The organism is Curtobacterium flaccumfaciens (assembly GCF_013359815.1).
Classification (GTDB): Bacteria; Actinomycetota; Actinomycetes; order Actinomycetales; family Microbacteriaceae; genus Curtobacterium; species Curtobacterium flaccumfaciens.
Map to the genome: position 1 here is coordinate 112,264 of NZ_JABMCF010000040.1, position 57,671 is coordinate 169,934.

Annotated in this window: 47 protein-coding genes (2 of these 47 only partly in view); 39 read left to right on the plus strand and 8 right to left on the minus strand. The window is 70.6% G+C overall.

The window, feature by feature from the left end; genetic code table 11:
- On the plus strand, nucleotides 1-762 hold the 3' portion of the coding sequence (locus HP445_RS14320) for a hypothetical protein (RefSeq protein WP_128779667.1). Its footprint begins 396 nt before the window's first position; the window shows 762 of its 1,158 coding nt (coding positions 397-1,158); the start codon falls outside the window, past its left edge; the stop codon is at nucleotides 760-762.
- Between the two features lie 18 nt (nucleotides 763-780).
- Here HP445_RS14320 and HP445_RS14325 read toward each other — a convergent pair whose 3' ends face one another.
- Nucleotides 781-2,277 carry a trypsin-like peptidase domain-containing protein gene (locus HP445_RS14325; protein ID WP_241660339.1) on the minus strand — a complete coding sequence of 499 codons (1,497 nt, stop codon included), beginning with the start codon at nucleotides 2,275-2,277 and terminating at the stop codon, nucleotides 781-783.
- A gap of 159 nt (nucleotides 2,278-2,436) precedes the next feature.
- Here HP445_RS14325 and HP445_RS14330 point away from each other — a divergent pair, with 159 nt between their 5' ends.
- The 5 genes from HP445_RS14330 (at nucleotide 2,437) to HP445_RS14350 (ending at nucleotide 6,586) form a co-directional block, all read left to right on the plus strand.
- Nucleotides 2,437-3,471: a FecCD family ABC transporter permease gene (locus HP445_RS14330; RefSeq protein ID WP_128779668.1), complete on the plus strand. Its 1,035-nt coding sequence runs from the start codon at nucleotides 2,437-2,439 to the stop codon at nucleotides 3,469-3,471.
- Complete coding sequence (locus tag HP445_RS14335; protein ID WP_241660340.1) at nucleotides 3,468-4,499, plus strand: FecCD family ABC transporter permease; 1,032 nt, start codon at nucleotides 3,468-3,470, stop codon at nucleotides 4,497-4,499. The genes HP445_RS14330 and HP445_RS14335 overlap by 4 nt, the downstream gene beginning before the upstream one ends.
- A 158-nt stretch (nucleotides 4,500-4,657) precedes the next feature.
- Nucleotides 4,658-5,137, plus strand: coding sequence for an FHA domain-containing protein (locus HP445_RS14340; RefSeq protein WP_051596676.1), 480 nt, complete (start codon nucleotides 4,658-4,660; stop codon nucleotides 5,135-5,137).
- Nucleotides 5,137-5,841, plus strand: coding sequence for a transcriptional regulator FtsR (ftsR, locus tag HP445_RS14345; RefSeq protein WP_027465230.1), 705 nt, complete (start codon nucleotides 5,137-5,139; stop codon nucleotides 5,839-5,841). The genes HP445_RS14340 and ftsR overlap by 1 nt, the downstream gene beginning before the upstream one ends.
- A gap of 184 nt (nucleotides 5,842-6,025) precedes the next feature.
- Nucleotides 6,026-6,586 carry a MerR family transcriptional regulator gene (locus HP445_RS14350; protein WP_027465231.1) on the plus strand — a complete coding sequence of 187 codons (561 nt, stop codon included), beginning with the start codon at nucleotides 6,026-6,028 and terminating at the stop codon, nucleotides 6,584-6,586.
- A 523-nt stretch (nucleotides 6,587-7,109) separates the two neighbouring features.
- Here HP445_RS14350 and HP445_RS14355 read toward each other — a convergent pair.
- The gene (locus HP445_RS14355) at nucleotides 7,110-7,922 is read right to left on the minus strand and encodes a ParA family protein (RefSeq protein ID WP_027465232.1); all 813 of its coding nucleotides are present in this window, start codon (nucleotides 7,920-7,922) and stop codon (nucleotides 7,110-7,112) included.
- A 60-nt stretch (nucleotides 7,923-7,982) separates the two neighbouring features.
- Between HP445_RS14355 and HP445_RS14360 the strand changes: the two genes are divergently transcribed.
- The 3 genes from HP445_RS14360 (at nucleotide 7,983) to HP445_RS18995 (ending at nucleotide 12,172) form a co-directional block, all read left to right on the plus strand.
- Nucleotides 7,983-11,393 (plus strand): pyruvate carboxylase, encoded by a 3,411-nt coding sequence (locus HP445_RS14360; protein ID WP_128779669.1) that lies wholly within the window; start codon nucleotides 7,983-7,985, stop codon nucleotides 11,391-11,393.
- Between the two features lies 1 nt (nucleotide 11,394).
- Nucleotides 11,395-11,898, plus strand: a complete 504-nt coding sequence (locus tag HP445_RS14365) for a peptide deformylase (RefSeq protein WP_071405406.1) — start codon at nucleotides 11,395-11,397, stop codon at nucleotides 11,896-11,898.
- A 142-nt stretch (nucleotides 11,899-12,040) separates the two neighbouring features.
- Entirely contained in the window at nucleotides 12,041-12,172 is a 132-nt protein-coding gene (locus HP445_RS18995; protein ID WP_258320840.1) for a hypothetical protein, read from the plus strand.
- Between the two features lie 470 nt (nucleotides 12,173-12,642).
- On the opposite strand, the gene HP445_RS14370 is transcribed toward HP445_RS18995, so the two are convergent.
- Complete coding sequence (locus HP445_RS14370) at nucleotides 12,643-14,580, minus strand: AMP-dependent synthetase/ligase (RefSeq protein ID WP_128779670.1); 1,938 nt, start codon at nucleotides 14,578-14,580, stop codon at nucleotides 12,643-12,645.
- A 121-nt stretch (nucleotides 14,581-14,701) separates the two neighbouring features.
- Here HP445_RS14370 and HP445_RS14375 point away from each other — a divergent pair, with 121 nt between their 5' ends.
- The 3 genes from HP445_RS14375 to HP445_RS14385 all read left to right on the plus strand — a co-directional run bounded on the left by HP445_RS14375 (nucleotide 14,702) and on the right by HP445_RS14385 (nucleotide 17,975).
- Nucleotides 14,702-15,655 carry an ROK family glucokinase gene (locus HP445_RS14375; RefSeq protein ID WP_017886608.1) on the plus strand — a complete coding sequence of 318 codons (954 nt, stop codon included), beginning with the start codon at nucleotides 14,702-14,704 and terminating at the stop codon, nucleotides 15,653-15,655.
- Between the two features lie 104 nt (nucleotides 15,656-15,759).
- Entirely contained in the window at nucleotides 15,760-16,485 is a 726-nt protein-coding gene (locus HP445_RS14380; protein WP_071405408.1) for a lysophospholipid acyltransferase family protein, read from the plus strand.
- 104 nt (nucleotides 16,486-16,589) lie between these two features.
- Complete coding sequence (locus HP445_RS14385; protein ID WP_110864693.1) at nucleotides 16,590-17,975, plus strand: class II 3-deoxy-7-phosphoheptulonate synthase; 1,386 nt, start codon at nucleotides 16,590-16,592, stop codon at nucleotides 17,973-17,975.
- A gap of 155 nt (nucleotides 17,976-18,130) precedes the next feature.
- On the opposite strand, the gene pknB is transcribed toward HP445_RS14385, so the two are convergent.
- Nucleotides 18,131-20,206, minus strand: a complete 2,076-nt coding sequence (gene pknB, locus HP445_RS14390; protein WP_111047179.1) for a Stk1 family PASTA domain-containing Ser/Thr kinase — start codon at nucleotides 20,204-20,206, stop codon at nucleotides 18,131-18,133.
- Between the two features lie 82 nt (nucleotides 20,207-20,288).
- A complete protein-coding gene (locus HP445_RS14395) occupies nucleotides 20,289-21,560 on the minus strand; it encodes a LysM peptidoglycan-binding domain-containing protein (RefSeq protein WP_241660341.1) in 1,272 nt (423 codons plus the stop codon).
- A gap of 172 nt (nucleotides 21,561-21,732) precedes the next feature.
- Between HP445_RS14395 and HP445_RS14400 the strand changes: the two genes are divergently transcribed.
- Nucleotides 21,733-22,089: an Rv2175c family DNA-binding protein gene (locus HP445_RS14400; RefSeq protein ID WP_171907813.1), complete on the plus strand. Its 357-nt coding sequence runs from the start codon at nucleotides 21,733-21,735 to the stop codon at nucleotides 22,087-22,089.
- A 70-nt stretch (nucleotides 22,090-22,159) separates the two neighbouring features.
- Here HP445_RS14400 and HP445_RS14405 read toward each other — a convergent pair whose 3' ends face one another.
- Nucleotides 22,160-23,278, minus strand: a complete 1,119-nt coding sequence (locus tag HP445_RS14405) for a polyprenyl synthetase family protein (protein ID WP_071405410.1) — start codon at nucleotides 23,276-23,278, stop codon at nucleotides 22,160-22,162.
- Nucleotides 23,279-23,374: 96 nt separating this feature from the next.
- Here HP445_RS14405 and HP445_RS14410 point away from each other — a divergent pair, with 96 nt between their 5' ends.
- The 23 genes from HP445_RS14410 to HP445_RS14520 all read left to right on the plus strand — a co-directional run bounded on the left by HP445_RS14410 (nucleotide 23,375) and on the right by HP445_RS14520 (nucleotide 50,525).
- Entirely contained in the window at nucleotides 23,375-23,770 is a 396-nt protein-coding gene (locus tag HP445_RS14410; protein WP_110864614.1) for a DUF3040 domain-containing protein, read from the plus strand.
- A 709-nt stretch (nucleotides 23,771-24,479) separates the two neighbouring features.
- Nucleotides 24,480-24,911, plus strand: a complete 432-nt coding sequence (mraZ, locus tag HP445_RS14415; protein ID WP_017886616.1) for a division/cell wall cluster transcriptional repressor MraZ — start codon at nucleotides 24,480-24,482, stop codon at nucleotides 24,909-24,911.
- Between the two features lie 106 nt (nucleotides 24,912-25,017).
- A complete protein-coding gene (rsmH, locus tag HP445_RS14420) occupies nucleotides 25,018-25,983 on the plus strand; it encodes a 16S rRNA (cytosine(1402)-N(4))-methyltransferase RsmH (RefSeq protein ID WP_071405412.1) in 966 nt (321 codons plus the stop codon).
- A gap of 1 nt (nucleotide 25,984) precedes the next feature.
- Nucleotides 25,985-26,716, plus strand: a complete 732-nt coding sequence (gene ftsL, locus HP445_RS14425; protein ID WP_128779671.1) for a cell division protein FtsL — start codon at nucleotides 25,985-25,987, stop codon at nucleotides 26,714-26,716.
- Between the two features lie 49 nt (nucleotides 26,717-26,765).
- Nucleotides 26,766-28,535 carry a peptidoglycan D,D-transpeptidase FtsI family protein gene (locus HP445_RS14430; RefSeq protein WP_111023101.1) on the plus strand — a complete coding sequence of 590 codons (1,770 nt, stop codon included), beginning with the start codon at nucleotides 26,766-26,768 and terminating at the stop codon, nucleotides 28,533-28,535.
- A 14-nt stretch (nucleotides 28,536-28,549) separates the two neighbouring features.
- Entirely contained in the window at nucleotides 28,550-30,196 is a 1,647-nt protein-coding gene (locus HP445_RS14435; RefSeq protein WP_111033314.1) for a Mur ligase family protein, read from the plus strand.
- The gene (locus tag HP445_RS14440; protein ID WP_128779672.1) at nucleotides 30,193-31,701 is read left to right on the plus strand and encodes a UDP-N-acetylmuramoyl-tripeptide--D-alanyl-D-alanine ligase; all 1,509 of its coding nucleotides are present in this window, start codon (nucleotides 30,193-30,195) and stop codon (nucleotides 31,699-31,701) included. The genes HP445_RS14435 and HP445_RS14440 overlap by 4 nt, the downstream gene beginning before the upstream one ends.
- A complete protein-coding gene (gene mraY / locus HP445_RS14445) occupies nucleotides 31,698-32,801 on the plus strand; it encodes a phospho-N-acetylmuramoyl-pentapeptide-transferase (RefSeq protein WP_071405416.1) in 1,104 nt (367 codons plus the stop codon). Before HP445_RS14440 ends, mraY begins: the two co-directional genes overlap by 4 nt.
- Before the next feature lie 4 nt (nucleotides 32,802-32,805).
- Nucleotides 32,806-34,341: a UDP-N-acetylmuramoyl-L-alanine--D-glutamate ligase gene (gene murD, locus HP445_RS14450; protein WP_128779673.1), complete on the plus strand. Its 1,536-nt coding sequence runs from the start codon at nucleotides 32,806-32,808 to the stop codon at nucleotides 34,339-34,341.
- On the plus strand, nucleotides 34,304-35,569 hold the full coding sequence (gene ftsW / locus HP445_RS14455; RefSeq protein WP_128779674.1) for a putative lipid II flippase FtsW: 1,266 nt from the start codon (nucleotides 34,304-34,306) through the stop codon (nucleotides 35,567-35,569). Before murD ends, ftsW begins: the two co-directional genes overlap by 38 nt.
- Nucleotides 35,566-36,663 (plus strand): undecaprenyldiphospho-muramoylpentapeptide beta-N-acetylglucosaminyltransferase, encoded by a 1,098-nt coding sequence (gene murG / locus HP445_RS14460; RefSeq protein WP_111023106.1) that lies wholly within the window; start codon nucleotides 35,566-35,568, stop codon nucleotides 36,661-36,663. Before ftsW ends, murG begins: the two co-directional genes overlap by 4 nt.
- Nucleotides 36,660-38,081, plus strand: coding sequence for a UDP-N-acetylmuramate--L-alanine ligase (gene murC, locus HP445_RS14465; RefSeq protein ID WP_128779675.1), 1,422 nt, complete (start codon nucleotides 36,660-36,662; stop codon nucleotides 38,079-38,081). Before murG ends, murC begins: the two co-directional genes overlap by 4 nt.
- The gene (locus tag HP445_RS19190; RefSeq protein WP_111033317.1) at nucleotides 38,078-39,364 is read left to right on the plus strand and encodes a cell division protein FtsQ/DivIB; all 1,287 of its coding nucleotides are present in this window, start codon (nucleotides 38,078-38,080) and stop codon (nucleotides 39,362-39,364) included. Before murC ends, HP445_RS19190 begins: the two co-directional genes overlap by 4 nt.
- Nucleotides 39,365-39,510: 146 nt before the next feature.
- Complete coding sequence (ftsZ, locus tag HP445_RS14475) at nucleotides 39,511-40,671, plus strand: cell division protein FtsZ (protein WP_027465251.1); 1,161 nt, start codon at nucleotides 39,511-39,513, stop codon at nucleotides 40,669-40,671.
- A gap of 7 nt (nucleotides 40,672-40,678) precedes the next feature.
- Entirely contained in the window at nucleotides 40,679-41,401 is a 723-nt protein-coding gene (locus HP445_RS14480) for a YggS family pyridoxal phosphate-dependent enzyme (protein WP_128779676.1), read from the plus strand.
- Between the two features lie 41 nt (nucleotides 41,402-41,442).
- On the plus strand, nucleotides 41,443-42,027 hold the full coding sequence (locus HP445_RS14485; RefSeq protein ID WP_071405422.1) for a cell division protein SepF: 585 nt from the start codon (nucleotides 41,443-41,445) through the stop codon (nucleotides 42,025-42,027).
- 68 nt (nucleotides 42,028-42,095) lie between these two features.
- On the plus strand, nucleotides 42,096-42,392 hold the full coding sequence (locus HP445_RS14490; RefSeq protein WP_084741074.1) for a YggT family protein: 297 nt from the start codon (nucleotides 42,096-42,098) through the stop codon (nucleotides 42,390-42,392).
- Nucleotides 42,393-42,577: 185 nt separating this feature from the next.
- Nucleotides 42,578-43,258: a DivIVA domain-containing protein gene (locus tag HP445_RS14495; protein WP_071405424.1), complete on the plus strand. Its 681-nt coding sequence runs from the start codon at nucleotides 42,578-42,580 to the stop codon at nucleotides 43,256-43,258.
- 2 nt (nucleotides 43,259-43,260) lie between these two features.
- Nucleotides 43,261-43,947 carry a signal peptidase II gene (gene lspA / locus HP445_RS14500; protein WP_241660342.1) on the plus strand — a complete coding sequence of 229 codons (687 nt, stop codon included), beginning with the start codon at nucleotides 43,261-43,263 and terminating at the stop codon, nucleotides 43,945-43,947.
- Complete coding sequence (locus tag HP445_RS14505) at nucleotides 43,944-44,873, plus strand: RluA family pseudouridine synthase (protein WP_128779677.1); 930 nt, start codon at nucleotides 43,944-43,946, stop codon at nucleotides 44,871-44,873. The genes lspA and HP445_RS14505 overlap by 4 nt, the downstream gene beginning before the upstream one ends.
- Nucleotides 44,874-45,883: 1,010 nt before the next feature.
- A complete protein-coding gene (gene dnaE / locus HP445_RS14510; RefSeq protein ID WP_071245757.1) occupies nucleotides 45,884-49,363 on the plus strand; it encodes a DNA polymerase III subunit alpha in 3,480 nt (1,159 codons plus the stop codon).
- Between the two features lie 11 nt (nucleotides 49,364-49,374).
- Complete coding sequence (locus HP445_RS14515) at nucleotides 49,375-49,725, plus strand: DUF2200 domain-containing protein (protein WP_128779678.1); 351 nt, start codon at nucleotides 49,375-49,377, stop codon at nucleotides 49,723-49,725.
- Entirely contained in the window at nucleotides 49,722-50,525 is an 804-nt protein-coding gene (locus HP445_RS14520) for a hypothetical protein (protein ID WP_128779679.1), read from the plus strand. Before HP445_RS14515 ends, HP445_RS14520 begins: the two co-directional genes overlap by 4 nt.
- 59 nt (nucleotides 50,526-50,584) lie before the next feature.
- On the opposite strand, the gene HP445_RS14525 is transcribed toward HP445_RS14520, so the two are convergent.
- On the minus strand, nucleotides 50,585-52,039 hold the full coding sequence (locus HP445_RS14525) for a glycosyltransferase family 2 protein (protein ID WP_128779680.1): 1,455 nt from the start codon (nucleotides 52,037-52,039) through the stop codon (nucleotides 50,585-50,587).
- A complete protein-coding gene (locus HP445_RS19195; RefSeq protein ID WP_111225159.1) occupies nucleotides 52,036-53,406 on the minus strand; it encodes a glycosyltransferase family 4 protein in 1,371 nt (456 codons plus the stop codon). Before HP445_RS19195 ends, HP445_RS14525 begins: the two co-directional genes overlap by 4 nt.
- A 168-nt stretch (nucleotides 53,407-53,574) precedes the next feature.
- Here HP445_RS19195 and HP445_RS14535 point away from each other — a divergent pair, with 168 nt between their 5' ends.
- The 3 genes in view from HP445_RS14535 to HP445_RS14545 are tightly spaced (at most 30 nt apart) and all read left to right on the plus strand, a layout consistent with a single transcriptional unit that may run on beyond the window.
- Nucleotides 53,575-54,396, plus strand: coding sequence for an ABC transporter permease (locus tag HP445_RS14535; protein ID WP_128779681.1), 822 nt, complete (start codon nucleotides 53,575-53,577; stop codon nucleotides 54,394-54,396).
- The gene (locus HP445_RS14540; RefSeq protein ID WP_241660343.1) at nucleotides 54,393-55,121 is read left to right on the plus strand and encodes an ABC transporter ATP-binding protein; all 729 of its coding nucleotides are present in this window, start codon (nucleotides 54,393-54,395) and stop codon (nucleotides 55,119-55,121) included. Before HP445_RS14535 ends, HP445_RS14540 begins: the two co-directional genes overlap by 4 nt.
- A gap of 30 nt (nucleotides 55,122-55,151) precedes the next feature.
- Nucleotides 55,152-57,671, plus strand: partial view of a bifunctional glycosyltransferase/CDP-glycerol:glycerophosphate glycerophosphotransferase gene (locus HP445_RS14545; RefSeq protein WP_128779682.1) — the 5' portion only. It continues 174 nt past the right edge of the window; 2,520 of the gene's 2,694 nt are visible here — the first part of the coding sequence; the start codon lies at nucleotides 55,152-55,154; its stop codon lies off the right edge, out of view.

Below are 57,671 nucleotides of genomic sequence, written 5' to 3' on the forward strand. Positions count from 1 at the left end.
GTGCTCGCGGTCCTCGAGAGCGTCCGCGCCACCGAGACGGTCCCGGTCCGCCCCGAGCGTGACCTCGAACCGCTGCCGGTCCCCGCCCCGGCACCGTCGCTCGACGGCCCCCGCCTCAGCACGGACGCGATCGGCACCCTGCAGAGCCTCGCCGGACGCCGGTGGAACCCGACGCTCCTCCGCACCGCGGCGGGCCGCGAACTCATCGAGGCGGGCCTCGTCGGCCGGCTCGGCACGCTGTCGGAGTCGACCCAGACCCTCCTGGAACCCTGGCAGGGCGATGCCCAACCGGTCACGCTGGAACAGCACCTGCCCGACGGGGGCGAGTCGCGCCTCCAGGCCTGGTCGCAGACCGTCGTCGACGGGACCGACGCGGCGGGTGCCGTGGTCGCGTCCGTCACGCCCGACCGGGCCGTCGCGCTGCTGGCCGGGAGGCTCGGCATCGGTCCGACGTGGACCTTCCCGTTCCGCACGGGGTCGCTCCCAGGGCACCTGCTCGGCCGCAAGCTGGCCGGCGGTCCGGACGCACCGGACCTGCCGGAGGCCCTGGCCGAGGCGGACCCGCGCCTCGCGCGGTTCTGGGCCGCGCCGTGGACCGTCTCGTACCTGCGTCGACCGGGAAAGCCGAAGCCGATCACGATCGTGCGGGCCGAGGGGCACGGGTTCGCGCGCGTGGGCACGACGAAGGCCGGGGAGACCGCCTTCCGGACGGACTCCCCGGCCAACGTCTACCGGTCGGTGGTGCGGGCGCTGCTGGGCTGAGCGCGCCCGGTTCTCCCGCTACGCGGCGGGGCCGGCGGTCAGGGTGATCGTGACCGTCTTCGCGGCGCCGGTGCTGTCGGTGTAGCGGACGCTCACCTTGTCGCCCACCGAGTGCGACTGGACGACCTTGGTGAGCTGGTCCGAGCTCGTGACCGCGGTGCCGTCGATGCTCGTGATCGTGTCCCCGGCGGTCAGGCCGGCGCTCGCGGCGCCGGAGCCCTCGACCGTGCCGGCGACGGCGACGCCGCCCGTGGTGCCGGAGGTGTTGCTGACCTCGACCCCGAGGAACGCGGGCAGCCCGATGGTGATCGTGCTCGAGGACTCCCCGGCGAGGATCTTCTCGGCGATTGTCTTCGCGGTGGTGATCGGGATGGCGTAGCCGGTGACGTCGGCCGTGCCGGAGGACGCTGCCGTGGCCATGCCGACGACCTCGCCCTCGCTGTCGAGCACCGGTCCGCCGGAGTCGCCGGAGACGATGTCCGCCGAGATCTCGATCAGGCCGGTCAGGGACTCGGTGCCGGTGCCGGACTCGCTCTGCACCTGGATGTCCTGGTCGGTCGCGGTGACGGTGCCCTCGGCGGCGACGAGGTTGCCGGTGCCCTCCGCGTTGCCGACGTCCTTGACGGTGTCACCGGTGCTCGGCTCGCCGTCGTCGTCGAGCGTGACCGTGGACAGCCCCGAGGCGTTCTCGAGCTTCAGGACGGCGACGTCGTTCGTGGCGTCGGCCCCGACCACGTCGGCCTTGTACTCCTTGCCGGTGGTCTCGTCGGTGACGGTGATGCTCGTCGCGCCCTGGATCACGTGGTTGTTCGTCAGGATCGTGCCGTCGGAGGTCAGGACCATGCCCGTGCCGGCTGCCTGTGACGACTCGTCGTAGTTCAGGACGGTGTTGATGGTCACGACGCCCTTCTTGTCGGCGGCCGTCGCCGCGGTGGCGGGGGACTGGGTCGTGCCGGTGCCGGTGCTGCCGTCACCGCTGGTGCCGCTGCCGCTGCCGTCGCCGGGCACGGTGAAGCCGTTCGTGCCGTCGCTGCTGCCGGTGCCGCCGGTGCCGTCGGTGCCGGATCCGGTGTCGGGGAGCGTGGTGGTGCCCTGCGACTGGCTCGAAGTCGTGGTCGTCCCCTGCGAGGACAGACCGAGGGCGGTGCCACCGGCCGCACCGACGATGGCGAGCGCGGCGATGCCGGAGCCGATCATCAGTCCCAGCCGACGCGGGCGCTTCGTCGTACCGGGGTGGTTCGCGGTCGCCGCCGAGTACGCCCACGCGTGGTTCGCGCCGGCGAGGGCGGGGCTGCCGATCAGGTACGGGCCGCGGCCGTCCGGTGTGTAGGCGTAGGGGCCGGAGCCGTCCGGACCGTAGAGGTAGGGACCGGAGCCGTCGAACGCGTACGCCGGGCGCAGGGAGGCCGGGTCGGCGTGCGGCGCCTCCCAGTGCATCCCGGGAGCCTGCTGCTGCGCGGCGGGGGTGCCGTCCTCGTCGTGGTCGGCGGCTGCGGGGTTCGGGGTCTCGTTCATCGGTGCTCTCCGGTCGTCCCTCGACGGCCCGGTCGGGCGTCGATGGAGACCAGTACACGGCGCTTCCCCATGACAAGCCTATGAACGAACCCTGCGCACGCTCCGGGCTTGCTCGGGGGACGCCGAGTGGGGCTCCGGCGTTAGGGTGGCCTTACTTCCATGCCTCCGTCGACGTCCACGCCCCCGGCTCCCAGCTCCGTCCCCCGACTCGTCGGTGCGACCGTGCTGGCGGTCGTCGTCCTCGCCGTGGCGTGTGCGCTGTCGATCGCGTACGGCTCGCGGCCGATCCCGCTCGGCACCGTCCTCGACACGGTGATGCACCCCGGGCGGAGCGACGAGGTCGGGCTCATCGTGCTCGGCAACCGCGTGCCCCGCACCGTCGTCGGACTGCTCGCCGGAGCCGCGCTCGGGGTGGCCGGGGCCGTGATGCAGGGCGTCACGCGGAACCCGCTCGCCGACCCGAGCGTCCTCGGCATCAACTCCGGGGCGACGCTGGCCGTGGTGGCCGGGATCGCGGTCTTCGGCGTGAGCGGCACGGCTGCCTACCTGCCGTTCGCCTTCGTCGGGGCCGCCCTCGCCGCCGTGCTCGTGTACGGGATCGCGACCGTCGCCCGTCGAGGCCTCTCGCCCGTCGGGCTCGCCCTCGCCGGAGCCGTGGTCGCCGCCGCGCTGTCGTCGGTCACCACTGCGGTGCTCGTGACCGACCAGAGCCTGCTCGACCAGCTGCGCTTCTGGCAGGTCGGTGCCCTCGCCGGCAAGGACCTCGGCACGGCGGGGATCATCACGGCGCCGGTGCTCGTGGGGCTGGTGATCGCGTTCGGTCTCGGCCGGTCGCTGAACACCCTCGCGCTCGGGGACGAACTCGCGGCGTCGCTCGGACAGCGGGTCGTGCTCGTCCGCGCCGTGGGCGGTCTGGTCGCCGTGCTGCTCGCCGGGTCCGCTGTGGCCGCCGCCGGGCCGATCGCCTTCGTCGGGCTCGCCGTGCCGCACGCCGTCCGCCGGCTGAGCGGCCCCGACCACCGCTGGACCATCCTGCTGTCGGCGATCGTCGCCCCCGCACTGCTGCTCGTCGCCGACGTGATCGGTCGCGTCGTGGCGTACCCCGGGGAGCTGCAGGTCGGCATCGTCACGGCGTTGATCGGGGCGCCGGTGTTCATCGCGCTCGTGCGGTCGAGGGCGGTGCGGGGACTGTGAGGCGGCTGTTCGGTTCCGGCCGCCCGCGGTCCGGCGGTCTGCGCCGCTCGGCCGGCCTGCGTCGTGAGGTCGCGGTGCTCGTCGCCGTGCTCGTGGTCGTCGTGGTGCTCGTCCTGGTCGGGCTCGGCGCCGGTTCGATCCCGCTCACCCCGGGCCAGGTACTCGCCTCCCTGTTCGGCCAGGGGGACCGGATCTCGGACTTCGTCATCGGGCAGCTCCGCGGGCCGCGGGTGCTCGGTGCCGTCCTCGTCGGCGCCAGTCTCGGCGTCGCGGGCGCGATCGTGCAGAGCGTCGTGCGGAACCCGATCGCGAGCCCCGACGTCATCGGGATCACCTCGGGGGCCAGCGCCGCCGGACTCACCGCCATCGTGCTGTTCGGTGCCAGCGGTGGCACGCTCTTCTCGGTCGTGGTGGTCGGCGCGGTGGTGGTCTCGATCGTCATCGCCGGGCTCGCCTGGCGACGGGGGATCACCGGCAACCGGGTGATCCTCGTCGGGATCGGCGTCGCGGCGATCTGCCTGAGCATCACCGGCTGGATGCTCACGAGCGGCACCGTCACCCAGGCCGGCACCGCGCTGCTCTGGCTCTCCGGCAGCCTGAACGCCGTCGACCGCGACCTGGTCGGGGTGCTCGGCGTCGCGTTCGTCGTGCTCGTCGTGCTCGCGCTGCTGCAGTCCGCCCGTCTGCAGGTGCTGAGCCTCGGGGACGAGGTCGCCGCCGCACTCGGACTCCGGCCGGACCGGGCGAAGGTGCTCCTGCTCCTCACCGCCGTGTGCCTGACCGCCGCAGCCGTCGCCACCGCGGGGCCCGTCTCGTTCGTGGCGCTGATGTCTGCGCCGATCGCCCGACGCCTGGTCGGCGGCGGACGGGTGGCGCTCGCGCCGGCCGCTGCCGTCGGTGCCGCGATCACGCTCGGCAGCGACCTGCTGGCACAGTTCGCCTTCCCCGGCACCGCGCTGCCGGTGGGCGTGGTGACGGGCGTCGTGGGGGCGCCGTACCTGCTCTGGTTGCTCGCGCGGGGACGGTGACGCCGGGTCGCACGAGTCGATGACGTCGGGTCCCACGGGTCGCTGACGCGGCTCGTGCGTTCGCGGATCGCGGAAGTCCCTCCACAGTCCCAGATCGGGGCTGCCGCTCGGGGCTTCGTTTCCGATACGCTGGTGGGCCAAGAGGAGGAGGTCCACCGATGCCAGATCCAGTGGTCCCGCAGCCGGGCGGTCAGAAGACCCCGGAGCAGCGGCTGGTCGACACCACGCTGACCTTCAGCATGGACATGGGCGCGGCGCTCACCGCCGAGTCCGGTGTCTCGACCGAAGAACGTGAAGCCGTCAACGCACTGCCCTCCGGGTCAGCGTTGCTCGTGGTCCGTCGCGGCCCCAACGTGGGTGCGCGGTTCCTCCTCGACTCCGACGTCACGACGGCCGGTCGACACCCCGACGCCGACATCTTCCTCGACGACGTCACCGTGTCGCGCAAGCACGCGCAGTTCCTGCGCCACGGCACGAGCTTCAGCGTCAAGGACAACGGTTCCCTGAACGGCACGTACTTCGACGGTGTCCGCATCGACGAAGCGCTGCTCACCGACGGGGCCGAGGTCCAGGTCGGCAAGTTCCGCCTGACGTTCTACGCATCTCGGGTCGACCTGGCGCGCCTGGCGAACGCGTAGTGGCCGCACGGTCCGCTGCGGCCCGGGCGGGGTCCGCGGCACCGGACCTGCTCACCATCGGGCAGGTCCTCGCTCGCCTCAAGCCCGAGTTCCCGGACCTGTCGAGCTCCAAGCTGCGGTTCCTCGAAGAGCGTGAGCTCGTCACCCCGATCCGCACGGCCAGTGGGTACCGCAAGTTCTCCGCTGCCGACCTCGAGCGGCTCCGGGTGATCCTCGGGTTGCAGCGTGACCACTACCTGCCGCTCAAGGTCATCAAGGAGTACCTCGCCGACCTCGATGCCGGACGCGAACCCGTTCTGCCCGGCGGAGGAGACGCCCCGAAGCCGTCGATCCTCGGCCGCGAACGCCGGTACACCCGCGACGAGACGGTCCGGGCAGCCGGCGCCTCACCGATGCTCCTCGCCGACGCGGTCTCTGCTTCGCTGCTGCCGGCCACCGACACCTACGGCGACGACGGCGTCTCCGTACTGAAGGCCCTGGTCGAACTGCAGCGAACGGGGATCGAGCCGCGACACCTCCGCACGCTGCGCAGCACCGCCGAGCGTGAGGTCGGTCTCATCGAGTCCGCCCTCATGCCGGTCTCCCGCCGGGGTGACGCGACCTCGCGTGCGAAGGCCACCGAGCTCGCGCGTGAGATCGCCGGGCACCTCGAGATCATCCGGTCGAACCTCATCCGCCAGGCCATCGGTCGTCTCGACGCATGACGCCGTCCGGTGCTCCGACAGGGCTTGTGTGTCAGTGGCCGAGGCGTATCCTCGACACGCCGGACGCGCCGGGTCGGATGTCCCGCGCGGGAGCGGTCGGAGTCGCTACCGTGGACCTCGGAACAACTCTCAACCCGTCGTTGAAGCTTCGGGTGGGAGCTCGATCGTCGTGGAAGGCAAGCTCATGAGTGGGAACGACACCCCTGGCACCGAGTCTGATGTGACCCGGTACGACCTCGGGCTGCTCTTCACCGATGGTCTGCCCGAGCACGACGAGCAGAACGGCTACCGCGGCACCGTCGCCGCACGGGCAGCCGGCATCTCGTACCGACAGCTCGACTACTGGGCCCGCACCGAACTCGTGCAGCCGACGATCCGCGGGGCCGCCGGCTCCGGGTCGCAGCGCCTGTACGGGTTCCGCGACATCCTCGTGCTCAAGCTCGTGAAGCGCCTGCTCGACACGGGCATCTCACTGCAGCAGATCCGCACCGCGGTCAACCAGCTCCGTGAGTCCGGCGTCTCCGACCTGGCACAGACCACGCTCATGTCCGACGGCGCCTCGGTGTACCTCTGCACCTCTGATGACGAGGTCATCGACCTCGTGTCCCGCGGCCAGGGTGTCTTCGGCATCGCGGTCGGCAAGGTCCTGCGCGAGGTCGAGAGCTCCCTGGTCGAGCTCGACGCCACCGCGGCGGCCGACCCCTCCGACGAGCTCGCCGCTCGTCGCGCTTCCCGCGCTTCCTGACCGTTTCGGTTCCGGCCGAGCGGTCGCGAACCGTCGTGTGCGCGTCGCCGAGGTGTCACGAACTGTCGGCTGTGACTTCGCCGGCCGACAGTTGGTGACCTTTCGGCGGACGTGAGCGGCATGTTGTTGCCGCTGGGCGAGCCGGGGTCGGGCGTGTCTGCCGGGACCGGGGTGGGCCTCCCGGCAGTCGCCGAGGTGTCACGAACCGCCGTGTGCGCGTCGCCGAGGTGTCACGGACTGTCGCCCGCGACGCTGCCTGCCGACAGTTGGTGACCACTCGCCGGACGTGAGCGGTGTGTCGTGACCGCTGGCCGAGCCGGGGTCGGGCGTGTCTACCGGGGCCGGGGCGGGCCCCCCGGCAGTCGGCGCGTGGTCACGAACCGCCGTGTGCGCCTCGCCGAGGTGTCACGATCTGTCGCCTGCGGGGCTGCTAGCCGACAGTTGGTGACCGCTCGGCGGACGTGAGCGGCATGTCACGCGACCGCGACCGCGACCGCGAAAACGCGACCGCACGAGCACCGACCTACGCGGCGCCACCCTCGGCGTACGGACCGATCTTGCCGGTGCGCATGATGCGCTCGAGCAGCTGGTCGAAGTTCTTCGCCATCTCCTGCGCGGACTCGCCGGGCCAGACGTGCAGCGGCTTCGCGGCGCCCTGCGCCTGCTGCAGCGACGTGCGCTCCGGCAGCTGCGGGGAGAGCACGAGCGGGCCGAACATGTCCCGGAGTTCCTTGATGCGGAACTGGTGCTCGAGCGACTGCACCCGGGCACGGTTCACGATGATGCCGAGGGGCTGCAGGCGTGGGGAGAGGCCGCGGCGGATCTCCTCGATCGCGCGCAGCGCACGGTCGGCGGCGGCGACGGAGAACAGGCCGGGCTCGGTGACGACGGTGACGCGGTCGGACGCGGCCCACGCGGTGCGGGTCAGGGCGTTCAGCGACGGCGCGCAGTCGATGAGGACGAGCTCGTAGTCCTGCTCGACGTTGGCCAGGGCCTCTTCGAGCTTCCAGATGTCGCGGATCGACGGGTGCGGCCCGTCGAAGTTGATGGCGGAGGGGGAGCCGACCATGACGTCGATCTTGCCCTGCGACCCCTTCGTCCAGCCCGAGGGGGCGATCGCCTGACGGACGATCTTCTCCTTCGGGTTCTCGAGGACGTCGGCGACGTTGAGGTGGCCGGCGAGGTTGATGTCGAGGCCCGTCGAGACGTCGGACTGCGGGTCCAGATCCACCACCAGCGTGCGCAGTCCCTTGGCGAACGCGGCCGAGGTCAGGCCGAGCGTCACCGTCGTCTTGCCGACACCACCCTTGAGGGAGCTCACGCTGAGTACATGCACGTTGAGCAACGTTACCGCCACTAGGGTTGTCTCACCTCAACCCGGGCTGAAAGGGACGTCGTGTTCACGAAGATCCTCGTTGCGAACCGTGGCGAGATCGCCATCCGTGCGTTCCGTGCCGCCTACGAGTTGGGGGCCCGTACGGTGGCCGTCTACCCGTACGAAGACCGGAACTCCCTGCACCGTCTAAAGGCCGACGAGGCCTACCTGATCGGGGAGCGGGGCCACCCGGTCCGGGCGTACCTGGACGTCTCCGAGATCATCCGCGTCGCCCGCGAGTCGGGGGCCGACGCGATCTACCCGGGGTACGGGTTCCTGTCCGAGAACCCCGAGCTCGCCGCGGCAGCAGCCGCGAACGGCATCACCTTCATCGGCCCGGGCGAGCACGTGCTCGAGATGGCCGGCAACAAGGTCACCGCGAAGGAGCACGCGATCGCAGCCGGCGTCCCGGTCCTCGCGAGCACCCCGGCGAGCCGCGACATCGACGAACTGATCGCCGGCGCCGACGCGATCGGGTTCCCGGTCTTCGCCAAGGCCGTCGCCGGTGGTGGTGGCCGAGGCATGCGCCGGGTGGAGACGAAGCCCGAGCTGCGCGACGCCCTCGAAGCCGCGATGCGCGAGGCCGACAGTGCGTTCGGCGACCCGACGATGTTCCTCGAGCAGGCCGTCATCCGTCCGCGCCACATCGAGGTGCAGATCCTCGCCGACGGGACCGGCACCGACGCGGGCACGATCCACCTGTTCGAGCGGGACTGCTCGGTCCAGCGGCGCAACCAGAAGGTCGTCGAGATCGCGCCGGCGCCGAACCTCGACCCCGCGATCGCGCAGGCACTGCACCGTGACGCCGTGGCCTTCGCCCGGTCGATCGGGTACGTCAACGCCGGCACCGTGGAGTTCCTGCTCGACACCGAGGGCGAGCGCGAGGGGCAGCACGTCTTCATCGAGATGAACCCGCGCATCCAGGTCGAGCACACGGTCACCGAAGAGGTCACCGACGTCGACCTGGTGCAGTCGCAGATGCGCATCGCAGCGGGGGAGACCCTCGCCGACCTCGGCCTGACGCAGGACACCGTCGCGGTGCACGGCGCCGCGCTGCAGACCCGCATCACGACCGAGGACCCGACGCAGGGCTTCCGTCCGGACACCGGCCGGATCAGCACCTACCGCAGCCCCGGCGGCGCCGGCGTCCGGCTCGACGGCGGCACGGTCGCCACCGGCGCGCAGATCAGCCCGCACTTCGACTCGATGCTCGCGAAGATGACGTGCCGCGGTCGGGACTTCCCGGCGGCGGTGTCCCGGGCCAAGCGCGCCCTCGCCGAGTTCCGCATCCGCGGCGTCAGCACGAACATCCCGTTCCTGCAGGCCGTGCTCGAGGACCCGGACTTCGCCCGCGGCGACGTCTCGACGAAGTTCATCGAGGAACGCCCACAGCTCTTCGGCGGCCACGTCTCGAAGGACCGCGGCACGAAGGTGCTCACCTGGCTCGCCGACGTCACGGTGAACAAGCCGAACGGTGAGCGGTCGCCGCTCGTCACCGACCCGGCCGACAAGCTCCCGGCCACCGACCTGACGGCGCCGGTGCCCGAGGGACAGCGCGACCGCCTGCTGGCCATGGGGCCGGCCGAGTGGTCGAAGGCCCTGCGCGCCCAGACGGCCCTCGCGGTGACCGAGACGACGATGCGCGACGCCCACCAGTCGCTCCTCGCCACCCGGGTCCGCACGAAGGACCTCGTCGCCGTCGCACCGCACGTCGCGCGGCTCACCCCGCAGCTGCTCAGTGTCGAGGCCTGGGGTGGAGCCACGTACGACGTCGCACTCCGGTTCCTCGGGGAAGACCCCTGGGAGCGCCTGTCCTCGCTGCGCGAAGCGATGCCGAACATCCCGATCCAGATGCTGCTGCGCGGCCGGAACACCGTCGGGTACACGCCGTACCCGACCGAGGTCACCGACGCCTTCGTCGACGAGGCCGCCCGGTCCGGCGTCGACGTCTTCCGCGTGTTCGACGCGCTGAACGACGTCAGCCAGCTGCGTCCAGCCCTGGAGGCCGTGCTCGCGACCGGCACGGCCGTCGCCGAGGCGGCGCTCTGCTACACCGCCGACCTCCTCGACCCCGCCGAGGACCTCTACACGCTCGACTACTACCTCCGCCTGGCGGAGCAGATGGTCGAGGCCGGCGCGCACGTCATCGGCATCAAGGACATGGCGGGGCTCCTCCGTGCCGGTGCGGCTGAGAAGCTCGTCACCGCGCTGCGCGAGCGCTTCGACCAGCCGGTGCACGTGCACACCCACGACACCGCCGGCGGCCAGCTGGCGACCCTGCTCGCCGCCTCGCGTGCCGGGGCCGACGCCGTCGACGTGGCCGCAGCACCCATGGCCGGCACGACCAGCCAGCCGAGCATGTCCGCCCTGGTCGCCGCCCTGGCCCACACCGAGCGCGACACCGGCCTGTCCCTCGACGCCGTCGGTGACCTCGAACCGTACTGGGAGTCGGTCCGTCGCGTGTACGCCCCGTTCGAGTCCGGGCTCGCCGGTCCGACCGGGCGTGTCTACAAGCACGAGATCCCCGGCGGTCAGCTGTCGAACCTCCGGCAGCAGGCGATCGCCCTCGGCCTCGGTGACCGGTTCGAGCAGGTCGAGGACTGGTACGCCGAGGCGAACCGGATCCTCGGGCGCCCGACCAAGGTCACGCCGTCGTCGAAGGTCGTCGGTGACCTCGCACTGCAGCTCGCCGCGGTCGGTGCCGACCCGGTCGACTTCGAGCAGAACCCCGACAAGTACGACATCCCGGACTCCGTGGTCGGGTTCATGGCCGGCGAACTGGGCGACCTGCCCGGCGGCTGGCCCGAGCCGTTCCGCTCGAAGGTCCTGGCCGGTCGCGACGTCCGACTCGAGATCACCCCGGTGCCCGCCGACGAGCGTGCGCACCTCGAGACCCCCGGACCCGAGCGGCAGCAAGCCCTCAACCGCCTGCTCTTCCCGCAGCCGACGCAGCAGTTCCAGCGCGTGCGGGAGCAGTACGGCGACCTGTCCGTCGTCCCGACCGTCGACTACCTGTACGGGCTGCGCCCCGGGCAGGAGCACAGCGTCCCGCTCGGCAAGGGCGTCGACCTGTTCGTCGGGCTCGAGGCGATCGGCGAGGTGGACGCCAAGGGCATCCGCACGGTCATGGCGACGATGAACGGGCAGCTCCGCCCGGTCGCCGTCCGCGACCGTTCGGTCGAGGTCGAGACGAAGGCGGCCGAGAAGGCCGACGCGTCCGACCCCAAGCACGTGGCCGCGCCGTTCTCCGGCGTGGTGACGCTCAAGGTCGCCGTCGGTGACGTCGTCGAGGCCGGTACGCCGGTGGCGAGCATCGAAGCGATGAAGATGGAAGCGGCCATCTCGGCGCCCGTGTCGGGCACCGTCGGCCGACTCGCGATCCCGGTGACCCAGCAGGTGGACGCCGGCGACCTCCTGGTGGTGCTGCAGTAAATTGACCGTTCGTCCCATCCGCCTGTTCGGCGACCCCGTCCTCCGCTCGCCGGCCGACCCGATCCGCCCCGAACTGCTCGGCAGCGCCGGGGTCCGTGACCTCGTGCAGGACCTCATCGACACCGTCAAGGAACCCGGACGTGCCGGGGTGGCCGCGCCCCAGATCGGCGTCGGACTCCGTGCGTTCTCGTACAACGTGGACGGTGAGGTCGGTTACGTCCTCAACCCGGAGATCGTCGAGGTGTCCGGCGAGCCCGAGCTCATGGAGGAAGGCTGCCTCTCCGTCCCGGGGCTCGGCTACCCGACGCGTCGCTCCCCGTACGCGAAGGTGCGGGGTGTCGACGTCGACGGCGACGAGGTCGTCCTCGAGGGCACCGGCTTGATGGCCGAGGCGCTCCAGCACGAGTGCGACCACCTCGACGGCACCGTCTACGTGATGACGCTCGACCCCGAGGTCCGCCGTCAGGCACTGCGCGACATCCGTGCACAGGACTGGTTCCACTGAGCGCTTGCACAGTCCCGCGTTCGCCGGCTGTGAACTGTGGTGTGACACCCCCACGGGGGATTGTCGCTTTGTCCTGACGAGGGGGTACCGTGCTGCTGTCGGCCTCCCACCGACGACCATCCCATCCCCCCAGGACTCCCGCATGACCAGTCAGAACGACGAGCTCAGCTCGCACCGCACCCGCACCAACCGTCGACCGGCCGAGGCCACCGTCACGACCGGTTCGACCGCCGTCCTCGACGCCCCCGCGACGGAGCAGTCGCAGGAGGCCTGAGTCCCGCAGGCGCCCCCGGCGCCCGCTGAACGGCCTGGAGGCCCGGATCACGTCCCACGGACGCGATCCGGGCCTCCAGGCTGTTGCGTCCACACCCGCGCGTACCGGGCGGAATCGGGCGTACCTGGTGAGAAGAACCGACTAGGTACGCCCGGATCGACCCGGTACGCCCGAATCGACTCGGTACGCCCGGAGCTGGTCGCTCAGCGAGGCGGCCGCGCGCGTACCTGGCGGAATCGGGCGTACCTGGTCAGAAGAAACGACCCGGTACGCCCGAAACGACCAAGTACGCCTGAAAGCGGCCAGCCCGCACGCGGCGACCGCCTGGAGGCCCGGCGGCAGTCCAGCGGACCGGCGCCGGGCCTCCAGGCCGTCACGTCCACAACCGCGCGTACCTGGCGGAATCGGGCGTACCGGGTCGAAAGAACTGACCCGGTACCCCCGATTCGACCCGGTACGCCCGGCGGGCGCTACGCGCGGTTGCGGCGCCGACCCTCGATCACCGGGGTCGCCGTCGTCTGCACCTTCGACCCGGAGTAGATGTGGTCGATGTCCGCGGCGAAGTCCTTGAGGATCACCGACCGCTTGATCGTGAGCTTCGGCGTGAGGTGCCCGGAGGCCTCGGTCAGGTCCGTGTCGAGGATCGTGAACGACCGGACCGACTCGGCGCGGGAGACCCGGCCGTTGGCGGCGTCGATGGCCTCCTGGACGGCGGAGAGCACGCGCTCGTCGTAGGCGGCCTCGTGCCCGCTCAGCGCCGGGGTGATCCCGCGGGACTCGCACCAGCCGGGGAGCATCTCGCGGTCGAGCGTCACGAGGGCTGCGACGAACGGCTTGCCCTCGCCGACGACCACGACCTGGCCGATGAGCGGGTGCTCGCGGATGCCGTCCTCGAGCGGTGCCGGCGCGACGTTCTTGCCGCTCGCGGTGACGATGAGCTCCTTGGCGCGGCCGGTGACCGTGAGGACCCCGTCGGCGTCGATCCGGCCGAGGTCGCCGGTGCGGAACCAGCCGTCGGCGAAGGCGTGCTCGGTTGCCTCGTCGTTCCGCCAGTAGCGGTCGAAGACGTCGACGCCGCGGATCAGGATCTCGCCGTCGTCGGCGATCCGCACCTCGATGCCGGGCAGCGCCCGACCGACCGTCCCGATGCGGAGCTCCCGGGCCCGGTTGACGGTGGCGGGGGCGGTGGTCTCGGTCAGGCCGTAGCCCTCGAGGATGAGCACCCCGATCGACCGGAAGAAGTGCGACAACCGCGGGGACAGGGGCGCCGAGCCGCTGACGGCGTACTCGACCCGGCCGCCGAGGGCGTCGCGGAGCTTGGCGTACACGAGCCGGTCGAACAGCTTGAACTTCAGCCCGAGCAGGAACGGCACCCTGCCGGCTGCGAGGGCCTCGGAGTGGGCGACCGCGGTGTCGGCCGCCGCGCGGAAGATCCTGCCCTTGCCACCGAGGTCGGCCTTCTGCTCGGCGGAGTTGTAGATCTTCTCGAACACCCGGGGGACCGCGAGCAGGAACGTCGGCTTGAAGGTCGACACCGCCCGCATCAGGTCCTTCGTGTCCGGCTCGTGGCCGACGAGGACACCGGCGGACACCGACATCGCGGCGATGAACCGGGCGAAGACGTGGGCGAGCGGGATGAACAGCAGGGTCGAGGCGCCGTCGGCGACGACCTCGGGCATCGCTTCGCTCGCGCCCTCCACCGTGGCGGTGAAGTTGTCGTGCCGCAGGACGCAGCCCTTCGGCCGGCCGGTGCTGCCCGAGGTGTAGATGATCGTGGCGTCGTCGTGGCCGTGCACGTTCGCGGTCCGGGCGTCGAGTTCGTCGTCGGTGACGTCCTCGCCGAGCCGGGTCAGGTCGTCGAGGCCGCCGCCGTCGATCGTCCAGTGCTGGCCCAGGGACGGCAGGTCGGGTGCGATGGAGGCGACGCGGCGCGCGTGCTCCTCCTGCTCGACGACGATCGCGACCGACTCGGAGTCGGACAGGATCCAGCGCACCTGGTCGGGGGAGCTCGTCTCGTACACGGGCACGGACACCAGGCCGGCTGTCCACACGGCGAAGTCGACCAGGGTCCACTCCAGACGGGTGCGGGACAGGATCGCGACGTGCGCGCCCGGTTCGAGCCCGGCGGCGACGAAGCCCTTCGCGATGCCGCGGACCCGGGCGAGCGTCTCCGCCGCGGTGAAGGTCGTCCAGGTGTCGCCGTGACGCTGGGCGAGGATCGGACGGTCGGGCGTCAGGCGGACGCGGTCGCCGAGGAGCCGCGCTGCCGAGCCGTGGTCCGGGGCGACGGGACCGGCGCTGGGCGGTGTGGCGTGCCTCCCGGCCGACGGCGTGGTCCCGGTGGCGGCGCTGCCAACGGTGGACGTGTCGGTGGAGGCGCTGCTGCGTGCAGGACGCTGATCGTTCACGGTGACTCCCTTGTCTGCCGGTTCGACTCGAGTGCGCCTCAACACCGAGGCGACACCGCCAGCATAGGACGCGTCACCGGGCGTTCCGTGACTTCGCGGCGAACCGGTAGGCTCGTTGCTCGTGCACGCCATCGGAATCGACATCGGGGGCACCAAGATCGCGGGTGCGGTCGTGACGGAACTGGGCGAGATCGTCGCCGAGGACCGCGTGGCCACCAACGCTGCGGACCCGAACGCCATGCTCGACGACGTCGTCTCGATGGTCGAGCGACTCAGCTCGCTCCACCAGGTCGGCGCCGTGGGGGTCGCTGCCCCCGGGTTCATCGACGCCTCGCAGTCGATCGTCTACTACACGCCGAACATCCGGTGGCGGAACGAACCGCTCCGGCAGAAGCTGCAGCAGCGCCTCGGCGACCTCCACATCACGGTGGACAACGACGCGAACGCCGCCGGCTGGGCCGAGTTCCGGTTCGGCGCCGGTCGACTCGTGTCCGACATGACCATGCTCACCATCGGCACGGGCGTCGGTGGGGCCATCGTGACCGAGGACCGCCTGTTCCGCGGGGGCTTCGGCACCGGCGGCGAGATCGGTCACCTGCGCATCGTCCCGAACGGCCTGCCCTGCGGCTGCGGCGCCCGCGGCTGCATCGAGCAGTACGGCTCGGGCCGCGCCCTGCAGCGCATGGCGAACGACGTCGCCGACGCCGGTGGCATCGGTTCGGCTCTGGCCGACGCCCGCGCCGACAACGGCGGCCAGCTCGACGGCAAGATCGTCGGCGACCTGATCCTGGCCGATGACCCGGGTGCCCTCGCGGCCCTCCGTCGGCTCGGTCGGCACCTCGGCGAGGCGTGCGCGTCGCTGTCCGCGGTGCTCGACCCGCAGCTCTTCGTGTTCGGCGGCGGCGTCGCCAGCGCGGGGGACCGGCTGCTCGACCCGATCAAGCAGGCGTACCTCAACAACCTGCCGGCCCGCGGGTACCACCCCGAGCCGGACTTCGTGATCGCCGAACTCGTCAACGACGCCGGCGTCGTCGGTGCCGCCGACCTCGCCCGCATCCACGCCCGCACGGCGTAGGGTCGGCGCGCACACACGCGCACACACGCACACACGCACACACGAACGACCGCCCACCCCCGGGCCGTGCACCACCCGGACCTTCTCACCACCTGGAGTCGTCGATGACCTACTGGCTGCTGAAGAACTTCGTGCTCGGCCCGCTCATCCTCACCCTGTTCCGGCCGTGGGTCGTCGGGCGTGAGCACGTCCCGACCTCGGGCCCGGTCATCTTCGCGTCGAACCACATCTCGTTCATCGACTCGGTGATCCTGCCGGCGGTGCTCGACCGTCGGCTGTCGTTCCTGGCGAAGAGCGACTACTTCACCGGCCGCGGCCTGAAGGGCTGGGCGACGAAGACGTTCTTCAACGCCATCGGCCAGCTGCCGATCGACCGCTCCGGCGGCAAGGCGTCCGAGGCATCGCTCCGCACCGGCCTGCAGGTCCTGGCGCGCGGTGAGCAGCTCGGCATCTACCCCGAGGGCACCCGCAGCCCCGACGGCAAGCTCTACCGTGGCCGCACCGGCATCGCCCGGATGATCCTCGAGGGGCGCGTGCTCGTCGTCCCCGTGGCCATGGTCGGCACGCGCGAGGTGCAGCAGATCGGGCAGCGCTTCCCGAAGATCAAGCGCGTCGGGGTCGTGTTCGGCAAGCCGCTCGACTTCTCGCGGTTCCAGGGGTTCGAGACCGACCGCTTCATCCTGCGCAGCGTCACGGACGAGGTCATGCACGAGCTCGCCGGCCTGAGCCGTCAGGAGTACGTGGACGTCTACGCCACCAGCGTGAAGGAGCGGGCGAGCTCCGCGCGCGAGGCCGTCATGCGGGAACGGAAGTCGACGCCTGCACGTTAGGCTCTGATGGTCCCGGCACCCCGCCAGGACGCCCATCGACGACGCGCGGCCCGGTGCCGGTCAGCGTCGTCGGGCCGCCCGCACAGAACACCGAGGTAACGCCCTTGCCCGAGTCGACCGACTTCGTCGCCCTGCAGGATCCGGACGTCATCGAGGGGCTCGACTATTGGCGGACGCTCCCGATCAAGCAGCAGCCGACCTGGCCGGACGCAGCCGCGGCCGAGGCCGCTTCGGCCGAGATCGCCACGCTCCCGCCGCTCGTGTTCGCGGGCGAGGTCGACAAGCTGCGTGAGCGGCTCGCCGCCGCCGCCCAGGGCAAGGCCTTCCTGCTGCAGGGCGGTGACTGCGCCGAGACCTTTGCCGGTGCCACCGCCGACTCCATCCGCGACCGGGTCAAGACGATCCTGCAGATGGCCGTCGTGCTGACCTACGGCGCCTCGATGCCCGTCATCAAGATGGGGCGCATGGCCGGGCAGTTCGCCAAGCCCCGCTCGAGCGACTTCGAGACCCGTGGCGACGTCACGCTGCCCGCGTACCGCGGCGACATCGTGAACGGCTACGACTTCACGCCGGAGAGCCGGACGGCCGACCCGCGCCGCCTGGTGCAGGGGTACCACACCGCCGCTTCGACGCTGAACCTCGTCCGGGCCTTCACGCAGGGGGGCTTCGCCGACCTGCGCCAGGTGCACTCGTGGAACAAGGGCTTCGCCTCGAACCCCGCGAACGCCCGCTACGAGCACCTCGCCAAGGAGATCGACCGCGCGATCCGCTTCATGGACGCCTGCGGTGCCGACTTCGAGGCGCTCAAGCACGTCGAGTTCTACGCCTCGCACGAGGGGCTGCTGATGGACTACGAGCGCCCGATGACCCGCATCGACTCGCGCTCCGGCCTGGCCTATGACACGTCCGGCCACTTCATCTGGATCGGTGAGCGCACGCGCGACATCGACGGTGCCCACGTGGACTTCCTGTCGCGGGTGCGCAACCCGATCGGTGTGAAGCTCGGCCCGACGACGAGCGTCGACGACATGAAGGCGCTCGTCGACAAGCTCGACCCGAACCGCGAGCCGGGTCGCCTGACCTTCATCACGCGGATGGGTGCGGGCAAGATCCGCGACGAGCTGCCCAAGCTGCTCGAGGCGATCAAGGGCATGGACGCCAACCCGCTGTGGGTCACCGACCCGATGCACGGCAACGGCCTGACCACGCCGACGGGCTACAAGACCCGCCGGTTCGACGACGTCGTGGACGAGGTCCTCGGCTTCTTCGAGGCGCACCGCCAGGTCGGGACGTACCCGGGTGGCATGCACGTCGAGCTCACCGGTGACGACGTCACCGAGTGCCTCGGCGGCTCGGAGCACATCGACGAGGCCACCCTCGCCACGCGCTACGAGTCGCTGTGCGACCCGCGCCTCAACCACATGCAGTCCCTCGAGCTCGCCTTCCTGGTGGCCGAGGAACTCGGCGCGCACCAGCCCGACCGCTCGTAACGCAGGAACCGTTTCGCCGAAGCGACAGAACCCCGCGGCATGTCCGCGGGGTTCTGTCGCTTTCGCGTGTCGGACGGGAGGCCCGTGACGGCGCCGCCACGGGCCTCCCGTCCGTCCTGGGGTCGCGTCCACGGCCGAGGGTGCGGTGTCCGCACCTACTGGTCGTAGGACAGGGTGATCGTGTCGCCGCGGTAGACGGTGGCGCCGGCGCCCGGGTCGGTGCCGGTGACGGGCAGCTTCGACTTCCAGTCGTAGAAGCCGCAGAGGATGTTCGTGCAGTCGGGCACGGACACCTTGAGGCCGAGGTCCTCGAGGGTCTTCGTCGCCTCGTTGATCGTGGGCCGCTCCGCTCCGAGGTCGGGCACGGTGATCGGCGTCGGGCCCTTCGACACGACGACGTCCACCGCCGACCCGCGCACGGCGGGGGAGTCCTGCACGGCGGCCGAGACGATCTGGCCCGAGGGCACGGTGTCGCTGTACTCCTCGGTGCGGGCGCCGAGGATCAGTCCGACGTCGTCGAGTGCGGCGGAGGCCTCGTCGACCGTCTTGCCGACCACGTCGGGAACCGGCCCGAGCGAGACGGTCAGGGTGACCGGCCCGGTCTCGCCGTAGGCCTGCACGGTCGTGAGGTCGAGGGCCTTGCCGCCGGACGCCCGGCCGGTCGCCGCGACCACGGTGTCCTTCGGGGCGTCGGCGGAGAACTCGTACCGGTCGTCCTGCAGCTCGAAGTCGTCGTCGAGCGCGGCCGTCACGGTGGAGAGCGGCTGGCCGACGATCGCCGGCAGCGGGATCATCCGGGGGCCGTTCGACACGACGATCTGCACCGCCGTGCCCTTCTGCACCTCGCGCTCCGCGGCCGGCTTCGTCGTGGAGACCTGCCCCTTCGCGACGACGGCGTCGAACCGTGTCCCGGTCTTCGACGCCGCCTGCAGGCCCTGTGCTTCGAGCAGCTGCCGGGCCTGCGAGACCGACTTGCCCGTGACTTCCGGGATCCGCACGTTGCCACCCGGCCCCGGGCCGAAGTACCAGCCGAAGCCGGCTCCGATCAGCGCGAGCACGACGACCACGGACAGCAGGATCCAGCCGCGCTTCCGACGCTTCGCCGACTGGTCGGCGAGCCGCTGTCCGGCGGGGGAGAGCACGCCCGGCTGTGCCCCGGTGCGACGGGGGCCGGGGGCGTTGCCACGGGCACGGGCGGGCGCTCGACCGCGGTCGCCGGTGTCCCGGTCGCCGGACCGGTCGATGATGGCGGTCTCGTCCGCTCCTGCGGCTCCTGCAGCCCCCACCGAGGCGGCGGCCGCTGCGGCGCCGAGCGTGCCGGCGCCACCGGAGGGCAGGATCGCGGTGCCGTTCTCGGGGCGGAGCACGGCCGTGCGGTACTGGCCGGTCGCGCGCTGCTGGTTGCCCGACATGTGGTCGAGCATCTCGCGGGCGTCGCGGGGGCGGTCCTCGGGGTCGCGTGCGGTCGACCAGGCGACCAGCTCGTCGAGCTCCGGCGGCACCCCGGACACGGCGGCACTCGGTGCCGGCACGGAGTCGTTGGCGTGCTGGTAGGCGATCTGCATCGGCTGCTCGCCCTTGTAGGGCTGCTCGCCGGTGAGCATCTCGTAGAGCATGATGCCGAGCGCGTAGATGTCGCTGCGCGAGTCGGCGGCGCCGCGGGTCACGAGCTCGGGGGACAGGTAGGCGATCGTGCCGAGGAGTGCTGCGCCGGTCGCCGTGTTCGCGGTCGTGGCGCGGGCCAGGCCGAAGTCGCCGAGCTTGATGCGGCCGTCGTCGGCGAGCAGGACGTTCTCGGGCTTCAGATCCCGGTGCACGATCCCGGCGCGGTGGGCCGAGGCGAGGCCGGCCAGCACGGCGCGCAGGATGTCCGTCGCCTGCTCGGGCGTCAGGGCGTGGTGCTCCTGCAGCAGGTCCCGCAGCGTGATGCCGGGGATGTACTCCATGACGATGTAGGCGATCTCGCCCTCGGCGCCCTGGTCGTAGACGCCCACCAGGTTCGGGTGCGACAGCCGTGCGGCCGAACGGGCCTCCTGGATGAAGCGCTCACGGAACGCCTGGTCGTCGGCCAGGTGCCCGTGCATGATCTTGATCGCGACGCGTCGCTCGAGGCGCACGTCGGTCGCGAGGTAGACGGTCGCCATGCCCCCGCGCGCGATGCGGGAGCGGACGCGGTACCGCTGATCGATCATGCGACCGATCATCGGGTCCGTGGCGGCGTTGGTGGTCATCGGCGGCATTCTACGAATCGAGACCGCACTCGGACGCACCGGCGCACCGGCCGTGACCCAATCTCGATCTTCCGGATGAGGCTCAGAGGGTCGCCAGCCAGCCCTCGGCAGCGCTCGCCCAGGTGGCGTAGGCCTTCGGGTAGGCGGAGAGCTGCACGGCCTGGGCCGCGTCGGTGATGCTCATCGAGGACCAGCCGGGCACGTCGAGCAGCCCGCGGGTCTTGCCGGCGTTCGGGTTGTTCCGCCCGCCGAAGAACAGCGCGGTGGCGTGCGCCGGGTCCTGCAGCTTCGCCGCGCTGCCCCAACCCTGGCTCGGCCGCTGCTGGAACAGGCCGACCGAGTCGCGGTCGCCGTGCGGCAGGTTCCGGAGGCTCGACTCCTGCATCGCGGCGGCGAGGGCCACGACGATGCCGCGGTCCGGGACGCCGAGCGATCGACCGACGGAGACGATGGTCGCGGCGTTCTGGCGCTGCTCGGCGCTCAGGCCGACGGCACCGCTCACCGCGGCGCTGGCAGCGACCGCGGGCGCGGCGGTGGCGTTCGACGACGGGATGACGAGCGTCTTGCCGGCGTAGATCGTGCTCGTGTACGACAGGCCGTTCGCCGACAGGAGCGACTTGACCGAGACGTGGTGCGCGGCGGCGATCGAGGCCACGGTGTCGCCGGCGCTGATCTTCACGCTCGACTTGGTCGACGGGGCCGAGGCGGTCGACACCGACGGTGTCGACGACGAACCGTGCGGCACCCGCAGCGTCTGGCCGGGGTAGATGACGCTGCGCTGCGACAGCTGGTTCGCGCTGAGGAGCGCCGTGGTCGACACGCCGACGCGGGACGCGATGGCGGAGACGGTGTCGCCCTGCTTCACGTGGTAGCTCGAGGTGTCCGAGCCGGAGCCGCCGGTCGACCCGGAGGTCCGCACCGCGGCGGTGGTGACGGCGGGGGTCGACGCCAGGTGGAGCGTCTGCCCGGGGTGGATGATCGTGTTCCAGCCGAGGCCGTTGCGCACGAGGATCTCCTGCGCCGACAGGCCGAAGCGGGCGGCGATGCCCGAGACCGTGTCGCCGTGGTGGACGGTGTATGTGGTGGGGGCCTTCGTGGTCACGGCGACGGTCCGCACGACGGTCTGCGACGGCCGAGCGACGGCGGTGCCGAACACCGGGCGGTCGGTCACGGCGCGGTCCTGGTCGACGTGGCGCTTGTGGTTCGCGTCGGCGTCGTCGTGCCGGGGCTCGGCGTGCGCGACCGGGCCGGTGAGGCCTGCGGTCACGGCGATGGTGCCCGCGAGGACGATGGGCATGGTGGCGAACCGGGCGGATCGTGCGCGCCGGGCGACTTCGTCTGCAGCGTGGTCCACGGGTTTCTCCTGATCTCGACTGAGCCGTGCGCACGCATGCGCGCACTCACAGGTGCCACAACGCTGGCATGGCCTGATTCCCAAGTCAACCAGAGAGTCAGATGGGGTGGATGTGACGAATGTGACGAACGAGGCGCATTCACTCCGGCGGTCCCTCTGGCACCATGGGCGTGTGAGTGCCGCACCCGTCGACGACCTGTCCCTCTCCGAACGCTGGCTGACCGTCCCCGAGCTGGTGGACATGTTCAGCACCAGCCCCGGACGGATCCACCGACTCTTCGAGCAGAAGACCCTGCTCGCAGCCCGCGTCGGCGGTGTGCTGCGCGTGCCCGTCGAGTTCCTCGAGGACGGCGAGCCCATGCCCGAACTCCGCGGCACGCTGATCGTGCTCGGTGACAACGGCTTCACCGACGACGAGGCGGTGCGCTGGATGCTCACCGTCGACGACGCGATGGGCACCACGCCGATCGCGGCGCTGCGCGCCGGCCGCAAGGCCGAGGTGCGTCGCATCGCCCAGTCGCTGCTCTAGACGCGTTCCGGACGGACGGGAGGCCCGTGGCGGTGTCGCCACGGGCCTCCCGTCCGTACTGGGGTCGCGTCTAGGACGACCGGCGGCTGACCGTGTCGGCCAGCGACGCGAGCTGCTCGCGTGCCGACGGCGTCAGCGGCGAGGCGTCCAGTGCCGCCTTGGCGCGCTGGACGTGCCGCTCGATCGACCGCTCCACGGCGGCCACGGCACCGGACTCGGTGAGGGTCGCGCGGAGCATCTGCACCTGCTCCTCGTCGAGGTCGGGGTCGCCGAGGAGTTCGTCCAGGAGCTGCCGCGGGCCGCTCGCCAGCGTCTTGCGCGCCGAGGCGATGAGGACGGTGCGCTTGCCCTCGCGCAGGTCGTCGCCGGCCGGCTTGCCGGTGACCTCGGGATCACCGAAGACCCCGAGCATGTCGTCACGGAGCTGGTACGCCACGCCGAGGGGGAGTCCGAAGGCGCGGAGGCCCTCGAGCTGGGAGTCGCTCGCGCCGGCGACCAGGGCACCGATGACCAGCGGGGCCTCGATCGAGTACTTCGCCGACTTGAAGACGATGACGCGCTGGGCGCGGAGCAGGTGCTCGGACTCGTCGATGACGGGCCAGGCGGTCTCCTCGTGCACGTCGAGGTACTGCCCCGCCGTGACGTCGAGGCGCATCGCGTGGAACTCCTGGCGGACGATGCGGGCCCGCACCGGGTCGAGGAGCGCGAGGCCCTCGTCGAAGACCGAGTCGCTCAGCGAGAGCAGCAGGTCACCGAGGAGCAGCGCGGAGTTCGTGCCGTACTGCCCGCGGTCGCCGACGAAGCCGGACTCCTCGTGCAGGGACTCGAAGCGGCGGTGCGCTGCCGGACGCCCGCGGCGGGTGTCCGAGCGGTCCATGATGTCGTCGTGCACCAGGGCTGCGGCGTGGAAGACCTCGAGCGCTGCGGCGACCGTGACGACGGCCTCGGCGGTGGTCTGCCGGGACCCTTCGGCCAGCGGGTCGAACGAGCCCGAACGGCCCGCCACCGACTGCCATCCCCAGTAGCAGAACAGCGCCCGGAAGCGCTTGCCGCCGGACAACAGGTCTCGGGCGTACCGGTCGAACGGCGCGAGGTCGGGGCTGATCGCGAGGAGCCGTTCACGCTGCTCGTCGAGTGCCCGGTCGATACGCGCCGATACGAGGTCCACTAATCGCGTACTCTCAGCCACGATCCCTACCCTAGTGGAGTGGTCGAGGCATAGAATCGGTCCACTCAACCCGCGTTTTTCAACCCCGCGTCGATCCCAGGAACAGAGGGAACCAAGATGCCGCTCTCGGAACAGGAGCAGCGCCTTCTCGAAGAGATGGAGCGCAGCCTCTACCAGAACGATTCCGATTTCGTGGCTCGTGTCACACGTCGACAGGGTCGTCCGACGTACACAGCCATCACGCTCGGTGTCCTCGGTGCACTCGCCGGGGTCGCCATCGTCATCGTCGGCCTGGTGATCAAGGCGCCGCTGCTCGGCATCCTCGGCTTCGTCGTGATGCTCGCCGGTGTCCTGTTCGCGCTGCGCCCGGGCATGCGTGCCCCGAAGGCGAAGCCCGCTCGGCCGGGCAAGCCCGCGTCCGGTGGGTCGGCGCGTCCGTCCGCCGGTGGTGGCGGGTCCTTCATGGACCGGATGAACGAGCGCTGGGACAAGCGCAACGACCAGAGTCAGTAGCTGACGGGGGTCAGCAGGACTCCCTCCACACTCCTCCACGGGGTCGGCCTTCGGGTCGGCCCCGTTTCGTGTTCCCGGGGGCTGGTTTTTGCGGGGTCCGGCCGGGGTCCGTGCCGGCGCGAGTGGTCACGACATGCCGCGTGCTGGCCGCCGAGGGTGCAGGAACCGTCGGTTGGGGCCCGCGCGAGCGACAGTTCGTGACCACTCGGCGGCGCGGCGGCGGCACGTCGTGACCACGCGCTGACCGGCGGCCGGGCGTGGTGGAGCCGACCGTGCGCCCGCGTGCGCTCCGCGGCGATGGTGGGACGGGCCTCCAGGCCGGGGTGGCCGGGGCTGCCGGGGCGGACCGCCGCCGGTGCGTGCGCGAGTGGTCACGACATGCCGCGCGGTGGATGCCGAGGGTGCAGGAACTGTCGGCTGGGGGCCGCGCGAGCGACAGTTCGTGCCCGCTCGGCGTCGAGTGCCCGCGGCGCGCCCCGGGGCGCTCCACCGGCTGCGAAAGTCCTCCACTTTCCTCCACGACTGCTCCGGCACGCGCGAACCGCATGGATCCGGGCATCCACGGTCATCCCTGGGCGGTGCATTCCAGCCTCGATGCCCCCAGTAGGGGTGTCGCGGGCGGAAAAGGGAGCGGATTCCTGGTCGAGGGGAGGGGAGTGGAGTAAAGTGGGGCTCGCAACGGTCCGGTGGAGCGGAGGGGAGGCCCGACGTGCTGCTCGGTACTCATGCCCCGAAGCTCGACGAGAAGGGTCGCGTGATCCTCCCCGCCAAGTTCCGGGACGAACTGTCCGGCGGGCTCGTGATGACCCGCGGCCAGGAACGCTGCGTCGTGGTCTTCAGTGCCCGGACGTTCGAGGAACTCCACGAGCGCATCCGGACCGCCCCGATGACGTCGAAGCGCACCAGGGACTACATGCGTCTGTTCCTCTCGGGGGCCAGCGCCGAACAGCCCGACAAGCAGAACCGCGTGACGATCCCGCAGAACCTCCGCGAGTACGCGGGGCTCGAGCGGGACCTCACGGTCATCGGCAGCGGTGACCGTGCCGAGATCTGGTCCACCCCCGCGTGGGAGGCCTACTACGCCGAAGCCGAAGAGGCATTCGCCGACAACGACGAGGAGGTGATCCCGGGGATCTTCTGATCCGCGGATCGGGACTCCCAGCCGTGAAGCCCTGACGCCACTTCCCCGGTGTCAGGTCGCATGGATGGGGATCCGGACCCACGGCCCAGGAGACGAGGGGCTGCACATGGCCGACAACGACAACGAGACGCCACGCTTCCCGCACACGCCGGTGATGCTCCAGCGCATCGTCGACCTCTTCACGCCGACGCTCGAGGGCCCGGGCAAGGTCGTCGTCGACGCCACGCTCGGCATGGGCGGCCACTCCGAGGGCCTGCTCGAGCGGTTCCCGGAGCTCACGCTCATCGGACTCGACCGCGACACCGACGCACTCGGCATCGCGGGGGAGCGCCTGGCCCGCTTCGGCGACCGTGTCCGCCTCGTGCACACCGTGTACGACGGCATCGTCGACGCGATCGAGGGCGAGGGCTTCACGAAGGTCGACGGCGTGCTGTTCGACCTCGGCGTGAGCTCACTGCAGCTCGACCGGGCCGAGCGCGGGTTCGCGTACAGCCAGGACGCACCGCTCGACATGCGCATGGACCGGACCGAGGGGCAGACCGCCGCCGACGTCCTGGCCACCTACGACGAGGGCGAACTCCGCCGCATCTTCCAGCGCTACGGCGAGGAGAAGCTCGCCGGCCGCTACGCCCGAGCGATCGTCGAGCGGCGGGCGACGAAGCCGTTCGAGATGTCCGGCGACCTGGTCCAGGTGCTGCACGACGCGACCCCGGTCGCCATCCAGCGTCAGGGGCACCCGGCCAAGCGCGTCTTCCAGGCGCTCCGCATCGAGGTCAACGCCGAACTGAGCGTGCTCGAGCGGGCGATCCCGGCGGCGCTGGACGCCATCGCGGTCGGCGGCCGGATCGTCGTCGAGTCGTACCAGTCCCTCGAGGACCGCATCGTCAAGCGGGCCCTGGTGGAGCGCACGAAGTCGAGCGCCCCCGCCGGCCTGCCGGTGGAGCTGCCCGAGCACGCCCCGACCTTCTCCCTGATCGTCAAGGGCGCCGAGCTGGCCGACGAGGCCGAACGCGCCGCCAACCCCCGAGCAACCCCCGTGCGCCTGCGCGCGGCCGAGCGGATCCGGAACTGACATGAGCACGAACCTCGCACTCGTCGACCCTGCGGTCGTCCCGTCGCGGGCCCCGCGCCCCGACCGTCAGCACCGCCCCGAGCTGGTCGAGGTCACGCCGACCGCGGCCCAGCGCCGGGCTCGCCCCCGCATCGGGTACGCCGTGGTGGCCGTCGCCGCGCTCGGCATCCTGCTGCTGGCCCAGCTCGGCATCAGCATGGTGCTCAGCCAGGGCGCCTACACGCTCAACTCGCTGTCGGCCGAGCAGACGAACCTGTCCCGCACGCAGCAGTCGCTGTCCGAGCAGCTCCGGGTCCTCGACTCGCCGCAGAACCTGGCCCGCAACGCGCAGTCGCTCGGCATGATCGCCAACTCGACGCCCGTGTACCTCGACCCGAAGACCGGTCGGGTGTACGGCACGCCGACGCCGGCGAAGCCCGACGAGGCCACGGCGTCCACCGAGAACCAGGTGCCGAACTCGCTGCTGAACGACGTCCCGCTGGCCACGAAGCCGGGGGACACCTCCACCAGCAAGGAGACGGGCACGACGAGCACGACGGACACGTCGGGCACGTCGGGCACGTCGGGCACGTCGAGCACGAAGGACTCGTCGGGCGCCACGGGCACCACGGGAACCACCGACAGCACCGCCACGTCTGAGAAGACGAGCGGCGCCAGCGCGTCGGACCAGGGGACGGCGAAGTCGTCCGTAGAGTCCGACGCGAACCCGCTCCAGGCGCCCTCCACCCGGTGACCGGCGGGTCCGCCGCACCCTCAGCACCGCCCGGGAAGGACCGCACCGCGTGACGAAGACGATCCGCAACCGACGCCTGCGCTACAGCATCGTGATGCTCGCCGTGATCGCCCTCGTCGGGGTGTTCGTGGTGCGGCTCGTCGACATCCAGGTCGTCCAGGCGTCCGAGCTGAACAAGGCGTCGGCGCAGAAGCGCAGCATCCCCGTGACGATCTACGGCACCCGTGGGTCGATCGTGGACCGCAACGGCACCGAACTCGCCGACAGCGTGACCCGGTACAACATCACGACCTCGCCGCGCCTGGTCAAGCAGTTCAAGGGCAAGCTCGGCGGCACCCGCATCAAGGACGTCAGCGTCGGCACCGCCCTCAGCGCGCTGGCGAAGGCCTCCGGTGGCGACGTCGCGACCATGCGGAAGAACATCGCCGCGAACCCGAAGTCGGACTTCGCCTACCTGGTCAAGGGCCTCGACGTGCAGCACTACGAGGCCGTGCGGGCACTCGGGATCCCCTGGCTGTACCCGGAGCCACAGGCGGCGCGGGTGTACCCGACGGGTGCGACCACGGGCAACCTCACCGGCTTCATGGGCACCGACGGCGCCCAGGCCGGCTTGGAGTACTCCTACAACCAGTGCCTGGCGGGCACGAACGGGTCCGAGACCTACGAGCGCGGCGAGGACGGTGTGCAGCTCCCGGGCAGCACCGTGACCACGAAGAAGGCCAAGGACGGCGGCACGCTCGAGACCACGATCGACAGCGACCTGCAGTACATGGCACAGCAGACCATCGCGTCCGCCGCCAAGACCCTGCAGGCGGAGTCCGCGACGGCGACGGTCACGAGCGTCAAGACGGGTGAGCTGCTCGCGGTCGCCGACTACCCGACGGTGGACCCGAACGACGTCGACGCCACGACCGACAAGGGCGCCTTCGGTTCCCGTGCCCTGACGGCGTCGTACGAGCCGGGCTCCACGATCAAGGCCGCCATCGCCGCCGCGCTGCTCGACCAGGGCAAGTCGAACCCCACCGACCAGGCGGTCGTGCCGTACTCGCGCACGTTCCCCTGGGGCGGCACGATCCACGACTCGGAGTTCCACCCCACCGAGAACCTGACGCTGACCGGCATCCTGCAGAACTCGTCGAACGTCGGCATCACCGAGCTCGGCGCACGGCTGACCGCCCAGCAGCGCTTCGACTACATGAAGAAGTTCGGGCTGTTCGAGCCGGAGACGGCCATCGACTACCCGGGCCAGCCCTCGATGGACTACGGCACGAGCCCGAACTGGGACCAGCAGACGAACATCAACTCGATGTTCGGTCAGGGCATCTCGACGACGGCCGTGCAGGTCGCGAGCGTGTTCCAGACGATCGCGAACGACGGTGTCCGGATCCCGCTGCACTTCGTGAAGGGCTGCACCACGGCGGACGGCAAGACGATCGACGCGCCCGACGTGCAGAAGCAGCGGGTCGTCTCCGCAGCCGCCGCCACGCAGGTCACCGGCATGCTGCAGAGCGTCGTCACGGGTGGCACGCTGGTGGGCATGAAGCCGATCTCCGGCTACAACATCGCCGCGAAGACGGGGACCGCCGAGGTGGCCGAGGGGTCGCAGGGCTACGGCGGTCAGCGCATCACGTCGGTGGCCGGAATGGCACCCGCCGAAGACCCCCAGTATGTTGTCACGGTGACGTTCACGAAGCCGCAGACCAACAAGTGGTCCAGCGGAGCGGCTCCGGCGTTCCGCACACTCATGTCCCAGGTGCTCGAGAAGTACCGAGTAGCCCCCTCCGCGTCCGAGGCGAAGCTCTACCCGTCCACGTGGTGAGGAAGAAGGAACACTTGTCCGCACGGATCCCCCCGGTCCTCCGACCCGAACACCCGACCCCGAGGGCCGTCTCCGAACTCGCCAACGCGTTCGGTCTGCGAGTCGTCGGCTCGGTCGACAGCATCGAGACCACCGGTGTCACCCTGAGCGCCACCGAGGTGCAGCCGGGTGACCTGTTCGTCGGCGTGCACGGTGCGAACCGGCACGGCGCACAGTTCGCGACGGAGGCCGCCGAGCGCGGCGCCGTCGCCGTCCTGACCGACCAGGACGGCGTCGCACTGGTCGAGCCGTCCGGGCTGCCGGTGCTCGTCGTCGACGACCCCCGCGCCGCCCTCGGCGACGTCGCGGCGTGGGTCTACCGCACGCACCCCGACGAGGCCACCGACCTGCCGCAGCTGTTCGCCGTCACCGGCACGAACGGCAAGACGAGCACGTCCTACATCCTCGAGGGCATCCTCAAGCAGCTCGGCCTGGTCACCGGCCTGAGCTCGACCGCCGAGCGCCACATCGGTTCGCTCAGCGTGACGAGCCGCCTGACCACGCCCGAGGCCAGCGAGATGCACGCGCTCCTCGCCCGCATGCGCGAGAGCGAGGTCCGCGCGGTCGCCGTCGAGGTCAGCGCCCAGGCCCTCAGCCGGCACCGCGTCGACGGCATCGTCTTCGACGTCGCGGCATTCACGAACCTGTCGCACGACCACCTCGACGACTACGCCGACATGGAGGAGTACTACCAGGCGAAGCTCCCGCTGTTCCAGCCCGAGCACGCCCGTCGCGGCGTCGTCTCGCTGGACACCGACTGGGGCCACCGCGTGGTGCAGGACTCCCGCATCCCGGTCACCACGATCACCGTGCACCCCGACGTCGAGGCCGAGTGGCACGTCGACATCGTCGAGGCCCACGCCGCCTACACCGAGTTCCGTCTGACCGGCCCCGAGGGCCGCGAACTGACCACCCGTGTGCCGCTGATCGGCTGGCACATGGCGGCGAACGCGGCACTCGCGATCGTCATGCTCGTCGAGGGCGGGTTCGAGCTCGGTGCCATCGCACACGCGCTGGAGAGCAACCACCGCCGCTACCCCGACGAGGACGCCGCGAGCGAGCGTGACGGCGAGACCCACCGCGTCTCCGCCATCGAGTGCTACCTGCCCGGCCGCACCGAGCGCGTCTCCGGTGAGCACGGCCCGAGCGTCTACGTCGACTTCGGCCACAGCGCCGACGCGTTCGAGAACACCCTCGCCGCGGTCCGGCAGTTCACCTCCGGCAAGGTCCTCATGCTGTTCGGTGCGGACGGCGACCGCGACACCACGAAGCGCGGCGACATGGCCCGCGTGGCCGCGGCCGGCAGCGACATCCTCGTCGTCACCGACCACCACCCCCGCTTCGAGGACGCCGCGTCGATCCGGAAGACCCTGGTCGACGCCGCACGTGCGGCGTACCCCGACCACGAGATCCACGAGGTCAGCCCGCCCGAGGCCGCCATCCGCACGGCCGTGAGCCTGGTCGGCGAGGGGGACTCGATCCTCTGGGCCGGCCCGGGTCACCAGGACTACCGCGACATCCAGGGCGTCCGCACGCCGTACTCCGCCCGCGACGAGGCCCGTGTGGCCCTGCGCGAGGCCGGCTGGGAGCCGAACTCCGGTCCGGCGGAGGACGTCCGATGATCGCCATGACCCTCGCCGAGATCGCCACCGCGGTCGGCGGCGAGCTGATCGGCGGCGCGCAGGCGACCGACGTCGCCGAGCCCGGCGACCTGGTCGTCGAGGGCTCGGTCGAGACCGACTCCCGCCTGGTCCGCCCCGGCAGCGTCTTCTTCGCCCTGCCCGGTGAGGTCACCGACGGTCGACGCTTCGTGCCCGCAGCGGTCGACGCCGGTGCCGCCCTGGTGATCACGCCCGAGCGTGTGGACACCACCGCGCCGCAGATCGTCGTCACCGACGGGTACGAGGCCCTCGCCGCGCTCGCACACGAGGTCGTCACGCGCGTCCGGATGAGCACCGCGGACCGCGTCCACGCCGACGGTCGCCCGGCGCCCCTGCGGGTCGTCGGCATCACCGGCTCGAACGGCAAGACGAGCACGAAGAACATGCTCCGCACGATCCTCGAGCAGCACGGTGCGACCGTCGCGCCCGAGGGCTCGTTCAACAACCACGTCGGCGCACCGGTCTCGATGCTCCGCGTCACCTACGACACCCGGTACCTGGTGGTCGAGATGGGCGCGAGCGGCGTCGGCCACATCGCCAAGCTCGTCTCGATCGCCGAGCCCGACCTCGGCGTCGTCCTCAAGGTGGGCCTCGCGCACGCCGGCGAGTTCGGCGGCATCGAGGCGACGCAGCGCGCGAAGTCCGAGATGGTCACCGACCTGCCCGAGACCGCGACGGCCCTGCTCAACGTCGACGACGACCGCGTCGCGTCGATGCGCGACCTGACGGCCGCGCGCGTGGTGGGCTTCGGCACGTCGGCAGAGGCCGACTACCGCATCACCGGCATCGAGACGGACCGCAGCGGCACCCGCTTCACCCTCACCGCGCCTCCCGTCCGCCACGAAGGCGACCGTCCGACGGACGCGACCCTGTCTGGAGGCCCGGATCACGTCGACGTGCGCCTCGCGATCCTGGGTGAGCACCACGCCGTGAACGCGTCCGCCGCGCTCACCGTGGCCCACCTGTGGGGCGTCCCGCTCGCCGACGGCGCCGCGGCGCTCGCGTCGATGACGCGCGCCGAGCGCTGGCGCATGGAGCTGCTCCAGGGCGGCCCCGAGGGCGTCACCGTCATCAACGACGCGTACAACGCGTCGCCCGACTCCACCGCGGCGGCGCTGCGGACCCTGGCGCAGATCGTGCGCCCGGGGGAGCGGACCGTCGCCGTGCTCGGTGAGATGGCCGAGCTCGGTGAGTACTCCGTCGAGGAGCACGACCGCATCGGTCGGCTCGTCGTCCGCCTCGGGATCGGACAGCTCGTGGTCGTCGGCCGCGGCGCGATGCCCATCCACCAGGCCGCCACCCTCGAGGGATCGTGGGACGGCGAGTCCGTGTACATCGAGGACGTCGACGACGCCGTCCGTGCCATGCAGGAGATGCTCCGCCCCGGCGACGTCGTCCTCGTCAAGTCCTCGAAGTCTGCCGAACTGCGATTCCTCGGCGACCGCCTCGGAGGTGTCACCGAATGATCGCGCTCCTCATCGCCGGCGCCACGTCGCTGGTGTTCACGTTGCTGCTCACCCCGTCCTTCATCAAGCTCTTCCACCGTCTCGGGTGGGGGCAGTTCATCCGTGACGACGGTCCGCAGTCCCACCACACCAAGCGCGGGACCGCCACCATGGGCGGCATCGTCCTGATCATCGGTGCGGTGATCGGGTACTTCGTCGGCCACCTGATCGGAGGCGACTCGATCACGCTGTCCGGCCTGCTCGTGCTGTTCCTGATGGTCGGGCTCGGGTTCGTCGGCTTCATCGACGACTTCCTCAAGGTCCGGCGCCAGCGGAGCCTCGGGCTGGGCGGCTGGGCCAAGATCCTCGGCCAGGTCATCGTCGGCGTCATCTTCGCCACGATCGCCCTGGTCGTGCCCACGTCGAACGGCAAGCCGCCGGCGTCCACGATGATCTCGGCGATCCGCGACGTGCCGTGGCTCGACTTCATGGCGCTCGGCACCGTCATCGGCACCGTGCTGTTCCTCGCCTGGATCGTCCTGCTGACGGTGTCCACGTCGAACGGCGTGAACGTGGCCGACGGGCTCGACGGCCTGGCCACCGGGTCGAGCATCCTGGCGATCGGCTCGTACGTCATCATCGGCTTCTGGCAGTCGAACCAGATCTGCGGCGGGGCACGGCTCGACTCGAACACCGCCCACGCCTGCTACACCGTCTCGAACCCGCTCGACCTCGCCGTGGTCGCGGCCGCGGTCTGCGGTGGGCTCATCGGGTTCCTCTGGTACAACACCTCGCCGGCGCAGATCTTCCTCGGTGACACCGGGTCGCTCGGCCTCGGCGGTGCCCTGGCTGGCCTCGCGATCCTCAGCCGCACCGAGCTGCTGCTCATCCTCATCGGTGGCCTGTTCTTCATCGTCACCGGCTCCGTCATCCTGCAGCGGGCCTACTTCAAGATCACCCACGGCAAGCGCATCTTCTTGATGAGTCCGCTGCACCACCACTTCGAACTGAAGGGGTGGGCCGAGGTGACCGTCGTCGTCCGCTTCTGGATCATCGCCGGGCTCTTCGTCGCGGCGGGGGTCGGACTCTTCTACCTCGAATGGATCGCACGCGTTGGTTGACCCGGTGTCCTCGCCGTCCCGCCTCCAGTCCCTCGACAGCTGGTACTCCGAGGGGTGGAAGGGACTCAACGTCGCCGTCCTCGGCCTCGGTGCCACCGGGTTCTCGGTCGCCGACACGCTCGTGGAACTCGGCAGCGAGGTGACGGTCTACTCGTCCGACGCCCCCGCCGACAGCGTCGAGCTGCTCGACGTGATCGGTGCGCGATTCCTGCAGACGCCGCTCGACACCGTGCCGGACGACCTCGTGCAGCAGGCGCCCGACGTCGTCATCGTGTCGCCGGGGCTGCCCCCGCACAACGCCACCGTGCAGTGGTCGGTGACGAACAGCACCGTCTGGGGCGACATCGAGCTCGCCTGGCGCGTGCGCGACAAGGTCGTCCGCGGCCCGGTCGCGGCCCCCTGGATCACGATCACGGGCACGAACGGCAAGACCACGACGACACAGCTCACAACCGCGATGTACGAGGCCGGCGGCCTGCGTGCCGTCGCGTGCGGGAACATCGGCGTGCCGGTGCTCGACGTCGTCCGCGACCCGGTCGGCTACGACGTGCTCGTCGTCGAGCTCTCGAGCCACCAGCTGCACTACGCGGCGACGTCCGGCGACGGCGCCGTGGTGCCGCTCGCCAGCGCCTGCCTGAACATCGCCGACGACCACCTGGAGTGGCACGGCTCCGCCGAGGCGTACCGCGCGGCGAAGGCCAAGGTCTACGAGCGCACCGTGATGGCGTGCGTCTACAACACCTCGGACGAAGCCACCCGGCAGATGGTGCAGGAGGCCGACGTGGTGGAGGGCTGCCGTGCGGTCGGCTTCACCCCCGGTGTCCCCGCTCCCGGTGACGTCGGCATCGTCGAGGACGTCCTGTGCGACCGGGCCTTCAACGAGGACCGCCGCAACAGCGCGCTCGAGCTGTCGACCATCGCCGACCTCGAGGCCGCCGGGCTCGCAAGCCCGCACATGACCATGAACGTCCTGGCCGCCGCCGCCCTGGCCCGTGCTGGCACCGTCCAGCCGAGCGCCATCCAGTCGGCCGTCCGGGCGTTCCGCGCCGACCACCACCGCACCGAGCTCGTCGCCCAGGCGGACGGCATCACCTGGGTCGACGACTCCAAGGCCACGAACCCGCACGCCGCCACCGCGTCGCTCGCGTCGTTCGACACGGTCGTGTGGATCGTCGGCGGTCTGTTCAAGGGCGTCGACGTCGACGGGCTGGTCGAGCGCTTCGGCCCCGGCGTGCGCGCCGTCGTGGTGATCGGCACCGACCGGACCCCGGTCCTCGAGGCATTCGCGCGACACGCGTCCACGGTCCCGGTGCTCCAGGTGGAGACGACGGACACTGATCAGGTCATGCGCGAGGCGGTCCGGCATGCCGCATCGGTCGCGAGGCCGGGCGACACCGTCCTCCTCGCCCCGGCGGCGGCGTCGTTCGACCAGTTCGGCTCCTACGCCGACCGGGGGCAGCGTTTCGCGGCCGCGGTCAACGAGCACCTGGGAGGAGAAGTCGATGGCGACGACACCGACGGATCTTCCGAACAGCCGTAACGGCCGGACCGCGACGACCCCACGACGGACGAACGGCGCGATCGTCGCTGTCAAGAACGTCTTCGTCGCGGAGTCCAGCACCTTCTACACGATCCTCGGCGTCACGCTGTTCCTCGTCGTCTTCGGCGTCGTGATGGTGCTGTCCTCGTCGAGCGTCGAGGAGTACGCGGCGACCCACGACTTCTTCGGGGCGGCGTCCCGCCAGGGCCTGTACGCCGTGCTCGGCGTGCCGCTCATGCTCATCGCCAGCCGGGTCCCGACCCGGATCTGGCGGAAGTGGGCGATGCGGCTGCTCGGTGCGGCGCTCGTCCTGCAGCTGCTCGTGTTCACCCCGCTCGGCATCGACATCCAGGGCAACCGGAACTGGATCGAGCTCGGGTCGTTCACCGCGCAGCCGTCCGAGGTCGTGAAGCTCGGGCTGGTGCTCGGCATCGGCGCCATCATCTACGTCAAGCGGGACAAGCTCGACGACTGGAAAGAGGTGTTCATCCCGATCGGGATCGCCTCGATGCTCTCGCTCGGGCTCGTCGTCCTCGGTGGTGACCAGGGCACCGCGATGGTCATGCTCATCCTGGTGTTCGGCGCGCTGTACATCGGCGGCGTCCGCGCCCGGCACCTGCTCGTCGGCCTCGGCGCGTTCGCCGTGATGCTGCCCTTCGTGACGATGGCCTCGGCCTCGCGCTCGACCCGCATCAGCGCCTGGCTGTCGGGATGCACCGACACCAGCCAGTACCAGGACATCTGCTGGCAGCCCGTGCACGGCATGTGGGCGCTCGCGTCCGGCGGCGTGTTCGGCGTCGGCCTCGGCAACTCGAAGGCGAAGTGGTCGTGGCTGCCCGAGGCGGACAACGACTACATCTTCGCGATCATCGGCGAGGAGCTCGGCCTGATCGGCGCCGTCGTGGTGCTCAGCCTGTTCGTGGTGCTCGCCGTCGGCATGATCAAGATCATCCGGCAGTCCCGCGACCCCTTCGTGAAGACGGTCACGGGTGGCATCCTCGCGTGGATCATCGGCCAGGCGCTCATCAACATCGCCGTCGTGCTCGGCCTGCTGCCCGTGCTCGGTGTGCCCCTGCCACTCATCTCGGCGGGTGGTTCGGCCCTCATCATGACCCTGGTGGCGATCGGCGTCGTGCTCTCCTTCGCCCGTGACCTGCCCGGCAAGAACGACCCCGGCCTGACGAACGCCCCACTCGTCCGGACCTCCACGAACGGATCACTGCGGTGAGCAAGTACCTCTTCGCCGGCGGCGGCACCGCCGGCCACGTCAACCCCCTGCTCGCGGTCGCCGACCGGCTGACCGAGCGGGAGCCCGGCGCCGAGGTGCTCGTGCTGGGCACCGCCGAGGGCCTGGAATCCCGTCTCGTGCCGATGCGCGGCTACGAGCTGCTGACGATCCCGCGCCTGCCGTTCCCGCGGAAGCTGAACGGTGCCGCCCTGCGCTTCCCGCAGCGGTTCGCGGCGGCGGTCAAGCGGACCGAGCAGATCATCCGCGACCACGAGATCGAGGTGGTCCTCGGCGTCGGTGGCTACGCGGCCGCTCCGGCGTACATCGCCGCCCGCCGCACGGGCACCCCGATCGTCGTGCACGAGCAGAACGCGAAGCCCGGGCTGGCGAACCGCCTCGCCGCGTTCCTGACCGAGCACGTCGGCCTGACCTTCTCGAACACGCGCCTGCGCCACGGCCGCGTCGTCGGCATGCCGCTCCGTCGCGAGATCGAGTCGCTCGACCGCCGCGCCGTCCGGGCCGAGGGCCTCACCGAGTTCGGGCTCGACCCGGACCGACCGGTGCTGCTCGTGACCGGTGGCTCCTCGGGCGCACGGAGCATCAACCGGACGATCAACAAGTCCGCCGCCGCCATCGTGGGTGCCGGCTGGCAGGTCCTGCACGTCGTGGGTGCCGCGTCGGACATCGGCCCGAGCGACCTCGACGGCTACCACGTGCTGCCCTACTGCGACCGGATGGACCTGGCGTACGCGGCGAGCGACTTCGTCGTGTCGCGCTCCGGTGCCGGCATGGTGTGCGAGCTGACCGCCGTCGGGCTGCCGAGCGTGCTCGTGCCGTACCCGGTGGGCAACGGTGAGCAGCGCCACAACGCGAAGGACGTCGTCGATGCCGGGGGAGCCGTCCTGGTGGCCGACGGGGAATTCGACCAGGACTGGGTGACGTTCCAGCTGCTGAGCATTCTGCAGGACCGCTCCCGCATCGCCGACATGACCGTGCGGGCGGGCAGCGTCGGCCACCGCGACGGCGCCGACCGGATGACCGACCTGGTCCTCGACGCCGCGAAGCAGGCCCCCAGCACCACGGAGGAACGATGACCATCAAGCCGGACCTGACCCAGCCGATCCCGGACGACCTGGGCACGGTGCACTTCGTCGGCATCGGCGGAGCGGGCATGAGCGGGATCGCCCGGATGTTCCTCGCCGCCGGGCACCGCGTGACGGGCAGCGACTCCCGCGAGACGGAGACGACCGGCACGATGCGCGACCTCGGCGCGACTGTGCACATCGGTCACGACGCGGCGAACGTCGGCGAGGCCGACACCATCGTCGTCACGAGCGCCCTCTGGCCCGACAACCCGGAGCTCCTCGAGGCGCAGCGCCGCGGTCTGCCGGTGCTGCACCGCTCGCAGGCCCTCGCCGCACTGATCGCCGAGCACCGCCTGGTCGCGGTCGCCGGTGCGCACGGCAAGACCACCTCGACCGGCATGATCGTCACCGCGATGGTCGAGCTCGGCCTCGACCCGAGCTTCGTCAACGGCGGCGTCATCCAGTCCCTCGGCACCAGCTCGGCCCCGGGGTCCAGCGACCTGTTCGTGGTCGAGGCCGACGAGTCCGACGGCTCGTTCCTGCTCTACGACGTCGCCGTGGCCCTGATCACCAACGTCGACGCCGACCACCTGGACCACTACGGCAGCGAGGAGGCCTTCACCGAGGCCTTCGTCGAGTTCGCCGCGAAGGCGAGCGAGCGCGTCGTCATCTCGAGCGACGACGCCGGTGCGAAGACGGTCACCGCCGGCATCCGCCAGCGCCCGGACGCCCCGGAGATCGTCACCTTCGGCGAGGCCGTCGACGCGGACGTCCGCATCGAGGGCATCACCGAGTCGGCTGGTGTCGAGGTCGACTTCCGCGCCGGTGGCGAGGCGTACCACCTGACCCTCCGCGTGCCCGGCCGCCACAACGCGATCAACGCCGTCGGCGCCTTCGCGGTCCTGACCGGCCTCGGCGTCGCCCCGGCCGACGCGGTCCGCGGGCTCGAGGCGTTCGGTGGCACCCAGCGCCGCTTCGAGCTGCACGGTGTCGAGCGCGGCGTCTCGGTCTACGACGACTACGCGCACCACCCGACCGAGGTCGCCGCGGCGCTCAAGGCCGCCCGCAACGTCGTCGGCGACGGTCGCATCATCGCGATCCACCAGCCGCACCTGTACTCGCGCACCCGCCTGATGGCCGGCGACTTCGCCAAGGTGTACGAGGAGCTCGCCGACCACACGGTCGTGCTCGACGTCTACGGCGCCCGCGAGGACCCGGAGCCCGGCGTGACCGGTGCCCTGGTGCAGGAGCGCTTCGCCGACCAGTCGCGCGTCGAGTTCCTGCCCGACTGGGACGAAGCGGCGGCCCGCGCGGCCGCGGTCGCCCGAGACGGCGACATCATCATGACGCTCAGCTGCGGCGACGTGTACCGGATCATCCCGCAGGTGCTCGGCGCCCTGGGCACCGACGGAGCGTCGTCCCGGTGAAGCGCCCCGAGGGGTTCGACGAGGGGGACGCCCGCAGGGACGCCCCGGCCGAGGCCGCGGAAGCGCCCCGGCAGCGTCGTGGTCCCTCGAAGCCGCGGCTGCCGTTCCGCGGACGCGTCGCCGACGACCGGGAGGCCCGTCCCACGTCCGCCCCGGACGCCCCGGTCGACGAGACGGTCGACGACACTGCCGAGCCCACCCCCGCGGACCGGCCCGCCGCCGACACGTCGGGTCCGCACCGCGACCGCGTCGGCGCGTTCGCCGGTGCGGCCGGACGCCGGTTCGGCGCCGGGCTCTCCACCGTCGCCGACCGCCTGCGCGAGTACACCCCGAACGAGGACCACCGGGACGAGGAGGCCGACCGCCGCGACGCGGAACGCCGAGCGGCCTCGAGCGGTGGAGCCGACCACGACGCGACCGTGACCGACGTGCTCGACGCGACCGGTGCCTCCCGGACCGACCAGCACACCGAGGCGCCCATCGGGGCGCGGGTGCGCGCTGCCGAGACCGCCCGCGAGGCGCGCATCGCGAAGCGGCGCCGCCGCCTGCTCGAGCGTGCCGAGGTCCGCCGGTTCACCCGGCGCAGCCGGCACCGCCGCGCCGCGTGGATCACGGCGGCGAGCGTCGTCCTGGTGCTCGGGGTCTCGATCCTCGTCGCGGTGTTCTCCCCGCTGATGGCGCTCCGCACCATCGAGGTCAAGGGCACCAACCGCGTCGACGAGTCCGCGCTGCGCCAGGCGCTGTCCGACCAGATCGGCACGCCACTGGCCCGGCTCGACTTCGACGCGATCAAGCGGGACGTCGCCGGGTTCCCGCTCATCGAGAGCTACGTGACCGAAGAGGCCCCGCCGCACACGCTCGTCGTCACGGTGACCGAGCGCACGCCGGTGGTCGCGGTGCGCTCCGGCAGCACCTTCGACCTCGTCGACCCCGCGGGCATCGTCGTGCAGTCGTCGCCGAAGCGCCCGGCGACCATGCCGCTCGCCGACATCGCCCGTGCGCGCCTGGGGTCCTCGAGCTTCCGCACCATGACCGAGGTCGTGCTGGCGCTGCCCTCGACGGTCCGGTCCCAGGTGACACGCGTCGCCGGGTCGACGGCCGACGACGTCACCCTGACGCTCAAGGACGGCTCGACCGTCGTGTGGGGGAGCCCGGACGACTCGGACGCGAAGGCCGAACTGCTCGCCGCGCTGGTCAAGGACCACGCGGCACGGAACCCAGGCGTCGTGGTCGAGTACGACGTCTCAGCACCGGACAACGGCGTGATCCGCGCCAAGGACTGAATTGCCGGACCTGATCGGCGACACGCGGCGTGGCGGGGCGACACTGCGCCGAACGCACCCGTAGCGTCGGAGCCAGCACCACATCTACCAGCATTGCCCCTGAACTTCAAGTAGAGGTTGAGGGTTCTACCGGAGGCCTGACTGACGTGACCACGAACCACAACTACCTCGCCGTCATCAAGGTCGTCGGTGTCGGCGGCGGCGGCGTCAACGCCGTCAACCGCATGATCGAGCTCGGTCTCCGTGGGGTCGAGTTCATCGCGATCAACACCGACGCCCAGGCACTGCTGCTCAGCGACGCCGACGTCAAGCTCGACGTCGGCCGCGAGATCACCCGCGGCCTCGGTGCCGGCGCGGACCCCGAGGTCGGCCGTCGTGCCGCCGAGGACCACGCCGAGGAGATCGAAGAGGCCCTGGCCGGCGCCGACATGGTGTTCGTCACCGCGGGCGAGGGCGGCGGCACCGGTACCGGTGGCGCACCGGTCGTCGCGCGCATCGCGAAGTCCATCGGCGCACTGACCATCGGTGTCGTCACGAAGCCCTTCAGCTTCGAGGGCAAGCGCCGCCAGTCGCAGGCCGAGAACGGCGTCGCGGGCCTCAAGGACGAGGTGGACACGCTCATCGTCGTCCCGAACGACCGCCTGCTCGAGATCAGCGACCGCGGCATATCCATGGTCGAGGCCTTCGCCACGGCCGACCAGGTCCTCCTGGCCGGTGTGCAGGGCATCACCGACCTCATCACGACCCCGGGCCTGATCAACCTCGACTTCGCCGACGTCAAGAGCGTCATGCAGGGTGCGGGTTCCGCGCTCATGGGCATCGGCTCGTCGCGCGGTGCCGACCGTGCGATCAAGGCGGCCGAACTCGCCGTCGCGTCGCCGCTGCTCGAGGCCTCCATCGACGGTGCGCACGGCGTGCTGCTGTCGATCCAGGGTGGCTCGAACCTCGGCATCTTCGAGATCAACGACGCCGCGCGTCTGGTGCAGGAAGCCGTGCACCCCGAGGCGAACATCATCTTCGGTGCGGTCATCGACGACACCCTGGGCGACGAGGTGCGCGTGACCGTCATCGCCGCGGGCTTCGACGGCGGCGAGCCGGCGCAGCAGCAGAAGGAACGTCGTTCGAGCTACGTCGACCCGGAGTCGAGCGCAGCGGCGCCCGTCGCCGCCTCGACCGGTGCGATCGAGGACTCCACCACGTCGAGCCCGTCCTGGGCCTCGCAGGAACACCAGCCGCCGGTGCAGCGCGCCGCCGACCCGGCGTTCGACGACGACGACGAGCTCGACGTCCCCGACTTCCTCAAGTAACCCACCCTTGGTAGCCGACACGCGCCTCCAGGCCTCGTCCCACGACGACGGACTGGAGGCGCGCGTTGCGTCCGTCAGGAGCGGCATCGCCGACGCGGCGCGAGCCGCAGGGCGCTCGCCCGACGAACTCACGCTCGTCGTCGTCACGAAGTACCACCCGGCGTCACTCGTGCGCGAGCTCGCCGCACTCGGCGTGACCGACGTGGGGGAGAACCGCCACCAGGAGGCGCAGGCGAAGGCCGCCGAACTGGCGGACCTCGGCCTGACCTGGCACTTCGTCGGGCAGCTGCAGTCGAAGAAGGCCCGCCAGGCCCGGCGGTACGCCCACGTCGTGCAGTCGCTCGACCGCGGCTCCGTCGTCGACGCGTTCGCCCCGACCGAGGCCGAGCCGGAGCCGCCGGTCATCGACGGCTTCGTCCAGGTGAACCTCACCGACGACCCCGGCCGTGGCGGGGTGCAGCCGGACGACGTCGAGGCGATGGTGGCGCGTGTGCTGGCCACCGGGACCATCCGGCTGCGGGGTGTGATGGCGGTCGCGCCCCTCGACTCGGAGCCCCGAGCCGCGTTCGCCCGACTCCGCTCGATCTCCGAACGGGTGGTGTCGCTCGAGCCCGGCGCCACCGACATCTCGGCCGGCATGAGCGGGGACTACGCCGAGGCGATCCTCGAGGGCGCGACACACCTGCGGATCGGCACCGCAATCACGGGAAACCGGCCGCCCGCACCCTAGCCTCGTTGCAGGGCACCACGAGCACGAACCCCGGAGGAACCATGGCCAACCCGCTGAAGAAGACGATGGTCTACCTCGGCCTCGCCGATGAGGAACTCGACTACGAGGACGAGCAGCAGGCCGAGCCCGCGCGCCAGCAGGCAGCCCCTGCTCGCCAGGCCGCAGCGGCTGCTCCGGCCCCCGCCGAACCGCAGGAAGCCCCCGCCGCGGCAGCAGCCCCGGCGGCCGCTCCCGCAGCGGCGCCGGCTCCCACCAAGACGCACACCCACCAGCGCGGCGCCCAGGTCACTCCGCTCCGCCGCTCGCACACGACCGCACAGAAGGCGACCCCGGTCCAGGAAATGAACGAGATCCTCACCGTCCACCCGCGCGAGTACAAGGACGCCCAGTCCATCGCCGAGAGCTTCCGCGACGGCATCCCCGTCATCATCAACCTCTCGCAGATGACCGAGGGCGACGCCCGACGCATGATCGACTTCGCCTCGGGGCTGTCGCTCGGCCTGTTCGGCAAGATCGAGCGCGTCACGAACAAGGTCTTCCTCCTGTCGCCGGCCCACGTCGCAGTGAGCGGTGAGCCCGCTGAGGTAGAGTCCGACATCGAGGCGAACTTCTTCGCCCAGTCCTGAGCCGTACCCGGCACACCCGCCCCTGAGCGTCGTCTGACGACGCTCGCCCGAGACGAGCGAGCCCCATCGTGTCCGTGATCCTAGGGATCATCTCCCTCGCGTTGCTCCTGTACTTCTTCGTGATGTGGGGGCGCTTCGCGCTCGACCTCGTGCAGAGCTTCAACCGTTCCTGGCGGCCGCGCGGGGGCATGCTCGTGGTGTCCGAGTTCGTCTACACGGTCACGGATCCGCCCATCCGAGCGGTGCGACGGGTCCTCCCGCCGCTCCGCCTCGGGCCGGTGGCGCTCGACTTCGGCTGGACGATCGTGATGCTCGTCGTCATCATCGCCCGGTTCGTGGTCGCCGCCCTGGCACGCGGTATCTGAGCGGACTCCCGTCCGCGACACGCGCCACGCCCGGCGCTGGTCACGGTTCCGCCCCATCGTCGGTGTACGGTGGTCGGGATCGATGCCCGCTCCGGTGGCGCATCCGCACCGCACGGTACGACTGGTAGATTCGGTCGCACCGCATGCGGTTCCACACGTTCAGCAGTTCTATTGAGGTGACGGCAATGGCTTTGACGCCGGAAGACGTAGTCAACAAGCGGTTCCAGCCGACGAAGTTCCGCGAGGGCTACGACCAGGACGAGGTCGATGACTTCCTCGACGAGGTCGTGGTCGAGCTCCGTCGCCTGACCGCGGAGAACGACGAGCTCCGCCAGCGCCTGCAGGCGGCCGAGTCGGCCCCGCAGCCGGCGCAGGCCGAGCAGCCCGCTCCCGCAGCCGAGCCGGAGCCCACCCCGGCCCCGGTCGAGGCAGCACCGGAGCCCGCTCCGGTCGCCGCGGCGGCTCCGGCCACGACGGTCCCCGCCGACGAGGACACCGAGGGCACCACGAACCTCCTGACCCTGGCGCGTCGTCTCCACGAGGAGCACGTCCGCGAGGGCATCGAGAAGCGCGACGCGCTCATCGCCGAGGGCACGGCCCAGGCGGCTCGCCTGGTCTCCGAGGCCGAGGCGAAGCAGCGCCAGATCATCGCCGACACCGAGAACACGAACCGTCAGCGTGTCGCGGTGCTCGAGCAGGAGCAGCGCCAGCTCGAGGGCAAGATCGACGAGCTCCGGACCTTCGAGCGCGACTACCGTGCGCAGCTCAAGAGCTACATCCAGGGTCAGCTCTCCGAGCTCGACACCTCGGGCGAGCAGTCCGGTCTCACCCCGGCGCCGGCTTCGGCGCAGGGCTTCGGCAACTGACGTTGTCGCGACCAGCATCACGAGCGAAGGTCAGTGTCCGCGCGATCGCGGCACTGGCCTTCGCCGCTGTCGTGGTGGTGGCGTTCGACCAGGTCGCCAAGACGTTGGTCGTCGCGAACCTGCCCTACGGCACCCCCGTCCCGGTCCTGGGCGGGGCGTTGCAGTTCCTGTACGTCCGGAACCCGGGAGCCGCGTTCTCGTTCGCGGTGAACATGACCTGGGTGTTCTCGGTCATCTCGGCCGCGGTCGTCGTCGCGATCATCGTGTACTCGCGTCGCATCCGGTCGATGTGGTGGGCCATCGTGCTCGGCATGCTGCTCGGCGGCGCGCTGGGCAACCTGCTCGACCGGCTCTTCCGTGAGCCCGGCTTCGGTCGGGGTCACGTCGTCGACTTCATCTCGACGCCGTGGATGATGCCGGCGATCTACAACGTCGCCGACTCCTTCATCTGCATCAGCATGGTGGTCTTCGTGCTGCTGGTGATCCTCGGGGTGAACCTCGACGGCACCCGCACGCTCTCGGCCAAGCGCCAGGCGCAGCTCGACGCGGCGCAGCCGGTCGACGCGGCGGAGCCGCTCGACGGTGGGGCCGCGTTCTCGTCGGCCGATGCCGCTCTCGACGAGCCGACCCGCGCCTCCAGGCCGGAGGACCGCGATCGTCGCGACACGCTGGGCCACGACGCCACGTGAGCGAATCGCGTTCTCTTCCCGTGCCCGACGGGCTCGCCGGTGAGCGCGTCGACGCCGCCATCGCGAAGCTCCTCGGCTTCAGCCGGTCGTTCGCGGCCGACGTCGTCGCGGCCGGTGGCGTCCGCGTCGACGGCGTCCCCGTCGACAAGTCGGACCGGCTGCACGCCGACTCCTGGCTCGAGGTCGAGTGGACCCCGAAGGAGCCGCCGCGCATCGTGCCGGCGGCCGTGCCGGGCATGACGATCGTGCACGACGACGAGGACATCGTCGTCGTGGACAAGCCCGTCGGCGTCGCCGCGCACCCTTCGCCGGGGTGGGACGGGCCGACCGTGCCCGGGGGCCTCGCCGCGGCCGGGTTCACCATCGCGACCTCCGGCGCCGCCGAACGCGCTGGGATCGTGCACCGCCTCGACGTCGGGACCTCGGGCCTGATGGTCGTCGCGAAGACCGAGCTGGCGTACACGCACCTGAAGCGGGCGTTCAAGGAGCGCACGGTCGAGAAGGTCTACCACGCACTCGCGCAGGGCCACCCCGACCCGACCTCGGGCACGATCGACGCCCCCATCGGGCGGCACCCGTCGAGTGACTGGAAGTTCGCGGTCACGTCGGAGGGCAAGCCGAGCGTCACCCACTACGAGACGCTCGAGGCCTTCCGGGCCGCCACCCTGCTCGAGGTGCACCTGGAGACCGGGCGCACCCACCAGATCCGGGTGCACATGGCGGCCACACGCCACCCGCTCGTCGGGGACACGATGTACGGCGCCGACCCGGTGCTCGCGGCGGAGCTCGGGCTGACGCGCCAGTGGCTCGACGCCGTCCGGCTGGGCTTCGGCCACCCCCGCACGGGCGAGTGGGTGTCGTTCGAGGCGCAGTACCCGGATGACCTGCAGGCAGCGCTGGAGCAGATCCGGAGCGCGTCGCTCTGACGCGCCCGGGCGCTTGCGCTGAGTGGTCGTGAGCTGTCGGCTGCGGCGCCGCCAGGCGACGCTTTGTGCGGCCGCGGCGGAGCGCGTGCGGCGTGTCCTGCTCCCTCGGCGGCGCGGCTCGCGCGTGTCCAGAGCGCCGCGCCCGGGCGCTTGCGCCGAGGGGTCGCGAACTGTCGGCTGCGGCGTCGCCAGGCGACGCTTTCTGCGCCCGCGGCGGCCTGCGTGCGGCGTGTCTTGCCCTCTCGGCGGGGCGCCCCGCGCGCGTCGCGACCTGTTGCCGGTCTGGAGGCGCGGTGCGGGCCCGCCCCGCGCCTCCCGTCCGCCGTGCCCGGGCGCTTGCGCCAAGAGGTCACGAACTGTCGGCTGCGGCGCCGCCAAGCGACGCTTTCTGTGCCCGCGGCCGTCGGCGTGCGGCGTGTCCTGCTCTCTCGGCGGGGCGCCCCGCGCGCGTCGTGACGCGGTGCCGGTTTGGAGGCGCGGTGCGGGCCCGCCCCGTGCCTCCTGTCCGGCACGCCCGGGCGCTTGCGCCGAAGGGTCACGAACTGTCGGCTGCGGCACCGCCAGGCGACGCCTTCCGCACCCGCGGCGGTCGGCGTGCGGCGTGTCCTGCGCCCTCGGCGGGGCGCCCCGCGGGTGTCGCGACCCGGTGCCGGTCTGGAGGCGCGCTGGGGCCCCGCCCCGCGCCTCCTGTCCGGCACGCCCGGGCGCTTGCGCCGAGGGGTCGCGAACTGTCGGCTGCGGCGCCGCCAGGCGACGCTTTCTGCACCCGCGGCGGCCTGCGTGCGGCGTGTCCTGCCCCCTTGGCGGGGCGCCCCGCGCGTGTCGCGGCCCGATGCCGGCCTGGAGGCGCGGTGCGGCCCCGCCCCGTGCCTCCAGTCCGCCCCGACGCGCGCGGGAATGTGGGCGGCCGCGGTTAGGCTGTTCCCACCCCGCAGCACACCGTACGAACCGGAGGTTCCGTGTCGGATTCCGACTCCTTCGTCCACCTGCACGTGCACAGCGAGTACTCGATGCTCGACGGTGCCGCCAGGCTCTCCGACCTCGTGGCGGAGACCGCCGCGCAGGGGATGCCCGCCGTGGCGGTGACCGATCACGGCAACATGTTCGGCGCCTTCGAGTTCTGGAAGGCCGCCAAGGCCGGTGGCGTCAAACCGATCATCGGGACCGAGGCGTACATCACGCCCCGCACGCACCGCTCGGACAAGACCCGTGTGCGCTGGGGTGACGGCGGGGGCGACGACGTGTCCGGCGCCGGCTCGTACACGCACATGACGATGTTCGCCGAGAACACGACGGGCATGCACAACCTGTTCCGGCTGTCGTCCAAGGCGTCGCTCGAGGGCTACTACTTCAAGCCCCGCATGGACATCGAGCTCCTGCAGGAGTACCACGAGGGGATCATCGCCACGACGGGCTGCCCCTCGGGCGAGATCCAGACGCGCCTGCGTCTCGGCCAGTACGACGAAGCGGTGCAGGCCGCCGCCGACTACCGCGACATCTTCGGCAAGGAGAACTACTTCGCCGAGGTCATGGACCACGGCCTCGAGATCGAACGCCGGATCATGAGCGACCTGATCCGTCTGGCGAAGGACCTCGACATCCCGCTGGTCGGCACGAACGACCTGCACTACACGCACGCCCACGACGCCAAGTCGCACGCGGCACTGCTCTGCGTGCAGTCCGGCTCGACCCTCAACGACCCGAACCGCTTCAAGTTCGACGCGGACGAGTTCTACCTGAAGACCCCGGCGCAGATGCGGCACGTCTTCCGCGACAACCTCGAGGCTTGCGACAACACGCTGCTCATCGCCGAGCGCTGCAACGTCGAGTTCGACACCTCGGCCAACTACATGCCGAAGTTCCCGGTGCCCGAGGGCGAGACCGAGCACTCCTGGTTCGAGAAAGAGGTCGCGAAGGGGCTGGACTACCGGTACCCGGACGGCATCTCGAAAGAGGTGCAGGACCGCGCCGACTACGAGGTCGGCATCATCAACCAGATGGGGTTCCCGGGCTACTTCCTGGTGGTCGCGGACTTCATCAACTGGTCCAAGAACAACGGCATCCGCGTCGGTCCGGGTCGTGGCTCCGGCGCCGGCTCGATGGTGGCGTACGCGATGCGCATCACCGACCTCGACCCGATCCGGCACGGCCTGATCTTCGAGCGCTTCCTCAACCCGGACCGCGTCTCCATGCCCGACTTCGACGTCGACTTCGACGACCGGCGCCGCGGTGAGGCGATCAAGTACGTCACCGAGAAGTACGGGTCGGAGCGCGTCGCGCAGATCGTCACGTACGGCACGATCAAGGCGAAGCAGGCGCTGAAGGACTCCTCGCGCGTCCTCGGGTTCCCGTTCGGCATGGGCGAGAAGCTCACGAAGGCCATGCCGCCGCCCGTGATGGGCAAGGACATCCCGCTCACCGGGATCTTCGACAAGGACCACCCGCGCTACAAGGAAGCCGTCGACGTCCGCACCGTGGTCGAGACCGACCCCGAGGCGAAGACCGTCTTCGACACCGCGCTCGGGCTCGAGGGGCTGAAGCGCCAGTGGGGCGTGCACGCGGCCGGCGTCATCATGTCGAGCGATCCGCTCATCGACATCATCCCGATCATGAAGCGGGAGCAGGACGGCCAGATCGTCACGCAGTTCGACTACCCGGCAGCGGAGTCGCTCGGCCTGATCAAGATGGACTTCCTGGGGCTCCGCAACCTCACGATCATCAGTGACGCCCTCGACAACATCAAGACGAACCGTGGGACCGAGCTCGACCTCGAGAACATGGGGCTCGAGGACCCCGAGGCGTACGCGCTCCTGCAGCGCGGCGACACCCTCGGTGTGTTCCAGCTCGACGGTGGGCCGATGCGTGGCCTGCTGCGGCTGATGAAGCCCGACAACTTCGAGGACATCTCCGCGCTCATCGCCCTGTACCGCCCGGGGCCCATGGGGGCGAACTCGCACACGAACTACGCGCTCCGCAAGAACGGCGAACAGCCGATCACGCCGATCCACCCGGAGCTCGAGGAGCCCCTCAAGGACATCATCGGCACGACCTACGGCCTGATCATCTACCAGGAGCAGGTCATGGCCATCGCGCAGAAGGTCGCCGGGTTCTCCCTCGGCCAGGCGGACATCCTCCGCCGCGCGATGGGCAAGAAGAAGAAGTCCGAGCTCGACAAGCAGTACGCGGGCTTCCAGCAGGGCATGAAGGACAACGGGTACTCCGACGCGGCGATCAAGACGCTGTGGGACATCCTGCTGCCCTTCTCCGACTACGCGTTCAACAAGGCGCACTCGGCGGCCTACGGTGTGGTGTCCTTCTGGACCGCGTACCTCAAGGCGCACTACCCGGCCGAGTACATGGCCGCGCTGCTGACGAGCGTCGGCGACGCCCGCGACAAGCTCGCCCTCTACCTGAACGAGTGCCGCCGGATGGGCATCAAGGTGATGCCGCCGGACGTCAACGAGTCGATCGGCTTCTTCGCCGCAGTCGGCGACGACATCCGCTTCGGCATGGGTGCCATCCGCAACGTCGGGTTCAACGTCGTCGACGACATCGTCAAGGCGCGGACCGAGAAGGGCGCCTTCGAGTCGTTCCACGACTTCCTGCGCAAGATCCCGATCTCGTCGGCGAACAAGCGCACGGTCGAGTCGCTCATCAAGGCCGGTGCCTTCGACGAGTTCGGCGACACCCGCCGAGCCCTGGTGGAGATCCACGAGGGCGCGGTCGAGGGCGCGGTGAAGGTCAAGCGCGACGAGGCCCACGGCAACGTCGGGTTCGACTTCGACTCGCTCTTCGCCGAGGCAGCCGAGGACGCCCCGAGCGCCGCGGTGTCCCAGGTGCCGGACCGTCCGGAGTGGTCCAAGCGCGACAAGCTGGCGTTCGAGCGGGACATGCTCGGGCTCTACGTGTCCGACCACCCGCTCGCCGGGCTCGAGATCGAGCTCGCGAAGCACCAGTCGATCACCATCGCCGACCTGCTCACCGCCGACGACTCGATCGAGGGCGAGACGGTGACCGTCGCCGGCCTGCTGACGAGCGTGCAGCACCGGGTGGCGAAGACGAGCGGCAACCCGTACGGCATCGTCGACATCGAGGACTTCGGCGGCCAGATCGGCGTGATGTTCCTGGGCAAGACGTACCAGGAGTTCGGCCCGTCCCTGGTGCCCGACTCGATCGTCGTCCTGCGCGGCCGCGTCAACGTCCGCGACGACGGCAAGGCCCTGCACGCGGTGAGCATGTTCCAGCCGAACGTCGGCGACGCGATGGGCTCCGGCCCGCTCACCCTGTCGCTGCCGGAACGACAGGCCACGACGACCACGGTGACGGAACTCGCCGCCGTGCTCGGCCGCCACCAGGGTGACACCGAGGTCCGGCTGAAGCTGCTCAAGGACGACGTCGCGCGCACGTTCGAGCTGCCGTTCCCGGTGAACCTGACCCCGGACCTGTTCGGCGAGCTGAAGAGCCTGCTCGGACCTCGCTGCCTGGTGTAGGAGCAGCGACCATGGCCGGTCACCGGATCTTCGGGACGCCCGTCGCGGACGTCTACGGGCACTACCTGGCGAAGGTGGAGCGGAAGGGCCACACGAAGGCGGAGCTGGACACCGTCATCGAGTGGTTGACCGGCTTCGACGGGCGGGCGCTCGCGCAGCACCTGGCCGACCGGACCACGTTCGAGGACTTCTTCGCCGGCGCGTACCTCAACCCGAACGCCCCGCTCATCACCGGGGTGATCTGCGGGGTGCGGATCGAGGAGCTCGACGACCCGCTCATGCGGCAGATCCGGTACCTCGACAAACTCGTCGACGAGGTCGCCAAGGGCCGGCCGATGGTGAAGATCCTGCGGACCGCGTGACCGACACGCGGCCGGCGCCCCCGGACCCCGGAGTGCTCGCCGCGTTCGGTGCGGGAGCAGCCGCACCGGTGCCCCTCGTGGGCGGCCGCGGCCGCTCCTGGCGGGCGGGCGGCATCGTCCTCCGGCCACACGACGGTGCGCTCGTGACCGACTGGCGCGCTGCGCTGCTGGCGGACCTGGGCTACACGTCGGCGTTCCGGACTCCGAGACCGGTGCCCACTCGCGCCGGTGCCTGGCGGTGCGGGGAGTGGGAGGCGTGGGAGTTCGTCGCCGGGGCCGCTGACGAGACCCGTGTCGACGACGTCATCCGAGCGGGTCGGGCCTTCCACCGCGCAGTTGCCGGCGTCGGGTGCCCCGCGTTCCTCCGGACGGCCGACCCCGAGACCGACGACCCGTGGCGTCGCGCCGACCGCATGGCCTGGGGCGAGGCACCACTGCCGACCGACCCGACCCTCGATCGCCTGGCCGCGGCGATCCGTCCCGTCCACGCGCCGGCGCAGTTGGTCCACGGGGACCTGCTCGGCAACGTCCTGTTCGCGGAGGGACTCGCGCCCGGGATCATCGACTGGCCACCCTACTGGCGTCCGGCCGGCACGGGAGCCGCGATCGCCGCGGTCGACGCGGTCTGCTGGCACGGCGTGTCCGTCGACCGTCTCGACGATCTCGGCGAGGGCGAACACGAGTGGCGGCAGTTGCTCCTGCGCGCCCTCGTGTTCCGGGTCGCCACGCTGCACCTGCTCGGTGCGTTCGACGTGGCCAGCATCGCGCGACACCGCGCGGTCGTCGACGCACTCGCGTGACGGACGGGAGGCCCGTGGCGGCGCCGCCACGGGCCTCCCGTCCGCTCGTCGGTCGTCGCTCAGGCGCCGCGGCCGGCGATCGCGCGGAGGCGGGCGACGATGCGCGGGTTGCGCGCACCGAACGTGAGCGCGGCGAGGCGTCGGACCGACACCGTCGCGCGGTGCACCAGGAGGCCGGTCGCTTCGGCGATGTCCGAAACCGCGTGCCAGCGAGCACGCAGGGACGCGGGGTCGATCTCGTTCGCGGCGGCTGTGCGGACGAGCCGGACGAGGTCGTCCCCGTCACGCCAGCTCGTGCTCTGGTTCTCGAAGCGGCGCAGGATGCGGTCGATCGCCGACGCACGGTGGTTCGCGACCGCGTGTGACCACCGGACGTCCTGCGACACGGGGTCGACGAGGATCCAGCGGGGAGCGTTGGCGTTGAGCGCGGAGAGCTGCGCGAACGTGGTCAGGGCACCGAGCGCGACCGCGACGTCGAAGATCTGCCGTGGCCGACCCCCGACTGCGATCGCAGCGCCCGGGAACGCCTCACGGGCGTCCCGGATCTGCGACTTCGCGACGATGATCGTGACGACGACGTCATCCGGCGCTGCAGCGAGGGTGCTGCGGGTCCGGGCGATGACCTCGTCCGTCAGGTCGGCCGGGAGGTGCAGTGCCACGCGGACGACGTCGTCGTCGGGCAGGAACGCATCGGCGAACACGTCGACGGCGTCACGGTACCGGGCGAGGAAGAGCGCGATCGCGCCGCCGTAGAAGGGGTAGCGCTCGAGCAGGATCCGCTCGTGCTCGAGCCGGAGCGAGGGACCGCGATCCCCGCTGAAGCTCGTCGAGCCCGTGTGCAGGACCAACGCGCGGTTCGCCAACACCGAGGTGAAACCATGCTCGTTGATCCGCAGGCAGAAGTCGTTTTCCTCGCCGTAGCCGGGGGAGAAGACGTCGTCGAACAACCCGAAGCGGTCGACCATCTCGCGCCGGATGAGGAAGCAGAAGCCCATCGCCACGGGGGAGACCGTGTGCCGCGGGAGCAGGTACTTCGTCCGGCCGTGCAGCTCGCGGGTGCGGCGCGGTGCGAGGCCCGCCCGCGGGTTCCGCCGCGCGTAGGGGAAGGACGCGATCGTGGCGTTGTCGCTCCTCGCGCACACGACGCCGATCGAGTCGTCCGAGGCCAGGACCGCGGTCATCTCGTCCAGGAACCCCGGCATCGGGACGGTGTCGCTGTTGAGGAGCAGCACGTCGTTGCCCGTGCGGTCGAGGTCGAGGACCGCCCGGTTGCAGTTGCCGACGAAGCCGAGGTTGCGGCTGTTGCGGGTGTACTCGAACCCCTCGTGGTCACCGACGAGCTCGAGCACACGGGCCTCGATCGCGTCGACGCGGGGGCCCACGTCGTTCGCCAGGAGCACGCGGTCGACGGAGAAGTCCACCGTCTCGAGCAGTGCCTCGATGCAGCGCTCGAGACCGGGGAGGTCGTCGTAGATCGGGACGACGATCGTGACCGGACGACGGTCGCGCGTCATCGCCGAGCCAGCTTCCGGACGACGACGCCGGGCTGGGCGAGGAGTCGGCCGACGGCCCCGGAGCGGGATCGCACGCGGCTCGCGAGGAGTCCGACGGCGGCTCTGGCGCTCGTCGCACCGAGCGAGGCGTACGCGCCGGGCAGCTCGAACCAGTAGCGCGCCGCCTGGGGGAGCCGGTAACCCTCGGTGCCGACCAGCGCGACCAACCGTGCGATGGCCGCCGCGTTGTCGTGGCCCGCACCCGTGACGGTGGCGAGGCGTTCCGGTGCAGCCGCACCGTGCCTCCTGGCCGTGTCCGGGTCGGCCGCGTACGCAGCGAGGGCGTCAGCGAGGGCGTTCGTGTCGTCGGCATCGACCAACGCGCCGGTCACACCGGGCTCCACGAGTTCCGCGCTGCCGCCCTGGCGCGTGGCGACGACGGCCCTGCCGAGCGCCATGTACTCGGCGGTGGTGCGACCGAAGGCCTCGATGGTGGACGGTGTGACGCAGACGTCGGCCGCGTGGATGAAGGGCGCGGGCGTGTGCTGCTCGCCAGCGAAGACGACGTGCTCGGCGACACCGAGCGCGCGGGCGCGGTCGGTGAGCCGCTGGTCCTCACCCGGGTGCTTCCAGCTCCCGACGAAGCAGACGCTCGCGGTCACGCCTCGTCGGCGCAGCGCGCCGAGCGCATCGACGACGCGGTGTTGCCCCTTGGACTCCTCGACGCGGCCGAGGACCGTGATCCGGAGGCCGGGTTCTGCCTGCGGGAAGGGGGCGACGGCAGGCGTGTCGTCCTTCGTCGCCAGGAGTCGGCTCGTGTCGACCGTCGGGTAGGCGACGGAGAGCTTGTCGGCGGGGATGTACTTGGCGAGGTGGTCGCGCATCGCCTCGGAGTTGGTGACGACGACCCCGGACAGCAGGCCGATGTCGCCGAGGACGCCCGCACGGCCCGTCTGGAACTGCAGACCGTGGTCGAGGTCGCCGTACTCACGGACGAACCACGCCTGCGGGATCCCGAGGACCGCGGCGGCGAACGACGCCCACGGGGCGACGAGTGTGTTGGTGACGACGAGGTCCGGGCGCTCCCGCTCGTACTTCCGGATGATCGCGTTGACGGCGGCGTAGTCGACGGTCGCGAAGGCGGCGCGTTCGGCAGCCGGTGCGGGCTGCGGACTCGGCAGGGCCCAGCCGCGGAACCGCAGCGCGTCGTACGACCAGCCACGCTCGTCGAGGGCATCGATGAACTTGCCGCGCGGGGCCTTGGTGATGAAGGTCGGCGTCATGGCCGGGTCCTGCGCCTGCCAGTCCTCCACGAAGCGGATGAGTGACCGTTCCGCCCCGCCGAGGTTCACCGGCGCGGTGGAGTGGTTGGCGAAGCTGACGATCACCCACCAACCCTACTAATGATTTTCCAAGCGTTTGCTCTCTGGCCACTCGCCGCGCACCCGAGTCACCGCGTCGAACGTGCGTCGTGCAACGAGTGTGCGAGAATGCCTCGTCCCCGAATCCCTGTGAGGAGCGCTGCGTTGCGCCCCGGAGGAGCCTGCACCCGAAGCATGACGTACCTGAACGAGCTCATGTCGTCGCGGGAACTCCTGGCGAACCTCACCGCCCGCGAGGTCAAGGGCAAGTACCGCCGCACGGTCTTCGGGCAACTGTGGTCCCTGATCAACCCGCTCGCGACGATGCTGATCTACACGATCGTGTACTCGTTCATCTTCCGGGCACGACTCGAGGTCGGCGACCCCAGCGGACTGAACATCTACCCGCTGTGGTTGATGTGCGGCCTGCTGCCGTGGATCTTCGCGCGCAACGTCATCAACTCGGGCATGACGTCGATCGTCGCCAACGGCTCGCTGATCAAGAAGGTGTACTTCCCGCGGATGACGCTGCCGCTCGCGGCCGTCGGGTCCTTCGGGTTCACGTGGCTGGTGGAGATGGGGGTGCTGTTGATCGCCCTCGCGATCGCGGGGTCGAACTTCTGGATCTACCTTCCGTTGATCGCGCTGACGATGGTGTTCCTCGCCATGTTCGCCGCCGGCCTCGGGCTGATCCTGTCGATCATCAACGTGCACTTCCGCGACATGCAGCACCTCGTCGGCATCGGCCTGCAGATGTGGATGTACCTGTCGCCGATCATCTACCCGCTCTCGCTCGTCGAGGACGCCGCGAACAAGGCCGGACACCCGTGGATCATCCACGTCTACAAGCTCAACCCGATCGAGCGGTTCTCCGAGGTCTTCCGGAACCTCATGTACGACAACCGCCTCCCGAACTGGACCGACCTGGTCGCGTGCGCCATCGCTGGATGCGCCTCGCTCGCACTCGGCTACTTCGTGTTCTCCCGCAACGAGAAGAAGCTGGCTGAACTCCTGTGAACGACTCCGCCGTCTCCGTCGAACACGTCTCCAAGCGCTTCCGCATGTACCACGAGCGCAACGACTCGCTGAAGAGCATGGTCATGCGCGGGAAGAAGTCCGTGCACGAGGACTTCTGGGCCCTGAAGGACGTGTCGTTCGAGGTACCACAGGGCAAGACCTTCGGCCTCATCGGCAAGAACGGCTCGGGAAAGTCCACGCTGCTGAAGTGCCTGGCGAAGATCCTCTGGCCCGAAGAGGGCTCGATCACCGCCCGCGGCAAGCAGGCATCGCTGCTCGAGGTCGGTTCCGGGTTCCACCCCGAGCTCTCCGGTCGCGAAAACGTGTTCCTGAACGGCTCGATCCTCGGGATGAGCCGCAAGGAGGTCACGCGGAAGTTCGACGACATCGTTTCGTTCTCCGGCGTCGGTCACTTCATCGACCAGCCCGTGAAGAACTACTCGTCGGGCATGTACGTCCGGCTCGGGTTCTCTGTTGCGGTCGCGGTCACCCCGGACGTGCTCGTCGTGGACGAGGTGCTCGCCGTCGGTGACGCGACCTTCCAGAAGCGCTGCCGGACGAAGTTCAAGGAGATGAAGGACGAGGGCCGCACCGTCATCCTCGTCTCCCACTCGATGAGCACGGTGAAGGACATGTGCGACGAGGTGGCTTGGCTCAACGAGGGCGAGCTGAAGATGATCGGCAAGACGAACGACGTCGTCAAGGCGTACAACGAGACCGTCTGAGCGCGAGCTCGACTGCGAGAGGGAACAGACGTGTCCGAAGAGACCCCCGCGACGATGCGGTCCGAACGCCGGTTCACGGTCGGCGTGGTCCTGGCCGTGTACAACGTCGCGCGCTACCTGCCCGACCTGCTGGGATCGCTCGAGCGGCAGACGCACCCGCTGACCGACGTGCAGCTCGTCTTCGTCGACGACGGCTCCACCGATGGCAGCCTGGAACTCTTGCAGGAATGGGCCGAGTCCCGCCGTGACCACGTCACGGTCGTGGGGCAGACGAATGCGTGGGTCGCCTCTGCCCGCAACACGGGGATCGAACACCTGGATGCGGAGTGGGTGACCTTCGCGGACCCGGACGACGTGTTCGACGAGCGCTACTTCGAAGAGGTCGTCAAGTTCATCGGCCTGCACGGTGCTCCACGCGTCGGCATGCTGGTCACGCACCAGCTGCGGCTCAACGAGCAGCTCGAGCTCGTTGACTCGCATCCGCTCCGGGCCAAGTTCGCGAAGGGGTCGCGGATCGTCGACCTGACGCAGGAGCCCGTCATCCAGATGGCCGTCAACTCGGCCTTCTTCCGGACCGCAGCGATCCAGGAACACCAGATCCGCTTCGACGGGCGCGTCCGCCCGGTGTTCGAGGATGCCCACTTCATCGGCTCCTACCTGCTGGCGTCCGGACTGAGCGACGTCGGGATCCTCGCCTCGGCGAAGTACCACTACCGCGTGCGAGGCGACGGCACGTCGCTGATGGAGAGTCACTTCGACCACCCGGGCAAGTACACCGACGTGCTCCGGTACGGCCACCTCGACCTCATCCGCTCGGCCGAACGTCTTGGCGGCGTTCCCAGGTGGCTCGAGAACACGCTGCTCTACGACCTGTTCTGGTACTTCAAGAACGAACGTGCCCTGAACTCGGCTTCGGCACTGGCCCCGAGCCACACCTTCGACGAGTTCCACACGTTGATCGCGTCGATCCGCGCTGGGATCTCGGACGACGCCATCCGCTCCTTCGACGCGATGGGCGTCGAGTTCGCCGTGCGCAAAGCACTCCTCGACGGGTACACCGGTGCTCCGGTCCGACCGCAGTACGCGAAGGTGGAACGGGTCGATGAGACTCGTCAGCACGTCAAGTTCACGTACTGGTTCACCGGGGAGCTGCCGGACGAGCGGATCGTCACCGACGGGCGTGACGTCGCCCCGGTGTACGCGAAGACCCAAGACCTCGTCTTCTACGGCGCCGCGGTGCTCCGCCAACGCCACGTGTGGGTCGACCGTGGTCGGCTGACGCGCCTCTGGATCGACGGTGCGGTGGTCCCGTTCAGCCGAGGCGAGCGGTACGAGCCGGACGAGGCTCTGACGCTCCGCCAGCTCCGGCCCCAGATCCTCGGACAGCGCAAACGACTCGAGGGTCGGTGGTCGGACGTGTCGACCCCTGCACTGCAGCACCTCAAGCGCCAGGCGCGCGAGGTGTACGAGAGCGTTCGATCCGGGCGGTACCGCCGCCGGACCGAGGACGCGATCCTCGGTGTCTCGGTGCGGACGCGTCGGACACGCGAGCGGTACGAAGACGCCTGGGTGTTCATGGACCGTGACACCGATGCGAACGACAACGCTGAGCACCTGTACCGGTGGGTGCGAGCGAACCACCCCGAGATCAACTCGTGGTTCGTCCTGGCGCGGGGCTCGAAGGACTGGGATCGGTTGCGGACGGAGGGCTTCCGACTGGTTGCGTACAAGTCGTCAGAGTGGCGGAAGCTCATGATGCACGCGGCTCACCTCGCCTCATCGCACATCGACGTCTACGTGGTGAGCCCGCTCCCGCGCTGGCGCTACGGACAGCCGCGGTTCACCTTCACCTGGTTGCAGCACGGTGTGACCAACTACGACATCTCCCGGTGGGTGAACTCCAAGCCCGCCGAGCTGTTCGTGACTGTCACCCCGCAGGAGAAGGCGTCCATCGCCGGCGACGGGCCCTACACCTTCACCGAGCGTGAAGTCGTCCTGACCGGGTTTCCGCGTCACGACGAGTTGCTGCGGAAGCGGCGTGCGACGCCGCCGGCGGACCGTGACCTGATCCTCATCATGCCGACCTGGCGGAAGAAGCTCGCCGGTCAGCAAGTGCCGGGCAGCAACGAGCGGGCGAAGAACCCGCGGTTCGCATCCAGCCAGTACGCCTTGGAGTTCGACGCGCTCATCGGTTCCGAACGGCTCCGGGACGTCGCCGCTCGTACCGGCAAGCGCATCGTCTTCATGCCGCACCCGAACATGCGTCCCTACCTGACCGACTTCACGGTGCCCGACTGGGTCGAGGTGTGGGACTTCGCGGCAGTGAACGTGCAGGACGTCCTCGCCCGCGCGGCGTCGATGGTTACCGACTACTCCTCGCTGGGGTTCGAGGCGGCGTTCATCGACGTTCCGCTGGTCTACTTCCAGTTCGACGCGGCATCGTTCTTCGACGGATCGCACGTCGGTCGGCGCGGCTACTTCGACTACGGCCGCGACGGGTTCGGCCCGGTTGCCGACACCGTCGCCGGTGTCGAGGCCGCGATCGAACGC

Excerpts from the sequence above, each read along its gene's own strand:
- mraY (WP_071405416.1), top strand. The coding sequence starts at position 31,698 with ATGATCGCGCTCCTCATCGCCGGCGCCACGTCGCTGGTGTTCACGTTG.
- HP445_RS14440 (WP_128779672.1), top strand. The coding sequence starts at position 30,193 with ATGATCGCCATGACCCTCGCCGAGATCGCCACCGCGGTCGGCGGCGAG.
- HP445_RS14535 (WP_128779681.1), top strand. The coding sequence starts at position 53,575 with ATGACGTACCTGAACGAGCTCATGTCGTCGCGGGAACTCCTGGCGAAC.
- ftsL (WP_128779671.1), top strand. The coding sequence starts at position 25,985 with ATGAGCACGAACCTCGCACTCGTCGACCCTGCGGTCGTCCCGTCGCGG.
- HP445_RS14380 (WP_071405408.1), top strand. The coding sequence starts at position 15,760 with ATGACCTACTGGCTGCTGAAGAACTTCGTGCTCGGCCCGCTCATCCTC.
- HP445_RS14495 (WP_071405424.1), top strand. The coding sequence starts at position 42,578 with ATGGCTTTGACGCCGGAAGACGTAGTCAACAAGCGGTTCCAGCCGACG.
- HP445_RS14340 (WP_051596676.1), top strand. The coding sequence starts at position 4,658 with ATGCCAGATCCAGTGGTCCCGCAGCCGGGCGGTCAGAAGACCCCGGAG.
- pknB (WP_111047179.1), bottom strand. The coding sequence starts at position 20,206 with ATGACCACCAACGCCGCCACGGACCCGATGATCGGTCGCATGATCGAT.
- HP445_RS14410 (WP_110864614.1), top strand. The coding sequence starts at position 23,375 with ATGCCGCTCTCGGAACAGGAGCAGCGCCTTCTCGAAGAGATGGAGCGC.
- HP445_RS14525 (WP_128779680.1), bottom strand. The coding sequence starts at position 52,039 with ATGACGCGCGACCGTCGTCCGGTCACGATCGTCGTCCCGATCTACGAC.
- HP445_RS14330 (WP_128779668.1), top strand. The coding sequence starts at position 2,437 with ATGCCTCCGTCGACGTCCACGCCCCCGGCTCCCAGCTCCGTCCCCCGA.
- HP445_RS14350 (WP_027465231.1), top strand. The coding sequence starts at position 6,026 with ATGAGTGGGAACGACACCCCTGGCACCGAGTCTGATGTGACCCGGTAC.
- murC (WP_128779675.1), top strand. The coding sequence starts at position 36,660 with ATGACCATCAAGCCGGACCTGACCCAGCCGATCCCGGACGACCTGGGC.
- dnaE (WP_071245757.1), top strand. The coding sequence starts at position 45,884 with ATGCTCGACGGTGCCGCCAGGCTCTCCGACCTCGTGGCGGAGACCGCC.
- rsmH (WP_071405412.1), top strand. The coding sequence starts at position 25,018 with ATGGCCGACAACGACAACGAGACGCCACGCTTCCCGCACACGCCGGTG.
- HP445_RS14325 (WP_241660339.1), bottom strand. The coding sequence starts at position 2,277 with ATGAACGAGACCCCGAACCCCGCAGCCGCCGACCACGACGAGGACGGC.
- HP445_RS14515 (WP_128779678.1), top strand. The coding sequence starts at position 49,375 with ATGGCCGGTCACCGGATCTTCGGGACGCCCGTCGCGGACGTCTACGGG.
- ftsW (WP_128779674.1), top strand. The coding sequence starts at position 34,304 with ATGGCGACGACACCGACGGATCTTCCGAACAGCCGTAACGGCCGGACC.
- HP445_RS18995 (WP_258320840.1), top strand. The coding sequence starts at position 12,041 with ATGACCAGTCAGAACGACGAGCTCAGCTCGCACCGCACCCGCACCAAC.
- HP445_RS14485 (WP_071405422.1), top strand. The coding sequence starts at position 41,443 with ATGGCCAACCCGCTGAAGAAGACGATGGTCTACCTCGGCCTCGCCGAT.